46 protein-coding genes and 6 pseudogenes (1 of these 52 only partly in view) are annotated in these 57,186 nt (G+C 70.2%); 29 read left to right on the forward strand and 23 right to left on the reverse strand.

From position 1 onward, the window contains the following. Positions 1-38: 38 nt before the first annotated feature. The 3 genes from Acy02nite_RS47360 to Acy02nite_RS40450 form a co-directional block, all read right to left on the reverse strand. The gene (locus Acy02nite_RS47360) at positions 39-161 is read right to left on the reverse strand and encodes a hypothetical protein (protein WP_264653403.1); all 123 of its coding nucleotides are present in this window, start codon (positions 159-161) and stop codon (positions 39-41) included. A 339-nt stretch (positions 162-500) separates the two neighbouring features. Beyond that, positions 501-1,640: an ATP-binding protein gene (locus Acy02nite_RS40445; protein ID WP_203753889.1), complete on the reverse strand. Its 1,140-nt coding sequence runs from the start codon at positions 1,638-1,640 to the stop codon at positions 501-503. Further along, the gene (locus Acy02nite_RS40450) at positions 1,637-2,326 is read right to left on the reverse strand and encodes a GAF and ANTAR domain-containing protein (RefSeq protein WP_203753891.1); all 690 of its coding nucleotides are present in this window, start codon (positions 2,324-2,326) and stop codon (positions 1,637-1,639) included. The genes Acy02nite_RS40445 and Acy02nite_RS40450 overlap by 4 nt, the downstream gene beginning before the upstream one ends. 586 nt (positions 2,327-2,912) lie before the next feature. Between Acy02nite_RS40450 and Acy02nite_RS47555 the strand changes: the two genes are divergently transcribed. Beyond that, positions 2,913-3,848, forward strand: coding sequence for a response regulator (locus Acy02nite_RS47555; protein WP_307872311.1), 936 nt, complete (start codon positions 2,913-2,915; stop codon positions 3,846-3,848). A 274-nt stretch (positions 3,849-4,122) separates the two neighbouring features. Here Acy02nite_RS47555 and Acy02nite_RS40460 read toward each other — a convergent pair whose 3' ends face one another. Next, positions 4,123-5,109, reverse strand: coding sequence for an aldo/keto reductase (locus tag Acy02nite_RS40460; RefSeq protein ID WP_203753893.1), 987 nt, complete (start codon positions 5,107-5,109; stop codon positions 4,123-4,125). A gap of 147 nt (positions 5,110-5,256) precedes the next feature. Next, complete coding sequence (locus Acy02nite_RS40465; protein ID WP_203753895.1) at positions 5,257-6,282, reverse strand: zinc-binding dehydrogenase; 1,026 nt, start codon at positions 6,280-6,282, stop codon at positions 5,257-5,259. Between the two features lie 310 nt (positions 6,283-6,592). On the opposite strand from Acy02nite_RS40465, the gene Acy02nite_RS40470 reads away from it, so the two are divergent. Continuing rightward, positions 6,593-7,507, forward strand: coding sequence for a helix-turn-helix transcriptional regulator (locus Acy02nite_RS40470; RefSeq protein WP_203753897.1), 915 nt, complete (start codon positions 6,593-6,595; stop codon positions 7,505-7,507). A 187-nt stretch (positions 7,508-7,694) separates the two neighbouring features. After that, entirely contained in the window at positions 7,695-8,189 is a 495-nt protein-coding gene (locus Acy02nite_RS40475) for a CAP domain-containing protein (RefSeq protein ID WP_239175692.1), read from the forward strand. 136 nt (positions 8,190-8,325) lie between these two features. Here Acy02nite_RS40475 and Acy02nite_RS40480 read toward each other — a convergent pair whose 3' ends face one another. Beyond that, positions 8,326-8,679, reverse strand: a complete 354-nt coding sequence (locus tag Acy02nite_RS40480) for a VOC family protein (RefSeq protein WP_203753899.1) — start codon at positions 8,677-8,679, stop codon at positions 8,326-8,328. Positions 8,680-8,987: 308 nt separating this feature from the next. Between Acy02nite_RS40480 and Acy02nite_RS40485 the strand changes: the two genes are divergently transcribed. The 10 genes from Acy02nite_RS40485 (at position 8,988) to Acy02nite_RS40530 (ending at position 25,255) form a co-directional block, all read left to right on the forward strand. Continuing rightward, positions 8,988-10,034: an SDR family oxidoreductase gene (locus Acy02nite_RS40485; protein WP_203753901.1), complete on the forward strand. Its 1,047-nt coding sequence runs from the start codon at positions 8,988-8,990 to the stop codon at positions 10,032-10,034. Positions 10,035-10,157: 123 nt separating this feature from the next. Next, entirely contained in the window at positions 10,158-11,384 is a 1,227-nt protein-coding gene (locus Acy02nite_RS40490; protein WP_203753903.1) for a helix-turn-helix domain-containing protein, read from the forward strand. Between the two features lie 13 nt (positions 11,385-11,397). Further along, positions 11,398-14,031 (forward strand): helix-turn-helix transcriptional regulator, encoded by a 2,634-nt coding sequence (locus tag Acy02nite_RS40495; RefSeq protein ID WP_203753905.1) that lies wholly within the window; start codon positions 11,398-11,400, stop codon positions 14,029-14,031. Positions 14,032-14,077: 46 nt separating this feature from the next. Then, positions 14,078-16,324 (forward strand): helix-turn-helix domain-containing protein, encoded by a 2,247-nt coding sequence (locus Acy02nite_RS40500; protein ID WP_203753907.1) that lies wholly within the window; start codon positions 14,078-14,080, stop codon positions 16,322-16,324. A 44-nt stretch (positions 16,325-16,368) separates the two neighbouring features. After that, positions 16,369-19,014 (forward strand): helix-turn-helix transcriptional regulator, encoded by a 2,646-nt coding sequence (locus Acy02nite_RS47365; protein ID WP_203753908.1) that lies wholly within the window; start codon positions 16,369-16,371, stop codon positions 19,012-19,014. A gap of 164 nt (positions 19,015-19,178) precedes the next feature. Next, positions 19,179-20,000 carry an alpha/beta fold hydrolase gene (locus tag Acy02nite_RS40510; RefSeq protein ID WP_203753910.1) on the forward strand — a complete coding sequence of 274 codons (822 nt, stop codon included), beginning with the start codon at positions 19,179-19,181 and terminating at the stop codon, positions 19,998-20,000. A gap of 275 nt (positions 20,001-20,275) precedes the next feature. After that, complete coding sequence (gene fumC / locus Acy02nite_RS40515; protein WP_239175694.1) at positions 20,276-21,718, forward strand: class II fumarate hydratase; 1,443 nt, start codon at positions 20,276-20,278, stop codon at positions 21,716-21,718. 6 nt (positions 21,719-21,724) lie between these two features. Beyond that, positions 21,725-22,915 (forward strand): threonine/serine exporter family protein, encoded by a 1,191-nt coding sequence (locus tag Acy02nite_RS40520; RefSeq protein WP_203753912.1) that lies wholly within the window; start codon positions 21,725-21,727, stop codon positions 22,913-22,915. After that, positions 22,912-23,598, forward strand: a complete 687-nt coding sequence (locus Acy02nite_RS40525; RefSeq protein WP_203753915.1) for a YoaK family protein — start codon at positions 22,912-22,914, stop codon at positions 23,596-23,598. The genes Acy02nite_RS40520 and Acy02nite_RS40525 overlap by 4 nt, the downstream gene beginning before the upstream one ends. Continuing rightward, positions 23,579-25,255: an MFS transporter gene (locus Acy02nite_RS40530; RefSeq protein ID WP_203753918.1), complete on the forward strand. Its 1,677-nt coding sequence runs from the start codon at positions 23,579-23,581 to the stop codon at positions 25,253-25,255. The genes Acy02nite_RS40525 and Acy02nite_RS40530 overlap by 20 nt, the downstream gene beginning before the upstream one ends. A 161-nt stretch (positions 25,256-25,416) precedes the next feature. Here Acy02nite_RS40530 and Acy02nite_RS47830 read toward each other — a convergent pair. Next, positions 25,417-25,860 (reverse strand): annotated as a pseudogene (locus tag Acy02nite_RS47830) (transposase); the annotation flags it as partial. A gap of 255 nt (positions 25,861-26,115) precedes the next feature. On the opposite strand from Acy02nite_RS47830, the gene Acy02nite_RS40540 reads away from it, so the two are divergent. Together Acy02nite_RS40540 and Acy02nite_RS40545 are read left to right on the forward strand one after the other, a co-directional pair. Next, positions 26,116-27,320 (forward strand): IS3 family transposase gene (locus Acy02nite_RS40540; protein WP_203754077.1). Its coding sequence is split into 2 segments (ribosomal slippage): positions 26,116-26,416 and positions 26,416-27,320, totalling 1,206 coding nucleotides; the frame shifts between segments, so codons are not numbered across the junction. Positions 27,321-27,507: 187 nt separating this feature from the next. Beyond that, positions 27,508-28,242, forward strand: coding sequence for a GAF and ANTAR domain-containing protein (locus Acy02nite_RS40545; protein ID WP_203753923.1), 735 nt, complete (start codon positions 27,508-27,510; stop codon positions 28,240-28,242). A gap of 22 nt (positions 28,243-28,264) precedes the next feature. Here Acy02nite_RS40545 and Acy02nite_RS47370 read toward each other — a convergent pair whose 3' ends face one another. Beyond that, entirely contained in the window at positions 28,265-28,615 is a 351-nt protein-coding gene (locus Acy02nite_RS47370) for a YihY/virulence factor BrkB family protein (protein ID WP_264653408.1), read from the reverse strand. 200 nt (positions 28,616-28,815) lie between these two features. After that, positions 28,816-29,280 (reverse strand): annotated as a pseudogene (locus tag Acy02nite_RS47375) (YihY/virulence factor BrkB family protein); the annotation flags it as partial. Positions 29,281-29,732: 452 nt separating this feature from the next. Here Acy02nite_RS47375 and Acy02nite_RS40555 point away from each other — a divergent pair. Further along, positions 29,733-30,470, forward strand: coding sequence for an ANTAR domain-containing protein (locus Acy02nite_RS40555; protein WP_203753925.1), 738 nt, complete (start codon positions 29,733-29,735; stop codon positions 30,468-30,470). Here Acy02nite_RS40555 and Acy02nite_RS40560 read toward each other — a convergent pair. The 3 genes from Acy02nite_RS40560 to Acy02nite_RS40570 all read right to left on the reverse strand — a co-directional run bounded on the left by Acy02nite_RS40560 (position 30,380) and on the right by Acy02nite_RS40570 (position 34,291). Further along, positions 30,380-31,939: a putative bifunctional diguanylate cyclase/phosphodiesterase gene (locus Acy02nite_RS40560; protein WP_307872312.1), complete on the reverse strand. Its 1,560-nt coding sequence runs from the start codon at positions 31,937-31,939 to the stop codon at positions 30,380-30,382. The genes Acy02nite_RS40555 and Acy02nite_RS40560 overlap by 91 nt on opposite strands. Further along, the gene (locus Acy02nite_RS46900; protein ID WP_239175696.1) at positions 31,836-32,960 is read right to left on the reverse strand and encodes a PAS domain-containing protein; all 1,125 of its coding nucleotides are present in this window, start codon (positions 32,958-32,960) and stop codon (positions 31,836-31,838) included. Before Acy02nite_RS46900 ends, Acy02nite_RS40560 begins: the two co-directional genes overlap by 104 nt. A gap of 74 nt (positions 32,961-33,034) precedes the next feature. After that, positions 33,035-34,291 (reverse strand): PP2C family protein-serine/threonine phosphatase, encoded by a 1,257-nt coding sequence (locus Acy02nite_RS40570; protein ID WP_203753927.1) that lies wholly within the window; start codon positions 34,289-34,291, stop codon positions 33,035-33,037. A gap of 204 nt (positions 34,292-34,495) precedes the next feature. On the opposite strand from Acy02nite_RS40570, the gene Acy02nite_RS40575 reads away from it, so the two are divergent. Both Acy02nite_RS40575 and Acy02nite_RS40580 read left to right on the forward strand, forming a co-directional pair. Continuing rightward, a complete protein-coding gene (locus Acy02nite_RS40575; RefSeq protein WP_203753929.1) occupies positions 34,496-35,038 on the forward strand; it encodes a MarR family winged helix-turn-helix transcriptional regulator in 543 nt (180 codons plus the stop codon). Then, positions 35,035-36,099: a sodium:calcium antiporter gene (locus Acy02nite_RS40580; protein WP_203753931.1), complete on the forward strand. Its 1,065-nt coding sequence runs from the start codon at positions 35,035-35,037 to the stop codon at positions 36,097-36,099. The genes Acy02nite_RS40575 and Acy02nite_RS40580 overlap by 4 nt, the downstream gene beginning before the upstream one ends. A gap of 51 nt (positions 36,100-36,150) precedes the next feature. Here Acy02nite_RS40580 and Acy02nite_RS40585 read toward each other — a convergent pair whose 3' ends face one another. Together Acy02nite_RS40585 and Acy02nite_RS40590 are read right to left on the reverse strand one after the other, a co-directional pair. Next, on the reverse strand, positions 36,151-36,309 hold the full coding sequence (locus Acy02nite_RS40585; RefSeq protein WP_203753933.1) for a hypothetical protein: 159 nt from the start codon (positions 36,307-36,309) through the stop codon (positions 36,151-36,153). 178 nt (positions 36,310-36,487) lie between these two features. Next, the gene (locus Acy02nite_RS40590; protein WP_203753936.1) at positions 36,488-37,288 is read right to left on the reverse strand and encodes a YsnF/AvaK domain-containing protein; all 801 of its coding nucleotides are present in this window, start codon (positions 37,286-37,288) and stop codon (positions 36,488-36,490) included. Between Acy02nite_RS40590 and Acy02nite_RS40595 the strand changes: the two genes are divergently transcribed. Continuing rightward, a complete protein-coding gene (locus Acy02nite_RS40595; protein ID WP_203753939.1) occupies positions 37,265-37,981 on the forward strand; it encodes a SigB/SigF/SigG family RNA polymerase sigma factor in 717 nt (238 codons plus the stop codon). The two genes, Acy02nite_RS40590 and Acy02nite_RS40595, sit on opposite strands and share 24 nt — an antisense overlap. A 153-nt stretch (positions 37,982-38,134) precedes the next feature. Further along, positions 38,135-38,476, forward strand: a pseudogene (locus Acy02nite_RS47660) (STAS domain-containing protein); the annotation flags it as partial. 86 nt (positions 38,477-38,562) lie between these two features. On the opposite strand, the gene Acy02nite_RS46905 reads toward Acy02nite_RS47660, so the two are convergent. Next, positions 38,563-38,943, reverse strand: coding sequence for an ATP-binding protein (locus Acy02nite_RS46905; protein ID WP_239175698.1), 381 nt, complete (start codon positions 38,941-38,943; stop codon positions 38,563-38,565). A 140-nt stretch (positions 38,944-39,083) separates the two neighbouring features. Here Acy02nite_RS46905 and Acy02nite_RS46910 point away from each other — a divergent pair. Next, positions 39,084-39,300, forward strand: a pseudogene (locus tag Acy02nite_RS46910) (molybdopterin-binding oxidoreductase); the annotation flags it as partial. An 80-nt stretch (positions 39,301-39,380) separates the two neighbouring features. On the opposite strand, the gene Acy02nite_RS40605 reads toward Acy02nite_RS46910, so the two are convergent. Beyond that, positions 39,381-39,824, reverse strand: a complete 444-nt coding sequence (locus Acy02nite_RS40605) for a hypothetical protein (RefSeq protein WP_203753945.1) — start codon at positions 39,822-39,824, stop codon at positions 39,381-39,383. Between the two features lie 806 nt (positions 39,825-40,630). Between Acy02nite_RS40605 and Acy02nite_RS40610 the strand changes: the two genes are divergently transcribed. Both Acy02nite_RS40610 and Acy02nite_RS40615 read left to right on the forward strand, forming a co-directional pair. Then, positions 40,631-41,800 carry an MFS transporter gene (locus tag Acy02nite_RS40610; RefSeq protein WP_203753947.1) on the forward strand — a complete coding sequence of 390 codons (1,170 nt, stop codon included), beginning with the start codon at positions 40,631-40,633 and terminating at the stop codon, positions 41,798-41,800. Beyond that, positions 41,797-42,579 (forward strand): tetratricopeptide repeat protein, encoded by a 783-nt coding sequence (locus Acy02nite_RS40615; RefSeq protein ID WP_203753949.1) that lies wholly within the window; start codon positions 41,797-41,799, stop codon positions 42,577-42,579. The genes Acy02nite_RS40610 and Acy02nite_RS40615 overlap by 4 nt, the downstream gene beginning before the upstream one ends. Positions 42,580-42,715: 136 nt before the next feature. Here the strand turns inward: Acy02nite_RS40615 and Acy02nite_RS40620 are convergent, their stop codons facing one another. Further along, positions 42,716-42,985 carry a hypothetical protein gene (locus Acy02nite_RS40620; RefSeq protein WP_203753951.1) on the reverse strand — a complete coding sequence of 90 codons (270 nt, stop codon included), beginning with the start codon at positions 42,983-42,985 and terminating at the stop codon, positions 42,716-42,718. Positions 42,986-43,364: 379 nt separating this feature from the next. Here Acy02nite_RS40620 and Acy02nite_RS40625 point away from each other — a divergent pair, with 379 nt between their 5' ends. After that, positions 43,365-43,571: a hypothetical protein gene (locus Acy02nite_RS40625; RefSeq protein ID WP_203753953.1), complete on the forward strand. Its 207-nt coding sequence runs from the start codon at positions 43,365-43,367 to the stop codon at positions 43,569-43,571. 193 nt (positions 43,572-43,764) lie between these two features. Continuing rightward, positions 43,765-44,835 carry a sensor histidine kinase gene (locus Acy02nite_RS40630; RefSeq protein ID WP_203753955.1) on the forward strand — a complete coding sequence of 357 codons (1,071 nt, stop codon included), beginning with the start codon at positions 43,765-43,767 and terminating at the stop codon, positions 44,833-44,835. Between the two features lie 286 nt (positions 44,836-45,121). Here Acy02nite_RS40630 and Acy02nite_RS40635 read toward each other — a convergent pair whose 3' ends face one another. Beyond that, the gene (locus Acy02nite_RS40635) at positions 45,122-46,021 is read right to left on the reverse strand and encodes an SDR family oxidoreductase (protein ID WP_203753957.1); all 900 of its coding nucleotides are present in this window, start codon (positions 46,019-46,021) and stop codon (positions 45,122-45,124) included. 507 nt (positions 46,022-46,528) lie between these two features. On the opposite strand from Acy02nite_RS40635, the gene Acy02nite_RS40640 reads away from it, so the two are divergent. After that, entirely contained in the window at positions 46,529-47,776 is a 1,248-nt protein-coding gene (locus Acy02nite_RS40640; protein WP_203753959.1) for a PP2C family protein-serine/threonine phosphatase, read from the forward strand. A gap of 173 nt (positions 47,777-47,949) precedes the next feature. On the opposite strand, the gene Acy02nite_RS40645 is transcribed toward Acy02nite_RS40640, so the two are convergent. From Acy02nite_RS40645 to Acy02nite_RS47665, 3 genes and pseudogenes are all read right to left on the reverse strand, one after another. Continuing rightward, the gene (locus Acy02nite_RS40645) at positions 47,950-48,930 is read right to left on the reverse strand and encodes a cellulase family glycosylhydrolase (RefSeq protein ID WP_203753962.1); all 981 of its coding nucleotides are present in this window, start codon (positions 48,928-48,930) and stop codon (positions 47,950-47,952) included. 9 nt (positions 48,931-48,939) lie between these two features. Further along, positions 48,940-50,448, reverse strand: a complete 1,509-nt coding sequence (locus Acy02nite_RS40650; protein WP_203753964.1) for an NPCBM/NEW2 domain-containing protein — start codon at positions 50,446-50,448, stop codon at positions 48,940-48,942. Then, positions 50,393-51,321 (reverse strand): annotated as a pseudogene (locus tag Acy02nite_RS47665) (glycoside hydrolase family 27 protein). The gene Acy02nite_RS40650 and the pseudogene Acy02nite_RS47665 overlap by 56 nt, the downstream one beginning before the upstream one ends. 164 nt (positions 51,322-51,485) lie before the next feature. Between Acy02nite_RS47665 and Acy02nite_RS40660 the strand changes: the two are divergent. Together Acy02nite_RS40660 and Acy02nite_RS40665 are read left to right on the forward strand one after the other, a co-directional pair. After that, complete coding sequence (locus tag Acy02nite_RS40660; protein WP_203753967.1) at positions 51,486-53,498, forward strand: cellulase family glycosylhydrolase; 2,013 nt, start codon at positions 51,486-51,488, stop codon at positions 53,496-53,498. 203 nt (positions 53,499-53,701) lie between these two features. Continuing rightward, the gene (locus Acy02nite_RS40665; RefSeq protein WP_239175700.1) at positions 53,702-54,196 is read left to right on the forward strand and encodes a CAP domain-containing protein; all 495 of its coding nucleotides are present in this window, start codon (positions 53,702-53,704) and stop codon (positions 54,194-54,196) included. Between the two features lie 658 nt (positions 54,197-54,854). Here the strand turns inward: Acy02nite_RS40665 and Acy02nite_RS40670 are convergent. Beyond that, on the reverse strand, positions 54,855-55,328 hold the full coding sequence (locus Acy02nite_RS40670; protein WP_203753970.1) for a MarR family winged helix-turn-helix transcriptional regulator: 474 nt from the start codon (positions 55,326-55,328) through the stop codon (positions 54,855-54,857). 106 nt (positions 55,329-55,434) lie between these two features. Between Acy02nite_RS40670 and Acy02nite_RS40675 the strand changes: the two genes are divergently transcribed. After that, a complete protein-coding gene (locus Acy02nite_RS40675) occupies positions 55,435-56,523 on the forward strand; it encodes an NADP-dependent oxidoreductase (RefSeq protein ID WP_239175701.1) in 1,089 nt (362 codons plus the stop codon). A gap of 170 nt (positions 56,524-56,693) precedes the next feature. Here Acy02nite_RS40675 and Acy02nite_RS40680 read toward each other — a convergent pair. Beyond that, positions 56,694-57,186, reverse strand: a pseudogene (locus Acy02nite_RS40680) (response regulator); it runs 118 nt beyond the window's last position.

Consider the following 57,186-nt stretch of genomic DNA (forward strand, 5'->3'; position numbering starts at 1 on the left):
TGTACCCGGTGCTGGAGAGAATGTCTAGTCCGTGCAACCTAGATTTTCTCGGCGAACGACTTGGCCGACATCACCGCCTGACTCGACCTGCTGAAGAGGCTGAAGATCAGCTTCGGCATGTAGAGCCTGTCCGACGGCCGGGCGACGAGCTCGGTCCTCAACCGGTGCGAACCCGTCGCCGCGACAGTTGAGGGCCGACATGCTTCGGCGGGACGACCTGCTGTCTACGTCGGCGTTATGCGGTGCCCGTGCCGTCTCGTGGTTCGGTGGTCGGCTGGTAGGTGAGTGACGACGCCATTCCGGTGACCGTTAGCAGGCATTGCACGGCAGGAGACGCGGCGCTCCTGTCTACGAGTTGGCCGGCTGCGGCGGCTTGCGCGCTGACCTGCAGCAGCACGCGCAGGCCGGCGGCGGTCGTGTCCTCGGCACCTGCATCAGACGTAGGCGCTGTCTGGTGAAGGCCGATGTCCGCCGGTAGGTGTGACGTCTGGGCGAGGCGGTCACGGCGGGTCAGCCTTCGGGCCGCGAACGAGCCGGTAGCGCAGCAGCAGGCAGGCGCCGCCGGTGGGGGTGCTGGTGATGGTGAGATCGTCGACGACCTCATTGATCAGCCAGAGGCCGCTGCCCTCGGCGAGGTCGGTGGGCGCGACGGTCGGCACGGTGACGTGTGCGGGCAGGCCGGGGCCGTCGTCGCTGATCTCGCACCACAGGCTGCCGGTGTGCGACCAGAGCCACATCCGGCCGGAACCGCCACCGTGGCGAATGGCGTTGGCCACCGCTTCATGGATGGCCAGCACCAGTTTGTACCGCACCGGGTCCGGCAGTCCGACCACGGACAGCAGGCGGCTCACCGCGGCGCGAAGCGCGGCGACGGTGTCGAGGTCAAAGCGCCGGACCAGCATCACCGGGGCGGCGTTCATGTCGACCCCGGCGCGGGCGGTGGCAGGCTCGCTGTCCAGGACGGCGCGGGCGATCTCGCCGAGCGGCCGGCCGAGGCGTTCGCTGTGGCGCAGCAGTTCGTCCAGGGCCGTGTCGATGTCGATGTTCAGGCGTTCGGCGACGATTCCCTTGGCGTGCTCGATGAGCACCCGGCTATTGAGCACGTGCCGCAGTTGCTCGCCGAGAACCAGCCGCTGCGCGAGTGTGCGGTGCTGCAACAGGCCGACCGTGGTCACATTGGTCAGCGCCTGCCCGAGCCTGATGTCGGCGTCGGCCAGCGGCTCGACCTGCCTGCGGAGCAGGGCGAGCACGCCGATGACCTCGCCGCGCAGGCGCATCGGCAGCGCATAGATCGAGCCGAACCCGGCGGCAGCGGCCTGCCGGGTGAACTGCGGCCAGAGTCCGCCGCCCGTCGGCAGGTCCAGGACGGCGACCACTTCGCCGGTGATGAAGCTGTCCGTGCAGGGCGCCGCTTCGATCTCGAACAGGTGCAGCAGCCGGCGGTACTCCGAGGAGGCCGCCGTCAGCCGCAGCACCCCGTGCTGGTCGGCGACCAGAACCCCGGCCACCTGCACATCCAGCAGTTGAGCGCACCGCCCGGCGAGCAAACGGACGAATTCCACCACATCGATGTCGGCAACGAGGGTGTCGGACAACTCCACGAAGGCCTCGGCAATCGCCTGTTCCCGCGACATGCTCATCTGGTCCCATCCCGGTCACCGGCGCCGCAGTCCGGCCCGCCGTCAAGCTCATCGAAGCGCAGCCGTCGGGCCACCACCTCGCCGGCCACTTCGTCCAATTCCCGTTCTGCGGCGAACGCGTACGCGCGCAGCCGGGCGAACGCCTCCTCGAGTCCGGTCTCGAGCTGCACACTGATCATGCCGGTGGCCTGGTGCACCACTGCCCGGTGCGCCAGATAACTCACGGCGGCGCTGCCGTGGTCGCCACTGCTGTCCTCGTCGGGTACGACCTCGGCCAGCAGCAGGTCGGTGACCGCGTCGGCGAAGTCCAACGCGTCCGTCAACTCCTGACCGGTCAGGACGCCCGGGCTGTCGCGGTACAGGTCCAGCACGCCGACGCCCAGCCCACCGGCGCGCAACGGCAGCGCGAACACCGCGCGGGCTCCGGCCTGCAGCGCCGCCCCGGCGAACGCCGGCCACCGATGGCGCCACGCCGTGGCTTGCAGATCATCGGCGAGCACCGGGCTACCCGCGTCGAAGGCGTCCCGGCACGGCCCCTCACCCAGCAGCAGTTGCAACTGCTCCACCCGCGCGCTGACCGGATCACTGGCGTAGCGCACCTGCTGCGCCGTGCCGGTCATCACCGCCACCCCCACACCGTGCAGGCCGGGGAAATGCGCCACGCACGCCTGGCACAAGTCGTCCACGTCCGGACCGTGCGCCGCCACCAGCCGTTCCACTCGAGGCCGTCGGCCATCGCTATCCACCACGACCACGGCCAGCCCCGCCCTCGCGCCTCAACCGAGCGGTCACCATGACGGAGACCTCCGACCCTGCCTCAGGGTAACCGCGCGAATTCGAACCCAGCGCCACGAGAGCCAGCATCCCACCGAAACAGCACCATCCGTACGTACGGCAGCTCTGCCCACTTTACGCCGGACAGCATCCGACGCCCGGGGGCTCCGACGCCGATCTCCGCCGACCCCCGAACGAGTGACCCATCCCGCCCCGGGCCGTGATCGGCGAGGCAGTCTTCGAGGCGAGCGCCACCGAGCCTTGGACGGTGGGACCGGCCGCCTCGGTGCTCACGGCCATGCCTGGCGGGCACGTCCAGCCGGCTGACGTCCTTACGACGGCGGTGCCGGCGATCGAGGCGACGAAGGTGGCGGCCGGGGGCGGACCGGACCACTTCCTGGATCATGTACCCGGCGTGGAAGCCGGTGCCGTCAATGATCAGGGCGTGGGTACTGGTGGAGCACTATGAGCGCTGGTATCGAACGAGAAGGGGCACCGGTGGCAGCAAAGACCCTGCACGTGTCGTTCGCGCACGGTGAGCCCGCCGGTCAGTTGCGTCTACAGGCACGTAGCGTCCTGGCACCGTTCTTCCCGGCTGATCAGGTCGAGGACGTCCTCGTGGTGATCTCGGAACTGGTCCAGAACGTCACCCAGCACACCACCGGTGGTGGCACTCTGCTGCTCGCCTGGGACGACGACGGCATCACCGTCGAAGTCCGCGATCAGGATCGTTCCATGCCGCGCCAGGAGTCGCCGGACGGACACCGCATCGGCGGCCGGGGCCTGCTCCTGGTCGCCGGTATCTGCTCCAGCTGGGGCACGACGATTCACGACCAGGGCAAGAGCGTGTGGGCGCGGGTCACGATCGCCTCGGACGACACCTCGAGCCGCCGGCGGGAGGACGATGACCGCGCGGGCCGTGCCGGTGAACAGCGCCGTGACGGCCGGGCGGGCCACGAAGAGACTCGAGGCGTGACCACCGGCCGGGTGTTGCTGCAGGTGCTCATCGTCGAGGACGACCTCGGCGATCTCGCGCTCATGGAGAACGCGTTCGCCGACCACAGCATCCCCAGCGTCCTGCACCACACCGCTGACGGCGCCGACGCGCTGGCCTTCCTGCGGCGTCAAGGCCGCTACCGTGACGCGCCGCGACCGGATCTGATCCTGCTGGATCTGAACATGCCTCGTGTCGACGGCAGGCAGGTCCTGGCGGTCCTCAAGGCCGACGAGGACCTCGCGTCCATTCCCGCGGTCGTCTTCACCACTTCCGCGGCGGCCGGAGACATCGTCTTCAGCTATGGCGCGCATGCGAATGCGTACGTCACCAAACCCGCTGACCTGCAGGATTATGAACGAGTGGTCATCGGGATCCGCAACTTCTTCGGCCATACCGCGGTACTGCCGCGCCGCGTCTCCGACGAGCGCGCGACGTGACCACGCGGCGGGTTCTCCCGGCGCCGGGAGAACCGGGACGGCAACTGCCTCGGTGCCGGAGCGTGATGGACGTCAGCCGGCAGCTTCGGTGCCAGGGTGCTGCTCATTCCGCTGGTAGACCTTTGTCGCCTCCTCGTGTCAAGGTCTCGGCTACGGGCCGGTGGGCAACCGTTGCTGCAGGCTCTCCGCGTCTCGGACGGCGTGGCCCTGGCCGTCGTTGTCGAAGGAGGCGTAGACCTGACCAGATCGACGGTGTCCTTCTGGCAGCGGATCGTCAATTCTCGACGAGTCGCATGTGCTGCTCGTTGTAGCGGTTGCCCTGGACACCGATACGAGTCGCGAGCTCGTTGAGGTCGGCGATCTCATCGGCCGACAGCGCCACCTGCGTGGCGGCGGCGTTCTCCTCGACGCGTTGCAGGCGGCGGGTGCCCGGGATGGGCACGATCCACGGGTGTTGAGCGAGTAGCCAGGCGAGGGCGATCTGCCCGGGCGTGGCGTCCTTGGCGTCGGCCAGGCCGGTGATGTGCTCGACCAGTGCTTGGTTGGCGGTGCGGTTGCCGGCGTCGAAACGCGGGATGGTGGCACGGATGTCGCCGGAGGTGAACTCGGTGGCGGTGGTGACGGTGCCGGTGAGGAAGCCCTTGCCGAGCGGGCTGAACGGCACGAACCCGATGCCGAGCTCGGCGCAGGTCGGCAGGATGTCGGGTTCGGGGTCGCGGGTCCACAGCGAGTACTCGCTTTGCAGCGCTGTCACCGGGTGCACCGCGTGCGCGCGGCGGATGGTGCCCGCGGCGGCTTCGGAGAGGCCGAAGTGGCGTACCTTGCCGGCCTGGACGAGTTCACCGACGGCGCCGGCGACGTCTTCGATCGGCACGTCCGGGTCGACACGGTGCTGGTAGAACAGGTCGATCGTGTCGGTGCGCAGTCGGCGCAGTGACGCGTCGGCGACCCGTTTGATCTGCTCGGGACGGCTGTCGAGTCCCACGGATTTCCCGTTCTCGATGCGCCATCCGAACTTGGTGGCGAGCACGACGTGCTCGCGGAGCGGGGCGAGAGCCTCGCCGACAAGTTCTTCGTTGACGTACGGGCCGTAGACCTCGGCGGTGTCGAAGAAGGTGACGCCACGTTCGACCGCGCCGCGCAGCACGGCGATCATGGCGTCACGGTCGCCGGGGTTGGGTCCGTAGCTCTGGGACATGCCCATGGCACCCAGGCCGATGGCGGAGACTCGCAGGCCTCGGCCGAGAAGTCGCGTGTGCATAGATGCTCCATTCTTCGTCGCAGGGGTGTAGCGGTTTTGGTCGTACCCACCTTGTTCATGGTGTGACGGCACGGGGCCTGCGGAGCGAGCATGCGACGGGAACCTCTGGGTTGTCGCGGACCCCTCCAGGCGTACGACCGGTGCCGCTCAGAACTGGATGAGGGCCTTGAGCACTTCGCGGTCGTCCATGGCGCGGTAGGCGTCAGGGACTTCGTCGATGGTGACGGTGCGGTCGAACACCTTGCCGGGCTCGACGGTGCCGTCGAGGATGCCGGGCAGCAGTTCGTCGATGTAGGCGCGGACCGGCGCCGGGCCGCCGTTGAGGGTGATGTTGCGGCCGAACAGGCTGGTGAAGCCGACCGGCGCCTCGTCGTACTGGGGCACGCCGACGCGGCTGATGATCCCGCCTGCGCGCACGATGCCGACGGCCTGGTCGTAGGCGGGCCGGTGGCCGACCGCTTCGAGGACCTTGTGCGCGCCGCCGCCCGTGAGCTCCCGCACGAGCGCGATGCCTTCCTCGCCTCGCTCCGCGACGACGTCGGTGGCGCCGAACTCGCGGCCGAGGTCGGTGCGGGCCTTGTGGCGGCCCATCAGGATGATGCGCTCGGCGCCGAGCTGCTTGGCGGAGAGGACGGCGAGCAACCCGACCGCGCCGTCGCCGATGACCGCGACGGTGTCCCCGCCGGTGACGCGGGCCTGTTTGGCGGCGTGGTAGCCGGTGCCGTACACGTCGGCCAGGGTCAGCAGCGACGGCAGCAGCGCCGTGCCGGTGTCGGCGGGCAGTTGGTACAGGGTGCCGTCGGCGAGGGGCACGCGGACGAGTTCGGCCTGGGCGGCGCTGAAGAACCCGAACTCGGGGTGCGAGCAGGCGGTCTGCACGCCGGCGCGGCAGAACTCGCAGGTGTTGTCCTGGTGGGAGAACGACGCGACGACCAGGTCACCGGCCTTGACCGTGGACACGTCCGAGCCGGCCTGTTCGACGATGCCGAGGAACTCGTGCCCGGTCTGCATGCCGTGCTCCTGCGCGGGAATGCCGTGGTACGGGTGCAGGTCGCTGCCGCAGACGCAGGACCGCACGACCCGGACGATGGCGTCGGTCGGCTTCTGCAGGCTCGGGTCGGCGATGGTCTCGACGCGGACGTCGCCCGCGCCGTACATGAGAGTGGCACGCATGATCAGTTGACTCCAAAGCGTAGAAGAATGCCGATTGGTTCCGGGCGTGGGCGACGACGGCACGGTGCCGGCCGCCATGCCCGGCGAGGTGCTACTTCGCGCGTACGACGGCGATGTTGAAGTCGAAGTGGCCCAGCACACCGACCAGGTCGAAGTAGAGCCGGGAGTACATCTCGACGGCGCGAGCGGAGCGGATGCCACCGGTCACGTCATCTACGAAAACACGCTGGTCGCGGGTGTGACAGGGCCTGTTGAAGGAGGTACTGGCAGGTCCTCCTTAACCCCGGTGCGGCGACGTAGCGTCATGGGTATGGACCAGCGCCGTCAGATTCAGGAGTTCCTGGCCTCGCGCCGGGCGCGGATCAGCCCGGAGTCGGTCGGGCTGCCCACCGCCGGCCGTAAACGCCGGGTGCCGGGGCTGCGGCGCGAAGAGGTGGCCAGCCTCGCCGGCGTCAGCGTCGACTACTACATCCGCCTGGAGCGCGGTGCCCTGCCCACCGCGTCGGATGCTGTCATCGAGGCCGTCGCCCGGGCACTACAGCTCGACGCCGTGGAACGTGCCCACCTGTTCGACCTGGCGCGGGCCGGACGGCAGCCCTCACCGGCGACCCCGCGCCGCGTGGCGCCGGCCACGGTGGCGGCGCCGGTGCAGGCGGTGCTCGACGCGATGATCGGCGTGCCCGCTCTGGTCCGCAACGCGGTCCTCGACGTGGTCACCGCCAACGACCTCGGCCGCGCCCTGTACGGCGAGTTGTACCGCGGCGACCCGCAGCGGACGCCGAACTTCGCCCGGTTCGCGTTCCTCGACCCCCGCTCGCACGACTTCTGGCTCGACTGGCAGCAGGTCGCCGACGACATCGTGGCCAGCCTGCACGCCGCCGCCGGAGCAGACCCGCACAACCCGGCGCTGACACAGCTGATCGGGGAGCTGTCCACCCGCAGCGAGCAGTTCCGGCAGCTGTGGGCCCGGCACGACGTCCACGTGCACACCCGCGGCGTCAAACGGATGCGTCATCCCGTCGTCGGCCTGCTGGAACTGCGGTTCGAGTTGATGTACCTGAGCGCGGAACCCGGCCTCGCGCTGGCGGCGTACACCGCCGAACCGGGGACGCCGTCGCACGACAATCTGTCACTGCTGGCCGCCTGGACGGCGACGCAACGCCGCGAGAGCGACCTCGCCGACATCCCGCAGGCCGAGGCCACCGCCGAGCCCCGCCCACAATGAGCTGGGCAGGGGCCTGAGCGGACGAGCGGGCACCAGCCGGCGGTGTCCTCGGGCGCTGGGCGGCCAGGGCGGCAACCGGATGGCGACTGGAGCGCCACCGATCTGCGATCACCGGAGTTGAGTGCCCGACGAAGAGAACGGTGCACCCGGCGAACACGCCGGGGCCACCGATCGAAAGGGTCTCCTCTTGCGTTCTCTCCTGCGTAGTTTCGCCCTGGCCGCCTTCATCGTCCCGGCCGCGGCCGGCGTGATGATGAGCGCGTCCCCGGCTGAGGCCGCGCCGGTGAAGGCCAAGTCCGCCGAGCAGAGTTTGCAGGCCGACATCTTCCGTCTGGTCAACGAGGAGCGCGTCGACCACGGTTGTGCCGCGTTGACCGCGAATGACCAGCTCACCGAGGCTGCCCGGGCGCACAGTGCGTGGATGGGCCGTACCGGTGCGTTCTCGCACACCGGCCGGGCCGGCTCGAACTTCGTGTCGCGTGCCAAGGCCGCCGGGTTCGCCCACCCGTCCGCCGAGAACATCGCCTGGGGCTACCGCAGCGCCGAGGAGGTCGTGACCGGCTGGATGAACAGTCCGGGCCACCGCGCGAACATCCTGAACTGCCGCTCGAAGACGGTCGGCACCGCCGCCGTCTACGCGCAGAACGGCGCGCCGTACTACACCCAGGACTTCGGTTACTGAGCCCACTGATCGTCACACCGATGCCCCGCAGCTCCCCCGAGCGCGGGGCATCACGCGTTTCCCTCCCGTACCGAAATGCGGGCCGGCGCGGTTGCTGTCGGGACCTCGATCATCGGCCGTCCCGCTCTGCGGCGGCTTACTGCGGCGGGCTGTAGAGCTGGAGGTCGCTGCCTTCGCTGTCCTTGAACGGGGCGATGCGCCCCCATGAGTGGTCGCTGATCCCGCCGGCGAAGGTCACCCCGGCTTCGGTGAGGCGCTGCACCTCCTCGTCGAGACCCGATTCCGGGGTGAACGTGATGACGGCGCCGCCGCCGGCGTGCGCGGAGGCATGCTCGCGGGCGTTCAGCCCGATAGTCAGGTTGCCGGCGTCGATCTCACTCCAGTCGTCGCCGCGGTCCTTGACCGTCAGACCGAGAGTTTCGTCGTAGAACGTGAGCGCACGCGACATGTCGTCGACGGGCACCCAGACCGTTGCCACTGATTTCGCCATTTCCGAACACCTTTCCACTGGACAACTCGCCGCCCGCGCAGAGCGTGGCAGGGCCACGCCTCCGCGGCGACGCGATCAACACGGACACGCGCGTCACCGCCGCATTCCGTCAGCCAGCGAGGTACCCCCAGGATGCGGTCTCAACCGGTTGCGTCGGTTCCTGCGTCGTTGAATGCTCGCCGCGGGCGGCGGCTCAGCGTTCCTGGCGTGCCGAGGTACCCAGCTGCAGAGCGGACCGATCGGATTCACCCAGCTCTCTGCGGGTACCAGCCGACCGGCACCTGTACGCACCGTTGAAGGAGTACCGCATGCCCAAGCCGTTGACCGAGCAGGTGGTCGTGGTCGTCGGTGCATCGTCCGGAATCGGCCGCGCCACGGCGCTCGCCCTCGCCGCCTGTGGCGCCCGGGTGGTCTGCGCAGCTCGTGGCATCGAAGCGCTCGGCACCCTCGTCGAGCAGATCGAGCAGGCCGGTGGGCAGGCGCTGGCGGTGCCCACCGATGTGGCGGATCCGTTGGCGGTGCAGGCTCTCGCCGACGCTGCCGAGCGCTGGTACGGCCGTATCGACACGTGGGTGAATCTGGCCTCGATCGGTGTCTGGGGGCGGGTGGAGGACATCACCGACGCAGAGTTCGAGCGGGTCCTGAGAGTCAACTTCCTGGGTTCGGTGTACGGGGTGCGTGCTGCCCTGCCGGCCCTGCGCCGGGCGGGCGGAGGCGGGATCATCGCGGTCTCCTCGGCGGAGGGAGTGCGCTCCGTGCCGTTGCAGGCGCCGTACACAGCGAGCAAGTTCGCGGTTCGAGCATTGCAGGACGCGCTACGTATGGAGTTGGCGCAGGAGGACGTCCGGATCTCGGTGACCACCGTACTGCCGGCGTCTGTCGACACCCCGTTCTTCGAGCACGCCCGGAGCCGGCTGGGCGGCACGATGCCGAAGCCGCCCCCGCCGGTCTACGCGCCGGAGGTGGTGGCCGATGCGATCGTGTTCGCTGCCGAGCATCCGCGGCGGGAGATCCCGGTCGGTGGGGCCGCCGCGGCGTTCATGCTCAGCCAGCGGCTGCTGCCGGCATTGACCGACGCGGTGTTCTCACTGCGCCGGGTCGGTGCCGGATCGCAGCGGGCGAACCGGCCGGACAACGGCGTCGACAACCTGGACACCCCACTCGGCGGTCCGGGCCGGGTGCACGGCGCTCACCCGGGGCGGGTACTGCGCCACAGCTTGTACACCTGGCTGATCGGCCGCCGCCGACGCCCCGGCGAACTGCTCACGGCCGCCGTCAGCAGAGTGGGACGACAACGCTCGGCGAACGAGTGCCAGCTGGCCGACAGCCCGCCGTCGCAGACCCGGTCTGCCTGAGCGGAATCCGGATCGGTGGTCGCGCCGGCCGGACCGGCCCCAGCGGCGGTGTCCACGAGCGGCGCTGAGCCGTGCGTCACGATCGGGCGACCGGTCGTCACGGCCGTGCCAAGCTGATCCGACATGGCGGAGGATCGAACGTTCGGCGCTCTCCTGCGGCAGTTCCGGCTGGCCGGTGACCTGACCCTGCCGCAACTGGCCGCGGCGTCCGGCATCAGTGACCGGGCGATCAGCGACCTGGAGCGCGGGGTGAGCCGCAACCCGCGGGCCCGCACCGTCGAGGCGCTCGCCGACGGTCTGGGCCTGGGCAGCGACGATCGGGCGGCGCTGCGGGCAGCGGCCCGTCCCGTTGCCGGGCTCGTCGTCGCGAGTGGTCTTCCGCTGCCCCGGCCAGTCCTCGACTTCACCGGGCGCAGCGCCGAACAGGACCGGCTCGCGCGGTGGGCGGCCGACCGGCCGTCGCCGCCGGTGGTCATCAGCGGGGCGCCGGGCATCGGCAAGACCGCGCTGGCCGTCAGGGCCGCCCGGGCGTGCCCCGCCGACCGGTACTTCTTCATCGACCTGCACGGCCTCGACGTCGCGCCGCCGGACCCGATGACCGTGCTGCGGCGACTTCTGCGGGCGGCCGTTCCGGGCCTCCGCGCGGTGCCCGGGACGGTGGCCGAGGCCGCGGCGCTCTGGCACGCCCGTATCCGGGAGCAGCGGTGCGTCGTCATTCTCGACAACGCCGCTGCGGAGAGTCAGATACGCCCGATTCTGCCGCCGGGGGAGGGGCCAGCCGTCGTGCTGATCACCAGCCGCCGGGCGTTGAGCGGGCTCGACGGCGTGCGCCGGCTGTTCCTGGACGCCCTGCCCGCCGACGACGCGGCCGCACTGCTGGCCGCCGTCATCGAGGACCACGACGCCGCCTCGGACGACGACGTGCGCCGGATCGCACAGTTGTGCGGCAACCTTCCGCTTGCCCTGCGGATTGCCGGGAATCGGCTGCTCAGCCGGCCCGGCTGGACACCGCGGGACCTGTTGGGCCGGCTGGTGGCCGCGGAACGGCGCCTCGACTCGCTGGTCGCGGGCGACCTTGAACTCAAGGCGGCGTTCCACCTCTCCTACCGGCAGACGTCCGGGCGCGCGCGACGGGTCCTGCACCGGCTCGCCACGACCGGCGAACCGGGCCTGACCCTGGCGCGGGAGCGGACGGCCGTGGACGAACTGGTCGAGCTGAGCTTGGTGCGGCGGCGACCGGACGGCGGGTTGGAGATCCCCGAACTGCTGCGCCTGTACGCCGGTGCCGAACTCGTCCACGCGCAGCGAAACTTCATGTCTCCTTCCTGGTGCGGCTTCCCGCCCTGGTGATCCACTGGGAATCATGAACCCCCTGACGTCGTCATCGGCCGGCGATCAGCTGACCGGCCGCGATGTCGAGCTCGCCCGGATCAGCCGCCTGCTGGACGCGCCCGCCGGTAACCGCCCGGCGCTGGTGATCACCGGCGATCGCGGCTCGGGCCGGTCGAGTCTGCTCGGCGCCGGCATCCAGCTGGCCCGGCGGTCCGGCCGGCATCGTGTGCTCACCCTGGCCGGGTCGGCCGGCCCCGCGCAGCGGCCGTACCCGCACTTGCTCCTGGCGCTGCGGCACGACCTGGCCGCACTTCCGGCCTCGGTCGGCGGGCCGGCGCGGGCTTTCCTCGGTCTCGAGCCGGATACCCGGGCGCCGCACGACAGCGCGTTGCCGTCCGTGGTGGCCGCGGCGATCACCGCGGTCGCGGCCGGGTCGCCGGTGCTGATCGTCGTCGATGACGCCGACCATCTCGATCCGGAGGTGCTCGCCATGGTGGTGCGGCTGTCCGCCGTACCGTCGGTGGCTGTGCTGGCCGCGAGCCGGACCCCGCCACCGGCCGCGCTGGCCGGCATGCCGGTGCTGGAGCTGCCGCCGCTGAGTCACGACGACGCCGTCCGGGTGCTCGCCGGTCGCGGCCGGACAGCGACCGCCGCGGCCCGGGCGGCGATCCGGCACCGGGCCCGTGGCAACCCGGCGGCGCTGGTCGAGCTGGGCGATCCGGGCTCGCTCGCAGGCGGCCTGCTGTCCGCGTTCGGCGCCGAGCTCAGCCGGCTGCCGGACCGGACCCGGATGCTGCTGTGCTACCTGGCCGCCGCCGGTGTCCCGGCCGACCCCGAGCTGATCGGGCTCGCCGCGCGGGTGCCCGGCGCCGACGGGTGGCGTCCGGCGACGGCGGCGGGGCTCGTCACCCGTACGGGAAACAAGGTGGTCTTCTCGCATCCCCTGGCCGACGAGGCCGCCTACCGGTCCGCATCGATCGACCTGCGACTGCGGGCGCACCAAGATCTGGCCGCAGCGTTGACCGCGTCTCCCGAGTACCAGGCGTTGCAGTCGGCCGCCGCCGAACCCGGCGCGGACGAGAGGATTGCGGCCGCGCTGGAGGCCGCCGCGGCGATCTTCCGCAGCCGGGGGGACCTGTACGAGGCGACCGCCGCCATGCAGAAGTCCGCGGAGCGCTCGCCCGCGCCGGACCGGGCGGCCCGCCGTCTGGCCCGGGCCGTCGCCGACGCCCGCGACCTGCGCGACACGGCGTGGGCGACCGAGATGTACGCCCAGGTGCGCGCCCTGACCGGCGACGCCGGCCCGCTGGTCGAGGCGGCCTGGCCGGCGGCCGCGGCCACGCTGTGGAGCGGCCGGCCGCACGAGGCCTACGCCATCCTCACCGGCGCGGGCCTGAGCAACACCGTTGACCTGGCCGTGCTCGCCGCGACCACCGCCTGGCTCACCGGCGACGAGGAACACCGGCTCGGCCTGATCCCGTTCCTGGCCACGGCGCCGTCGGACGCGACGGTCACGGCGTACGTCCGGCAGATCGTCGCCCCCGAGCAGAATCCGGGCCACGCTCTCTGCGACGAGGCCGTGCTGCCCCCGGACGGCGTGCCGCTGAGCGCCCGGGAACGTTACCGCCTGTCGCTGCTCGGCATGATCGCCTGGACCGGTGACCGCACCCGGCTGGCCGTCGAGGTACTGCGGCGCGCCCTCGCCGGAGACCTGTTCGAGCATTCGCCGTCGCCCGGCTTCGGCATGCAACTCGCCCTGGTCAACGCGCTGCTCGACATCGGAGAGTGGGAACTCGCGCAGCGGTACGCCACCACGCCGCGCGCCGGCGGCATGCCCACCGTGGAGGCCGGCCTCGCCTCGCTGCGAGCGCTGCTGCACGCCCTGCGTGGCGAGAACGAGCAGGCGCTGCGGCTGGCCCGCGAGACCTGGCGGCAGCTGGACGTGCCGAGCAACCGGCCGGCTCACGTGCGCCTGCTGCGGGCCTGCGGCCTGGCCTCGATCGGCGACGGGGACCACGACGATGGCTACCGGTACCTGCGGTCGATGTTCGACCGGGACGGCCGCCCGCTGCACCCGTACCTGTCCGCTCGCGCCGTGGCCGACCTGGCCGCCGCGGCGGCTCGCAGCGGGCGCCACGACGACGCGCGTACCGTGCTGGACCAGGTCCGGCTGGCGGCCGGGACCGCGCCGGGGGACCGGATGCGCATCCTGCTGGAGTTGAGCGGGGCGCTGCTCGGCGTCGACGAGGACGGCTTCCGGCGAGCCGCCGGGGATGCGGCCGGGGCGCAGTGGCCGCACGAACACGGCCTGGCGCACCTGCATCACGGTGTCTGGCTGCGCCGGCACGGCAGCACCCGCGACGCCCGGGCCGCGCTCACCACGGCCGCGGACATCTTCACCCGGCTCGGCGCGACCGGCAGCGCCGAGCTCGCCCAGCGGGAGATCTCCGTCGGCGGGCCGAGCGGGCCGGGCGCCCCGACGACCGCGCTGACCGCGCAGGAGCGGCAGGTGGCGGAGCTGGCCGCGGGCGGGCTGAGCAACCGGCTCATCGCCGAGCGGCTGTTCATCTCGGCCCGGACCGTCGGCACGCATCTGTCCCGGGTGTACCGCAAGATCGGGGTCACCGGCCGGCACGAGCTGCGAACCGACCTGGTGAGAGCTTGATCATTCAGTAAAGTAGCAGGCCAGCACGCGTGCGAGGCTAGCGGCCATGGACTCTTTCGGCATGCTGCTGCGGCGTTTCCGTCTGGCCGCCGGGTTGACGCTCGAAGCTCTGTCCGAGGCGTCCAGGGTCAGCGACCGGGCGATCAGCGACATGGAACGCGAGATCAGCAAGGGGCCGCGGGTCCGTACCGTGCAGGCGCTCGCCGGCAGCCTGCGACTGACCGGCGCCGACCAGGTCGCCTTCTTCGCCGCGGCCCGAGCCGGCCGGACCGGCGGCGGCCGGACCGGCGGCGGCCGGACCGGCGGCGGCCGGCCGGTGCTCGCGCCGCTGGCCGACTTCACCGGCCGCAACCGGGAACTGGCCCGGATCAGCGGCTGGATCGCGACCACGCCGTCCCCGGTCGTGGTGATCAGCGGCTCCCCGGGGTTCGGCAAGACCGCGCTCGCGGTGCGGGCCGCCGCGGACTGGCCGCCGGAGCAGCGGCTCTTCGTGGATCTGCGCGGCCTCGACGACGAGCCGCTGACCCCCCTCGCCGTCCTCGGCGAGCTGATCCGCGCGGTCGACCCGACCGCCAAGGCGCTGCCCCGCGACGTCGACGAGGCCTCGGTGCTCTGGCGCTCGCTGGTGCGTGACCGGCCCGCGGTGGTGGTGCTGGACAACGCGATCAGCGAGAGTCAGGTGCGCCCGGCGCTGCCGGTGGAGGGCCCGGCGGCCGTGCTGGTGACCAGCCGGCGCACGCTCAGCGGTCTGGAGTCCGTACGCCGGATGCGGTTGGAGGCTTTTCCGCCGGAGGACGCGATGACGCTGCTCGCGGCGATCGTCGACGACCGGGCGGTCACCGCGGCCGGGCTGCGCGCCATCGCCGACCTGTGCGTCCATGTGCCGCTGGCCCTGCGGATCGCCGGCAACCGGCTGGTCAGCAGCCCACGGTGGACGGCCGACGACCTGATCGCCCGGCTTGCCTCGCACGAACGCCGCCTGGACACCCTGGCCACCGGGGACATGCAGATCAAGGCCGCCTTCACGCTCTCCTACCAGCAACTGTCGGACGCCGGGCGCCGCCTGTTCCGGCGGCTGGCGCTGATCCCCGGCACGTCCACCGGCGCGGGCCTGGCGGCCGTGCTGACGCAGCAGCCGCTGCCGGCGACCGAGGACGCGCTCGACGAACTGGTCGACCTGGGTCTGTTGCAGCAGGGCTCGGACGGCCGACTGCGGTTCCACGACCTGCTGCGGCTCTACGCCGCCGCCGAGCTGGAGCAGGCCGAGGACGCCGGGCAGCGCGCGGCGGTGGCCGCCCGGCGCGACACCTGGCTGCTGGACACCACGATCCTCGCCGGGCGGTTCTTCGAACCGGATCACCGGCCGCCGTCATCGGACGCCCTGGTCCCGGCCTCGCAGGACGCCGCCGACCGCTGGCTGCGCGCCGAGGCGGAGAACTGGCTGCCGGCGCTGCGGCAGGCCGCCGCCGACGGGCGGGACCGGTACGTCGTCGACGTCGCCGAGGCCCTGCACTGGTTCTCCGACAACTGGTCGTACTGGCCGCATTGGGAGGACGTCTACTCGCTGTCGGCCCGAGCCGCCCGGCGGCTCGGCGACGACCGGCTGCAGGCCGTGCACCTGGGATACCTCGCCTGGGTCCACGTTGTCTGCCTGGCCGACCCGGGCGTCGCCGTGGAGTACGCCCGGCAGGCGCTCGACTTCGCCGGCCGCACGGCCGATCCGGGCCTGTGCGGGTGGTCGAACTACTACCTCGCCTGGGCGCTGGAACAGGACGGACGCAAGGCCGAGGCGCTCCCGTACGCCTTGGCGGCGACCGACCTGATGCGCCGGGCCGGCGACCGCGAAGGGCTGCCGAACGCGGTCATCCTGCACGCCATCACGCTGCACACCCTGGGCCGCGACGAGGAGGCCGCGGCCGCGCTGCGCGACGCCGTCGCCTTGGTGACCGGGCCGGCGACCGCCCCGCCGGAGCACATCGCCCGGTTCGTCGAGGTGACCGCGCACGCCATCCTGGCCGACATCGCCATCACGGCCGAGGACTGGACCGCGGCGCTCGGCCACGTCGAGGCGTCGGTGCGGGCCGCGGCTCCGCTGGCCTACGCCCCCACCCGGGAACTGGTCACGCTGTCACGGCGGGCGCTGGTCTACGCCCAGCTGGGCCGGCTGCCGGAGGCCCGCGCCGACCTCGACGCGCTGGCCGAGATCCGCCGGAACGCCGGGGAGAGCACGTTCGGGTCGTACGGCGCGATCCAGGACCGGGTCGAGGCGACCGAGCGCCTGCTCGCCCCCTGAACTGCATGCTTCCTTCATGGTGCTGCCCCGGTGCCGGTGATCGAATGCTCAGCGTGGTGAACTCCGGCGGCACGGCACTGTTCGGGCGGGCGCGGGAACTGGCCGGCGTCGCGGCGATGCTCGACGCCGCCGCGTACGGCCCGGCGGCGCTGCTGTTCTGCGGACCGGCCGGTGTGGGCAAGACTGCCCTGCTCGGCGCCGCCACCGCCGAGGCCCGGCGCCGCGAGTACCGGATCCAGCATGCCACCCCGGCCGCCGTCCCCCAGCCTTTCGGTCTGCTCCGGCGCCTGCTCGGGACCGGTGGCGCCGGCCTGCCCGGGCACCTGTACCGCCGGCTGACCGGGCTGTGGGCGCCGAGATCGCCCGGCGGGACACCCGACGATGCGGCGGTGGTGACCGCGCTGCTGCTCGCCCTGGAAGGATCGAGCCGTGGGGGACCGCTGCTGATCGTGGCCGACGACGCGCACCGCGCCGACCAGGAATCGTTGCGCCTGCTCGGCACCGCACTGCACCACACCTCCACCGAACGGATCGCGCTGCTGCTCGCCGCCCGCGACGGCGAGCTGCCCGGTCCGCTCATCAACACCATCAGCCGGTACGACGTCGGGCCGCTTGCCGAGGACGCCGCCGCCCGGCTGCTCGACGCGTGCGGGTCGTCGGCCGACGCCCGTACCCGGGGCGAGATCCTGCGCCGGGCCGCCGGCAACCCGCTGGCCCTGCGCGTGCTGGGCGATCCCGGGCAGCGGCTGCCGTACGAGTTCCTGGCCCAGGTCCGGGCGCTGCCGGCGCCGGCCCGGCGGCTGCTGCTGCACGCGGCGCTGGCCGGCGACGGCGAGCACCTCGGGACCCTGCACCGGGCGGCCGGGGTGGCGGACTGGGCGGCGGCGTGCGCGGAAGCCGAACGGGCCGGGCTCATCGTCGTACGGGACGGGATCGTGCATTTTCGGCACCCACTGACGCGTGCCGCCTGCGTGGCGGCCGAAACCCCGGCGAACGTCGCCCGGGCCCATCGTGAGCTGGCCGCGGCCACCGACGACGTCTACCGCCGGGCGCGCCACCTCGCGACGCTGACCCCGGGCCGTGACGCGTCGGTCGCCGCCGCCCTGGAGGCCGCCGCGGACGACGCACTGGGCCGCGGTGACGAACTGGCCGGCGCCACCGCGCTGCAGTCGGCGGCCGAACACAGCTCAAGCGACCTCGACGCGGCCCGCCACTATGCCCGGGCCTCGCTGGCCGCGCATCGCGGTGGGCAGCCGGAATGGGCGATCGAACTGGCCGCGAAGGTCACCGCCGCGACCGGCGACACCGACCTGACCGGTGTCGCCGCTTGCAGCGCCGGGCTCGCCCTGGTGCACGCGGCGCGGCCGGGAGAGGCATTCGAGGTGACCGCCCGGGCGGCACGCAGCGGCCCGCGCGACGCTCAGGTGACGCTGAACGCGGTGCTGATCGCCGCCGTGGCCGCGCTCCTGTCCGGCGTCCGCGCCCACCGCGAGCAGTTGCCGGAGCTGCTGTCGCGGGCCGGGAACGACGGTGGGCGAGGGAAGTACGCGACGAGCATGATCCCGCTCGCCCAGGCCGAGTCGGTCCGGTGGATCGTCACCATGATCAGTGACCCGGCGACGTTCGCCGGCGACTGTCCGGAACCGGCGGGGCCCCTGCTCGCCGGGACCGCCGCCTTCCTGAGAGACGAGTCGACCAGAGCCGCGGTCCGCCTCGGCGCCGTGTGGAACTCCGGCGCGCCCGGGGCCATGTTCGCCTGCTACCCGCTGATGGTTCTCGCCCTGATCGACAGCGGGCGGTGGGCCGAGGCGGACCGGGTGCTGGACCGGGCCGTCCGGGTGGCGGCGGTGGGCCCGGTTCCGTTCCTGGACGACCTCGTCCCGGCGCTGCGGGTCACGCTGCAGGCTCTGCGCGACGACAGCGCCACCGACCTGGACGCCCCGTCGCCGGGCGCCACGACCCTGGCCGACAGTGTCAGACAGCGGGCCGTCGCTCTGCGCGCGCTCACCGCGGGCGACTACCCGCGGGCGTACCGGGAATTCCGCCGGCTCTTCGACGAGGACGGCGAACCCCGGCACTACTTCTTCGGGCCGCGTAGCCTGCCACAGCTCGCCCTCGCCGCCGCTCACACCGGGCATGCTCAGGAGGCCGCGCGAATCCTGGCGCGGGCCCGGCGGGCGGCCGGCGCCGAACCGACCGCGCGCATGGTCATGCTGCTGGCTCACGCCGCCGCGCTCCTGGACGACACCGAGGAATCGTTCCGGGAGGCGCTCGCCGATCCGGAGCGCGCCCTGCACTGGCCGCTGGAGTACGCCGAGGCCCAGCTCAACCTCGGGATGTGGCTGTGCCGACGGAAACGGGCGCTGGACGCACGGCCGTACCTGCTCGCCGCCCGGGACACCTTCCTGCGCTTGGGAGCCGGGGCGCACGCGGACCAGGCGCGCCGCGCGCTGCCGGTCGCGCTGCGGCCGGCCGGCGAACCGGCCCCGGAGGCGGACGGCTTCCGGCGGCTGACCGCGCAGAAGCAGATGATCGCCCGGATGGCGGCGGCGGGGATGAGCAACCGGGAGATCGCGGACCGGTTCTTCCTGTCGCCGCGGACCGTCGGCTCGCACCTGTACCGGATCTACGCCGAACTGGGCGTCGGCAGCCGCCACCAGCTGCGTGTGATCGTCGACGCCGCGCGCTGACCTCCGGCGGCCGGCGCCGCAGGAGCGGTCGACTGACGGACGGCAGGAAGGGGATTCCGGGCAACGATTCGTCGGACCCGATGAGTCTGCCGCACCCGAAGGAAGGTCGCGGACCTCATCCGCGAAGCCCTGTCCACGATCGCCCTCCGAGAAGGACCCCTTCCATGCCTTACATCACCACCGCCGACGGCACCGAGATCTTCTACAAGGACTGGGGGACCGGTCAGCCGATCATCTTCAGCCACGGCTGGCCGCTCAGCGGTGACGCCTGGGACGTCGAGATGAAGTTGGCCGCCGACAACGGCTTCCGGGCCATCGCGCACGACCGGCGCGGTCACGGCCGGTCGACGCCGACCTGGCACGGCAACGACATGGACACGTACGCGGCCGACCTCGACGAACTGGTGCGGGCCCTGGACCTGGAGGACATCATCCTGGTCGGCCACTCCACCGGTGGTGGCGAGGTCGTCCGGTTCGCGGCCCGGCACGGTGTCGGCCGGGTCGTGAAGGTCGCCACGGTCGGCGCTGTCCCGCCCGTCATGGTCAAGTCGGACAGCAACCCGGACGGGACGCCGATCGAGGTCTTCGACGGCATCCGCGCCGGGGTGCTCGCCGACCGCTCGCAGTTCTTCCAGGACCTGTCGGCGCCGTTCTTCGGCACCAACCGACCCGGATCGACCATCTCGCAGGGCCAGCGCGACCAGTTCTGGCGCCTCGGTATGCAGGCGGGTTTCACCTCGGTCTACGACTGTGTGAAGGCGTTCTCGGAGACCGACTTCACCGAGGACCTCAAGGCTCTCGACGTGCCGATCTTCATCGCGCAGGGCGACGACGACCAGATCGTGCCGATCGCCGACGCTGCCCTCAAGTCGATCGACCTGGTCAAGAACGGGACGCTCAAGGTCTACCCGGGCGCACCGCACGGCATCGCCGGCCCGTACCAGCAGGAATTGGATCTTGATCTTCTGGAGTTCTGGAAGAGCTGATCGCAGTCGGAGAGCACGTGCCCGCCGGTCCACACCGGCGGGCACATTCGTCTCTCAGGGACCCGGCGTCCAGCACACCCTGGATCAGGTGCGTGTTGCCCGGCCCGCAGCCGCCGACGGAGACCGCGAGCGCCCGGTGAGCTGCGCCTGCGGCCGACGCGGCGAACGCCGGCGAGTGTTTCTCCCAGGCCCCGGCCCGCGGCCGATGACGGCGACCGGCATCCGTGAGTCGACCGACCGATGGCAGCGCTGTGATGCGGCCGCAGGCTCGACTCATGCCAAACGTTATGCGTGACGTCCCGATCGGCATCACCGCCGCCGGCGTCCGGCCGGAGTTCGACAGCATGGGCAGCGTCGACGTCCCGGCCGACCGTTACTGGGGCGCGCAGACCCAGCGCTCGCTCCTGCATTTCTCGATCGGCAACGATCGCATGCCGATCGAGGTCTACCACGCCTACGGCTACGTGAAGAAGGCGTGTGCCCTGGTAAACCGGGCCGCCGGCCGGTTGCCGGCCGACAAGGCCGACGCGATCGTCCAAGCGGCCGACGAGACCATCGCCGGCAAACTCGACACCGAATTCCCGCTGTACGTCTGGCAGACCGGCTCGGGCACGCAGAGCAACATGAACGTCAACGAGGTGCTCAGCAACCGCAGCATCCAGTTGCTCGGCGGCACCCTCGGCAGCCAGCAGCCGGTCGGCCCGAACGACCACGTCAACATGGGGCAGAGCAGCAACGACACGTTCCCGACGGCAATGCACATCGCCGCGGTGCGGATGCTCGACGACGTGCTGCTGCCCAAGGTCGAGGCGCTCACCGAGGCGATCGAGGCGAAGGCCGGTCAGTGGTCGCAGGTCGTCAAGATCGGACGCACCCATCTGGAGGACGCCGTACCGCTGACCGTCGGCCAGGAGTGGTCCGGATACGCCGCTCAGCTGAGGGCCTGCCTCGCCGAGATCCGCCACTCCCGGCAGGGCCTGCTCGAACTGGCCATCGGCGGCACCGCGGTCGGCACCGGCCTCAACGCCCCGAAGGGTTTCTCCCGGGACGTGGCCGCCACGATCGCCGAGCTGCTCGGCAAGCCGTTCGTGACAGCGCCCAACAAGTTCGCCGCCCAGGGCTCGCTCGACGCCATGGTCCGAGCCGGCGCCGCCCTGCGCGGCCTCGCGGTGGCACTCATGAAGATCGCCAACGACATGCGGTGGCTTGCCTCCGGTCCGCGCACCGGCTTCGCCGAGCTGCTCCTGCCATCGAACGAACCCGGCTCGTCGATCATGCCCGGCAAGGTGAACCCGACGCAGTGCGAGGCGATCGTCATGATCGCCATCCAGGTGCTCGGCGACGACGCCGCGATCGCGTTCGCCGGCTCGCAGGGCAACTTCGAGCTCAACGCCATGCGCCCCGTGATCATCAACAACTTCCTGCACTCGGCCCGGATCCTCGCCGACGGGTGCGAGAAGTTCCGGCTGTTCTCCGTCGAGGGCACAAAGATCAACGAGAAGAAGATCAGCGCGTACGTCGCGGACAGCGTGATGCTGGTGACGGCGCTGAGCCCGATCATCGGCTACCAGAACGCGGCTCACATCGCAGAGGCCGCCATCGCGAACGGCACCACCCTCAAGGAGGCCGCGCTCGCCTCCGGCAAGGTCGACGAGGAGACGTTCGACCGGGTCGTCAACCCGCTCGACATGGTCGGCCGCGGCGTCGAGGGGGCGTAGGCGTCGATGGAAACGGCCAGTGACGACGTTCGCGCCGCCGCCGCGGTCCTGCACGCCAACGGCAACGAGACCGAGGACTCGATCACCGCGATCCGGCAGGCCGCCGCGGCGCTGGGCCGGCCGGGGGAGCCGGACCCCGGCTGGGACGCGGTGACCCCGACCGGCATCAACATGGCCCGCGTCGAGGCGACCCTGCGGGCCGTCGACGACCTGCGGGAACACCGGGTCACACCGGAGGACTTCCGGGATCGGGTGCGCCGGGCCGCGACGCTGCCGCCGGCCGGTCCGGTCCGCTTCACCCTGGCGTGCGTCGTCGGCGCCGCCGGCCTGGCGATCATTTTCGGGGTACGTCACTGGCCCGCCCTCGCCGCCGTCTGTGTCACCGCCGGGCTCGGCGCCCTGGTGCGCCGCGGACTGGGGCGCTACGGCGCGGGCGCTGTCGGGCAGGCGTTCGCGGCGGCGCTGCTGGCCGGGATCGCCGGCGCGATTGCCGTCCGGTTGCACGCCAGCTCCGAGCTGCGCCTGGTGGTCGTGTGCCCGTGCATGGTCCTGGTGCCCGGACCACACCTGCTCAACGGGGTGCTGGACCTGGCGGCGACACGGCTGCGGCTGGGCGCGGCCCGGCTGCTCTGGGCCGGGCTGATCCTGCTGGGCATCTCCGCCGGGCTGCTGCTCGGCCTGGCCCTCGGCGGCGACGCGCTGCCACCGACCGTACCCGGCCGGGAGATCCCCTGGTGGCGGGACGTGCTCGCGGCCGCCGTCGTGGTGCCCTGCTACCTGACGTTCTACTCGGCCCGGCTGAGCATCGCCGTGTGGCCGGCGGTCGTCGGCGGGCTCGCGCACGGCGTTCGCTGGTACGCCCTGACCGAGCTGCACCTGAACCTGGCCGTCGGCACCGGCCTGGCCTGCCTGGTCGCCGCCACCGCGCTGGTGCCGCTGGCCCGTCGCTACGGCCTGCCGTTCGCCGCCATCGGGTTCGCGGCGATCGTGTCCCTGGTCCCCGGCGTCTACATCTTCCGGGCGGCCAGCGCGCTCACCCAGCTCGCCTGGTTCCCCGGCGACGGCACCGCGCTGCTGGTCTCGGCAGCGCAGGACACGATGATCGCAACGCTGGTCATCCTGGCCATGCTGGCCGGCCTGCTCCTGCCGATCACCGCCTGGCGTCACATCACGCGCTTCACGGGCCGGCTTCCGTGACGCCATCCGCCCATCGGCGCCTGGCCATCGGTGTCCTGAGCCTGATCGCCGGCCTGGCCGACTGCCTCGGCTGGACGCTGCTGCACGGCTCGTTCACCGCCCACATCACCGGCAACCTGGTGGTGGTCGCGGCCGACGCCGCCCGGGGCCGGTCCGTGCCGGCCGCCACTCTGCTGGCGATCCCGGCGTTCATCCTGGTGACCGCGGCGGCCACCCTGCTGTCCGTACGGGTACGCGGCGAACTCACCGTCCAGCGCCGGCTGCTGAGCGGCCAGACCGTCCTGCTGATCGCCGCCGCCGCGTCCGGCTCGGGCACGGCGACCCTACTGACCGCGGTCTGCGCGATGGCGGTGCAGAACGTCCTGCTGCATCTGCTGTTCTCCCCGGCGCCGTCCACCGCGGTGATGACCGGCAACGTCGTGGCCGCGACCATCGCCGTGGTCCGGCTGGCCGCCACCCGGGACGACCGGCCCGCAGCGGCCGCCGCCTTCGGCAACGCCTGGCCGCTGCTCGCCGGCTTCACCATCGGCTGCGTGGCCGCCGGGATCGCCGCGACCGCCCTCGCAGGGCGGGCGTGGCTCCTGCCCGCCGCGGTGTCCCTGGCCACCACGGCGTGGCTGTGGAACCGGACCACGAACAACAGCACCATCGAAGGAGCACGCCATGCCGCCGACCAGCACTGAACCGCCGACCAGCACTGAGCCGCCGACCGGGGCGTGGGCGCCGCTGCGCCGGCCGGTGTTCCGGACCATCTGGCTCGCCGCGTTCGTCGCCAACGTCGGCACCTGGATGCAGACCGTCGCCGGCCAGTGGCTGCTGGTCGAGCACCACAGCACCAGCCTGCTGATCTCCCTGGTGCAGAGCGCGTCCAGCATTCCGGTCCTGTTGCTGGTCATCCCGGCAGGCGTGGTTGCCGACTTCCTCGACCGGCGGCGGCTGCTCCTGGTCGTACAGGGGGTGCAGACAGTCCTGGCCGGTCTGCTCGCGCTGCTGACCGCGGCCGGTCAGACCACGCCCGAGGTGCTGCTGCTGTTCACGTTCCTGCTCGGCTGCGGGTCGGCCGCGCAACTACCGGCGTACCAGGCGATGGTCTCTGATCTGCTGCCCCGCACCGAACTCGGGCAGGGCGCCGCGCTCAGCTCGCTGGGCGTCAACCTGGCCCGGGCGGTCGGCCCGGCGATCGCCGGCCTACTGCTCGCCCACCTCGGGGTGGCCTGGCTCTTCGGGATGAACGCGATCACCTTCGCGCTGTTCGGTGTCGCCCTGCTGGCCGCGCCGGCCACCCAGCACACGGCCGCTTCGGCGGTACGAGCAGTGTCGTGGTCGAGCCTGGAGGCCGGCGCCCGTTACGTCCGGCACGCTCCCGCGGTCCGCCGGATCCTGCTGCGGTTGGTGCTGTTCGCGGTGCCCGCCAACGTCCTCTGGGCGCTGCTCGCGCCGCTGGCCGAGGGCCGCCTCGGGCTCGGCGCCACCGGATACGGCATCCTGCTCGGCGCGGCCGGGGCCGGCGCGGTCGGCGGCGCGATCCTGCTGCCGTCGTTGCGTGGCCGGCTCTCCGCGTCCCGTCAGCTGACCGCCGCCGGTCTCATCTATGGCGTGGGCCTGCTCGCTCTGGCGTTCACCCGCGATGCCGCCGTGGCGGTGGCGGTGCTGGTGCCGGTGGGCGTGGCCTGGATCGCCGTCATCGCCGGCCTGAACGCCACCACCCAGGCCTTCCTGCCCGACTGGGTGCGAGCCCGGGCGCTCGCGGTCTACCAGATGGTGCTGTTCGGTGTCTTCGCCGGCAGCGCGGCGGCCTGGGGAGCCGTCGCCACCGGGCTGGGGATCAGTCGAACCTTCGCCGCCGCCGGCATCCTGCTGCTGGTCACGGCGGTGGCCGGCGCGTGGCTGCCGCTGCGCCGCACCGACCTCGGCGACCGCACGGCGATCCCGGCCGGCGTGCTGCCCGAAACCACGCTCATCGGTGGCCCCGACGACCTGATGGAGATCGTCGTCCGCTACCAGGTCCCGGGCGGGAATCGCGACGCCTTCCTGGCCGCGATGAACGACCTGCGGACAAGCCGCCTGCGCACCGGCGCGACACATTGGACGCTGCTGAGCGACACCGCCGACCCGGACCGGATGATCGAGCAGTACCGGATGGCCTCCCGGGCGGACTACCTGGACCAGAACGAGCACCGGCAGACCCCTTTCGACCACCAGGTGCGGCACCGCGTCGAGACGCTCGCCGGCACCGTCTCGACCCAGTGGCTGCTGGTCCACCCCCTGCCGCGGGACCGCGGTCGTCTCGGCGAGACGGCACCGCTCGCCGATCGCCGGGCTCCAAGCCGGCCGGCGTGACGGTCTCGGCCCGGCAGGCCACGGCTAGTGCTGCAACGGCACCTATTTTGATCTTCTTCGCCAGTGTCATTGCTGGGCTTGCCATTGCCGCCGGCGGCGCAGGCGTGACCAGGCGGTGGTGTGGTCGTTGTCCGGTTGGTGCTGGTGCAGCAGCGCGGCTATCAGCCGGCGGGCTTCGGGGCCGCTGATCGGCACGAGTTGCTCGCGGTCGGCGTAGGTGCCCCTTTTTGCTGCTCGGCGGCGCGAACGGCGGCTAGCCAGGCCAGGGCGAGCATCGACAAGGTGATGTGGGCATACTCGTCGGCCCGGCCGTGCCCGATGTCGTGCGCGCACACCTCGTCGTTGCAGCGAGTCGCCACGACGTGGAACACGTCGCGTTCCTGCAGCCAGGTGCGCAGGTACTTGACCTGCCCGAACGCCTCGTCGGCGGTGAACCAGGTGAACGGCACCCGCGCGTCGATGGCGCGTTGCAGCATCTGGATCGCGACCCGTGGCTTGGTCAGCAACGGCGCGTCGTCGGGGACTCCGGCGGCGTCGCAGCGTTGACGGTCGATGATCCAGGACTTCGGCAGATACAAGTGACGGTCGATCAGTGCGTGGCCGGCGCTTTTACGCTCGCTGACAGCCCGCGGCCTGTCCGGAGGGCGCTAACCGCGGATCGGTCCGGCCGGGACGTCGCCCGGCCGAACCCTCACCGTGGGGCCGTCAGAACCAGCCCGTGCAATGCGTGCCATTGTCGCCCGGAACACACGCCCGCGTGACGTACGGGAAGCTGTCGTTGTAGACGCGGGCCTTCCTTGATCTTGGACACGTGAACCTTGGATCGTGAGGTCCGCGTAGATCAGGAGTCCTGGAGCACGATGGCGAACAAGCACTATCCCGCACAGTTCAAGGCCGACGCGGTGGCGTTGTACCGGTCTCGGCCGGGGAGCACGATCGCGGTGATCGCCGACGATCTCGGGGTCAACCGGGAGACGCTGCGGAGCTGGGTCCGTGCCGATGACCAGCGCGGTGACGGCGGGTCCGGGCGGCCTGCGGCAGCGGCGGTGAAGCCGGAGCCGGGCTCGGTGGAGGCGGAGAACGCCGAGTTGCGCCGGCGGGTCCGGGAACTGGAGGAGGAACGCGACATCCTGCGGAAGGCGGCCCGGTATTTCGCCGGGGAGACGCGCTGGTGAACCGCTTCCAGTTCGTCGCCGACCACCAGCAGCGCTACGGCGTGAAGCGGTTGTGTCAGATCCTGGGCGTAGCCCGGTCGAGCTACTACTACTGGACATCGACCGCCGAGGCACGGGCGGCCCGGCAGGCCGCCGACACCGTCCTGGCCGGGCAGATCCGCAAGATCCATGCGGCTGACAACACATACGGAGCGCCGCGGATCACCGCCGAACTGCGCGACAACGGCACCGCGGTCAACCACAAGCGCGTCGAGCGGGTGATGCGCGGCATGGGTGTGCAGGGGCTGCGGCTGCGCCGCCGTACCCGCACCACGATCCCGGATCCAGCCGCGGTCAAGGCCCCGGACCTGATCGGCCGTGACTTCACCGCCTTCGCGGTCAACCAGCGTTATGTCGGTGACATCACCTATCTGCCGGTCGGTGAGCGCGGGTTCCTCTACCTGGCCACCGTCATTGACCTGCACTCACGCCGCCTCGCAGGCTGGGCGATCGCCGACCACATGCGCACCGACCTGATCATCGATGCGCTCACCGCCGCCCGGCGGACCCGGGGCAGCCTGGCCGGCGCGGTCTTCCACAGCGATCACGGAGCCCAGTACACATCGAAGGCCTTCGCCGCCGCCTGCGCGGCAGCCGGGGTCCGGCAGTCGATGAGCAAAGTCGGCAGCTCGGCCGACAACGCCCTGGCCGAGTCGTTCAACGCCACCTTCAAACGCGAGACCCTGCAAGGCCGCCGCGCGTTCACCGACGAACGCGACGCCCGGCTCACCAGCTTCCGCTGGCTGCACCGCTACAACACCGTCCGCCGCCACTCACGGCTCGGACAGCAGTCCCCGATCACCTACGAGCGGATCCAAGAAAGATCAGCTACCATCACACAAGCCGCATAAACCCCGTGTCCAAGTTCCGGGGGTAAGGCCCCAGCAGGGAGACGGCCGTCGAGGATTCGCACACTCACAGCCGCACAGATCGACCGAAACACGCCGGCTCTGAGTCCCCCCGGTCGGGCTACTCGGTGATGGTGCCGGGTAAGTCAGGGGTGTCTTCGCCCATCACCGAATCGTCCGGGAGCCAGTCATGATCACTGTGTCGCCGCACCGCCTTGCGACGATGTTCTTCGAGGCCGCTGACACTCACAGCCCCGAATTCGACGTCGTCGAGTTCCTGCAGATGCTCGCCGACCACGTCGCCGAACTGGTTCCCGACGCCACCGCCGGAACCCTGCTGGCCGACCCGCAGGGCCACCTGCACTACGCGGCTGCCTCCGACGAGACCACCAAACTTCTGGAACTGTTGCAACTGCAGAAGCAAGACGGCCCCTGCGTAGATGCATTCCACCAGCGCAGACCAGTGAGCAACACGGACCTGCAGAGCGCGGCGGAACGCTGGCCACAATTCGCGCCGCACGCCAGCGCCGCCGGATTCCGCTCCGTACATGCCTTCCCGCTACAGCTACGCGAGCATGTCATCGGTGCACTCGGCGTATTCCGCACCACCAGCGGCAGCTTCGGCGACACCGATTCACACATCGTGCAGTGCCTCGCCGACGTCGCCACCAGCAGCCTGCTATATCACCGATCGATCAAACACGCCGAAGGCCTTGCCCAACAGCTGCAGACCGCGCTGAACAGCCGCATCCTCATCGAACAGGCCAAAGGAGCGATCGCCCACGCCCACCACATCAGCGGCGACGAGGCCTTCATCCTGCTGCGCGCCTACGCACGACGCACGAACCAGCGACTCAAAGACGTCGCCCGCCAAGCCGTCACCGACCCGAGCACCCTCCCCGAAATCGCCTCCGGCCTCCGATGACGAGTCCCGGACAGCTGCCGAGTCAGGGGGTGCGCAACGGGTCTGACAAGGAACCACGAATGAATCGCGGCACCGGCGTTATGCGTTGCCCGTGTCGTCTCCCCTTGATTCGGTGGCCGGCTGGTAGCCGAGTGACGACGCCAATCCGGTGACGCTCAGCAGGCATTGCACGGCAGCAGACGCGGCGCTCACGTGTACGGGTTGGCCGGCTGCGTTGGCTGATGTTGGAGATCCACAGCCAGACGAGGAAGACAGCGACGCCACCCAGCGTGCCGTACGTGTTGTTGTAGGAGCCGAAGTGGGCTGCGTAAATGCCGAACCCGACCGACGCGGCGATCCACAGCAGCACGGCCAGGACACCGCCGGGGCTGATCCAGCGTACGCCGGCCTGCTGGGCGTTGGGAGCGGCCCAATAGAGGAGGCGAACAGCGCGCTGATCAAACGATCAGGATCGGCCATTTCGCGATCGACCACGCGGTGACAGCGGCGGGCCCGGCGCCGACCAGGCAGCTGGCCGGTGAATACGACGATCACAGCGCTGACAGTCAGGATCGCGCCGACGATCACGGTGACGGCAACCCGGATCGGCAGCGTTTTCCAGATCGGCCGGCCCTCAGGAACGTCGTAGATGGCGTTGGATGCACGCATGAACGCGCCCACGTAGCCGGACGCCGACCATAGTGAGCCGGCCAAGCCCACGAGTGCCAGCGACCCGGCCGTCTGCTGGCTGTTGGCCAGATTGGTCATGCTGCTGGTGAGGATCTCTCGGACCGGACCCGGTGCGACCTCGGCAAGGCTGTCGACTAGCGAGCCGATGACCGATTCGCCGAGAAGGCCGAGCACAGAGGCGAGCAGGATCAACCCGGGGAAGACCGACAACACCCCGTAGTAGGTCAGCGCAGCGACCCAGTCGGACAAGCCATCGTTGTCGAACTCCTTGACCGTCCGCTTCAACGTTGCCCACCAGGCCGAGCGCGTCAGCTGGCTCGGCCGCCCGGGCGGGGCCTGGGGCAGCGATGGGTCGGAGTCGCTCATCATCGGCCGGGCTGCGACGACGGACGCGCCGCGCCACTGCCTTTTGTTTCGCCGTGACAGCCACGCACAGGCATGGCACGGTCATGCTTGCGGTGCGCCGTTGTATGCCCGAGGTCACCGTAGGCGTTCGCATCCCTGTGTCAGCAGGCTTGAGCACCGCCCTTACCCTCGCAGCTACAACGCGGCCGAGGTTCCGGCTGTCCACATCGCGCTGGTGCACTCACCCCTGGGCCCGGTTTCGACCACCGCCCAGCACGAGCCGGGCGTCTGGGCGACATCAGCGGACCGCACCCGTCGCGCGGAGAGTCTGGTGGTGATCAGCGTGGTGCTCGCGGCACCCGAGCGGAAAGTAGCCCAGCGCGCGGACCACGATGTGCGCAATCGTGTGAAAGGCGGCCAATCGGGTACCGGCAGGGCACTGCCGATCCGCGAATGCCACCTGAAGGGAGCGGGAGATGACACCGCTATCGCCGCAGATTCCTACCGGCACACGGCCGCCGCTGGCCGATGCGCTCGTCAAGCTCGCGCAGACCCCGGACGACGTGTCCAGCATCGCTGAAGACCTGCAGAAGGTGGCCGAGCTGGCAGCTACCCGGATTTCAAAGATCGACTACGCAGCGGTGTCTCCACAGTCCGAGGACGGTCCTTGCACCGTGGCCGTCAGTCAGGACTTGGCCGTAGCGGTCCAGGACGCCGCGGTTGCGGACCTCGACGCCGTGGCGCCGCCGCTGGAACAGGATGTCAGTGGTCATGGCGGCGCGGATGCGTCCGTCACGCTGGCGTGGCCCGGCTTCCGGGAGGCCGCGACGAGTATGGGTATGCGGGTCGTGTCGATGCCGTTGTTCACCGGCAGCGGAGCTACGCGCGCCACGTTGGATCTGTGCAGCCGCGACGCAGCCGCGATGGCACCGCTGACGGCCGGAATCTGCGCCGCTTACGACCCGAATCTGCCGTCGCCCGGCGAGGTTGACGATCTCGCCCCGCTGGATGACGGTGGGCAGGAGCTGGTGGCCGGTTTCGCGGAGGCGCTGTCGGTGCGGGCCACCATCCAGCTGGCAGTCGAACTGGTCGCCACGCGGAGCGGCAGCGGCCCGAACGACGCCTACCTCGAGCTTCGTCTCGACGCCGCGGACAAAGGCATCTCCCTACTGGCCGCCGCGACCGCGGTGATCACTCGAAGCCTTGCCGGCTGATCCGCGGCGACCGGGACGCCGGCCGCGCGCAGTAGAGAGGCCGGGGAAACGCCGAGCCGCCGGGCGATGCTGATGCAGGGGCCGTCTGCCTCGTCGGGCCTGCGGTTGGAGGTGATGTCGCGTCCGATCAACGGCGGCGCCGCTAGTAGTGACGGGCGAACAGCCAACCGACGATCAACCCTGTCTTGCCGTACGTCGGCAGCGGTGGCCCGCCGTCGCTCCGCAGCCCCCGCAGCGACAGCCCGGACGAGCCGTGTACTCGCGAGGACCGCAGGGGGTTCAGGCGGCGCTGGTCTGATGTGCCGAGGACGCGGTGTTGAGCAGCGCGGCGATGGAGTCGGTCCGGCCGGACGGCCGAACAGGAAGCCCTGGCCGTGGTCGCATCCGAGCAGGCGCAGCATTTCGCGTTGGTCGTCGGTTTCGATGCCTTCGGCGACGGTACGCAGGCGTAGCGCCCGTGCCATGTTCACGACCGCCTCGACGAGAGCTTTGTCGTCGGCGTCGGTGGCAACGTAGGAGATGAACGTGCGATCGATCTTGAGTATGTCCACCTGCAGACGCTTGAGGTAGTTCAGCGACGAGTACCCGGTGCCGAAGTCGTCGATGGCCAGGCGCACGCCGAGCTGACGCAGCGTCTGCAGAGTCTCGATGGCCGCGTCGACATCGTCCAGGAGGATGGATTCGGTGAGTTCCAAGGTGAGGCAGTGGGCGTCGATGCCGGCCTGCTCGATCGCCTGTCGTACATCGCTGACGAGGCCGGGATACTGGAACTGGCGCGCTGACAGATTGACGTTCATCGTGAATGTGTGCTCTCCGCGACTCTGCTGCCACCGGGAGAGCTGCTGGCACGCCTGCTGCAGGACCCACCGGCCGAGCGGGATGATGAGGCCGCTGACCTCGGTGTTGTCGATGAACTCTTGGGGGCCCAGGAGCCCGCGAGCCGGGTGCCGCCAGCGGACCAGAGCTTCCACGCCGATCAACTGGCGGGTCCGCAGATCGACCACGGGCTGGTAGTGCACGACGAACTGCTCATGGGCCAGCGCATGCTCGATCTCGAGGCGCCGCTGAGCCTCGCCGATCACGCTGGCGTACATGGCCGGCTCGAACAGCGCGTACGCGTTGCGACCTTGCCGTTTGGCGGCGTACATCGCCAGGTCAGCATTGCGCAGCAATTCCTCAGCGGTGATGTCGCGGCTGTTGCCGGTGGCGACGCCGATGCTGGCCGTGCAGTGAACGTCGCGGCTGGCCAGCCGGACCGGCTGACGTATCCGCTGCAGCAGATGCTGAGCGAAGGCGCCGGCGTCGCGTCCGTCGGAGTCTTCGATCAGAACGGCGAACTCGTCGCCACCGAGGCGGGCCAGGATGTCAGCGGGGCATACGGTGTCCCGCAGCCTCCCGGCGATAGTGGTGAGAAGCTCGTCGCCGGCGCTGTGCCCCAGGTTGTCGTTGACGTCCTTGAAGTTGTCCAGGTCGACAGGATGACCGTGACCTGCGCCCCGCGCCGGGCGGTGGCATGCTGCAACCGGTCACCGAACAGCGCCCGGTTCGACAGCCCGGTGAGCGGGTCGGTGAACGCCTGTCGACTGAGCTGCTCCTCCAGCGCCTTGCGCGTCGCGATGTCGCGCATACTGATGACCAGGGCCTGCAGGTCGGGGTCGTGCAGGCAGTTCGTGCCGATGATGTCGACGACCGCCCAGGAACCGTCCGCCCGGCGTAGCCGGCCTCGGCCTCCGAGATGGTCGCGGGCGCCGAGGAGCGCAGCGCGGTGATCCAGCCGCGGATCCGCGCGAGGTCCTGCGGGTGCACCAGCGTGCCGAGCATGGCGCCGTTGACGGTCGCCACAGGATGACCCAGCACGGTGTGCATCGACGGGCTGGCGTATCGCACGTCACCGTCGCGGCCGAGGCAGATCACGACCTCCGGTGAGTTCTGCAGCAACGCCGCGCGGCGCCGCTCGGCCGCGCGGCGCCGGTTGTCCAGCCGGCGGCGGTTGTGGGCCATGATCGCGCTGACTGTCACCACGCTGCCCATGACCGAGGTCATGCCCACGACCAGGACCGTGGTCGCATCCGAGAGCAGGACGAGGGATCCGGCCAGCGTCAGCGTGCCCAGGCCGACCCCGATGGCCGCGGAGTACAGGGCCGCGGCCATCACGACGATCAGCATCGCGCACGGCAGGTACAGCACCAGCCCGGTGGGGTTGTGCTGCGCGAAGACCACGAGCACGGGTATCTCCAGCACCCACCACATGATCAGCCAGGCCCGTACCCGCGGGCGGCGGACCCATCGACGCCAGGGCAGCGTGCCGGCCAGCGCCTGCATCCCGGCGGCGGCGCCCATCGGCACGGCCCACCACTGCCGCTCCGGCGTCCAGTTGACAGTCACCTGGACGATGCCGAGCACGGTGACGATCGTCGCGATGATCGCACCGAGCCGGATCTGGCGGGTCCAGTAATCGGTTTCCGGGTCGTCGATGCTGGGCGTTGACACGATCGCCTCATCGGCGAGGCCGGCCGACAGTTGAGGAACGTGCGGTGAGGCCCGATGCCGGACGTGCGAGGTGTCTAAACGGTGGAAGAAACAGCAGCGGTGTGGCTGCGGGGCCACCGTAGGTAGAGGACGGCGGTGTCGTCGCTGTGCCGACCGGCATCGGCTGCCTGGATTTCGTTCAGGAGGGCGTCGATGTACCGGTCGGGCTCGTCAATGGTGGTCAGGCGGGTCGCGATGTCGATGAAACCTTGTTCGCCGAGACGGGCGCCGTCGTTGCAGAAGCTCTCGATGACCCCATCGGTAAACAGCAGCAGTCCCGCGCCCGCGGGCACCGAAGTGGTGGATTCTCGCCACCGTGCCCGTCCCGGTGCCATGCCGAGGCCGGGGCCGTAGCTGATCGGGGCGGGGTAGACGCGGCCCGGGGCAATGATCAGGGGTGCGGGATGGCCGGCGCTGAGCAGGATCACGTCGCCGGTGCCGGGGTTGATGCCGACGGTGCAGACGGTGGCGAACATGCCGTCGTGCGGGCGTTCGGCGACCAGGACCTGCTCGAGCAGGCGCATCCGTTCGGTCTTGCGTAGTCCGGCCAGGGTGAGGGTGCGCCAGCCGAACCGCAGGCCGACGCCCATGGCGGCTTCGTCGGGTCCGTTGCCGCAGACGTCGCCGATGAGCGCGTGAACGGTTCCGTCGCTGGTCTGTACGACGTCGTAGAAGTCGCCGCCGAGCAGCGAGCGTCGTTGGCCGGGCAGGTATCGGCTGATCACGGTCATCGACGCGTCGGTCAGCAGCGGGGTGGGTAGCAGGCCGCGTTGCAGGCGGGTGTTCTCGTCGGCTTGCAGCCGGCTGTCGCGCAGTGTCCGCTCTGCGCTCTGGACGCGTTTGCGCTGCACCGCGTAGCGGATGGTGCGGGCCAGGACGGCCGCGTCGACCTGGTCCTTGACCAGGTAGTCCTGGGCTCCGGCCGCGACCGCCGCAGAGCCGGTGGCGGCGTCGTTGAGGCCGGTCAGCACCAGCACGGCCGTGTTCGGCCATCGCTGCAGCACTTGGCGCAGCGCGTCGAGTCCTTGGCCGTCGGGCAGGTGCAGATCCAGCAGGACGCATTCCGGCTCGAACTCGACGGCTGTGGCTTGCGCGAGGGTGGCGACGTGGGTGAGGCGTGCCTCGAGATCGCTGTCGGAGAGATATTCCTGGACGAGGATGGCGTCGCCGAGGTCGTCCTCGACCAGCAGTATGACGATGCCGGCGACCGATGCGTCAGCATCCGGGCCGCCATGGGGCAGGCCGATGCGAGGTGAGTGCGACGTGACGGCCCGGCGTCCGTCAACGGTCACGGCCCCTACCTCTTCCCTCGCCGGCTACCGGTCCGCGTACACGCTCCGCCGACCGGTCACCGGTTATGACCATCCGACGATCGCGGTGATCAGTCGGCCTCAGTATGACGCAGCGCGGGTATCGGCGGGAGGACTGCCACTGTGGAAAAGGCCTGACCGCAGGGGCTATGGCATATACGTGCATAGGACACGAGTGCACGGGGCATGGAAACCGGCGTGTCAGCATCGCGCCCCGCAGCATCCGAGATGGATGTCAACCTCGTGGAGGCGTTCCTCACCGCCAGCCGGGCTCTGGTCGGCGTTGCTGCGCGCTCGCTGGCCGCCGGGGACGCGGAGATCACGCTGTCCCAGCATCGTGCTCTGGTCCTGCTGGCTACCCGGGGGCCACAGCGCATGATCGATCTCGCTGACCTGCTGGGGGTCAACAGTTCCACCGCCACCCGCCAGTGCGACCGCCTGCAACGGCGCGGTTTCGTCCAGCGTGAGCCGGACCCCGATGACCGCCGCGCGGTGCGCGTCATTCTGACCGACGCGGGGCGCCAGCTGGTCCGCCAGGTCACCGACGCGCGCCGAGCCGAGATCAGCGCCATCCTGCACGCCATGCCGAACCAATCACGCACATCCCTGCTGGCCGCGCTGCGCGCTTTCACCGACGCCGCCGGCGAGGTCCCCAACCAGCACTGGTCGCTCGGCTGGGGCACCGAACCCACCACCGGAACCGGAACCGATCGAGGAATCGCCCCGTGAACACCCTCAACTCCTGGCTGCTCCTGCTGATCTTCGTGGCCTGCGCCGCATCGATCTGGGGCGCCGGCATCAAGCTGTCGGACACCACCGACGTGCTCTCCGAACGCCTGCACCTCGGCTCCGCCCTCGGCGGCGTCGTGCTGCTGGCCATCGCGACGAACCTGCCGGAGATCGCGATCACGGCCAGCGCCGCACTCGCCCACCAGCTCGACGTCGCAGTCGGCAACATCCTCGGCGGCATCGCCATCCAGACCGTCGTCCTGGTCGTGCTCGACGCGGCTGGGGTACGGCCGCGCAAGCCGCTGACCTATCTGGCCGCGTCACTGACACTGCTGCTGGAAGGTGCTCTCGTGGTGGCACTGCTGCTTGTGGTGGTGATGTCGACCCAGCTGCCGGCCTCGTTGATCGCGTTCCGGCTCACGCCCGGGGCGGTGCTGATCGCCGTACTGTGGGGCCTCGGTCTGCTGCTGTTGCGTCGCGCCGGGCGTGGCCTGCCGTGGCATGAGGGCGGCGACGCGCCGGACAACCAGGAGAAGCCACGCGGGCACTCCAAGACCACCAAGGAGAACGAGGCCAGCAGCAAGGGCGTCAGCACCGGCCGGGCCGGGCTGGTGTTCGCCGCGGCCGCGATCGTGACTCTGGTCGTCGGCGTGTTCATCGAACGTAGCGGCGAGGAGCTGTTCGGCCGTTTCGGCATGTCCGGGGTCCTGTTCGGCGCGACCGTCCTGGCCGCGGCGACGTCCCTGCCCGAGGTGTCGACCGGGCTCACCTCGACCCGGATGGGCGACTACCAGCTGGCCATCAGCGACATCTTCGGCGGCAACGCCTTCCTGCCGGTGCTGTTCCTGGTTGCCACCGTGCTCTCCGGGCAGGCCGTGCTGCCCCGCGCGCACCACACCGACATCTACCTGACCGCGCTCGGCGCGCTGCTCACCGTCGTCTACATGGCCGGGCTCGTGTTCCGGCCCCGGCGGCAGCGGCTGCGCATGGGCATCGACTCGATCACCGTCCTGATCCTCTACCTGCTCGGCATCGCCGGCCTGGCCTTCGTCAGCGGCTGATCCCGTCGGCCGGACATCGCGGTTGCCGTTGCCGATCGTGGTGGCGAGGGGTCAGCGTAATCCGCGCCGGCCCTTCACCACGCCGAGGACGATGGCGACGATCAGCGCCATGACGCCAAGGATCAGCAGCCACTTGAACGACTTAAGGAGCAGGCCCAGCACGATCAGCACAACGGCGACAACCCCGGGAGTGACAAGCAGCGTACGCATGGCCGGACTCCTTCCGCACCGGCACACTGCCGGATCGCCGGCGCTGCGTACCGCTGCGTGGTGGTTCCATGCCAGCGAGGCTCGCGCACCGGGGCAGGTGGCGCTTGAACCGAGCGGTGCCCCTTCCCGCAACAGGAAGAGGGCACCGGAAGGTGAGTATCGGTGAGGGGGACCCTGCTCAGCTGAACGTGCGGCGGCCGTCCTCGTCGGGTAGATCAGCTTCGATGCGCTCCTTGCGGACCTCCCCGCCGACGGTCTGCTGCTCGGTGACGCTCTCCTTGCCCAGGCGTACCCGCTCGACCGGCACGGCCTCCGTGTCGACCACCGGGCGTTCGGCGTGCAGCGTCACCTCGTGCTCCGACTCGGTCAGGTCCGCGCCGGAGTACGCGGCGTCGCGGTCGTCGTCGGTGATCGGTTCGCGCTCCGGCCGGACCTCCTCGCGGCTGACCGGCACGGACACCTGCTGCTGCTCGGTCACCACATACTTGCGCAGCCGGGCCCGGCCGACCTGTTCGCGCTGCGTGCCGACGTTGAGCCGCTCCTCCGAGCGGGTCATGGCGTCATCGCCGGACAGCCCGGCACCATCCGAAGCCGTGCCGGCCCCGGTGTAGGAAGAGTCGGCCGCCGCGGCGCCGGCCTGGTAGGAGCGGTAGGCATCGTCCCAGGTGGTGCCGTAGTGCTGGTAGAGCCGGTCGACCTCGGCCTGGGTCAGCGGCTCGTCGTGGTCGGCGTCGACGTTCGGGGCGTCCTTGACGGTTGCCTTCTCGAACGGCACCACCACCCGGTCGTCCCGCAGATCGGCGTCCTGAAGGGGGAACAGCGACTCGTTCAACCCGAACAGGCCGGTGCGCACACTGGCCCACGACGGCTGCCCGGCGGCATCGGTCTCGCGGATGTCGCTGCCGGCACCGACGCCTCGGCGAGCACGGACCCGGCCAGCGAGCTGATCGTCGCGATGGCTGCTCTTCCCTCGGGGCACCCGTCGCGCCCTGCCCTGCGCGACCGCGCGATCGAAGCGTGGCTTCCGCTGGCCCGGCACCTGTCCAACCGGTACGCCAACCGCGGTGAGCCGCGCGATGACCTGTACCAGGTCGCGGTGATGGGGCTGATCAAGGCTGTCGACCGGTTCGAGGCCGACCGTGGCGTCGACTTCACCCGGGTTCGCGATTCCCACCATCGTGGGGAGTTGAAGCGTCACTTCCGGGACAAGACCTGGTCGGTACGGGTACCCCGACGCCTTCAGGAGCTGCGCCTGGCGATCACCGCCGCGAACAGCGCACTGACCAACGACCTGGGTCGTTCCCCGACGGTAGCGGACATCGCCGAATACTTGAACCTCAGCAAGGACGAGGTCATCGAGGGACTGGAAGGCGCCCGGGCGTACAACTCGGCCAGCCTGTCGACCCCCGTCAGCGGCGAGGGCAGCACCGAGCTCGGAGAGACCCTGGGTGGGCTGGACGGCGGGTTCGAGGAAGCCGAGGCCCGGATCGCGCTGGGCCCGGCGATGGCGGCGCTCGACGAGCGGGAGCAGAAGATCATCAGCCTGCGCTTCTACGGCAACCTGACCCAGTTGCAGATCGCCGAGCAGATCGGTGTCTCGCAGATGCACGTGTCCCGGCTGCTGACCAAGGCCCTCGCCAAGCTGCGCAAGGAACTCGGCTCGCTGGTCTGAGCCTGTGATGAGGGGAACCACCGTGGTCCTCGACCTGTCGATGCCGGCTGACAGCGGCCCGGACTTCCTCAAGGCTCTGCACGACGGGGCAACGACACCTTGCTGCAGGCTCTCACCCGGACTCGGGATGACACTTCGCCGGACGACGCCACGGTGCTGCTGGTCGAATACGGAGTCCGGCATTACCGCATTCGGACACCGCACCGCGTACGCCGCTGGTCGGCGGGCCTGCTCGCATTGGGCTGGGAAGGACCGTTGAAGATCGACACCCTCGGCGCCGGCGACGACCGTTTGCGCCTGGCTGTTTCCGGTGACCTCGACCCGGCCACCGCCGACCTCCTCTACGACGCCGTTATGGCTGCGGCCGCCACACCCGGCGTACGCACGGTGGAAGTTGATTTTGCCGATGTGGGTTTCTGCGGTTCCACCGGTATCGGGGCGATCATGTGGGCCCGGCACATGGCCCTGCAGCAATCCGTCGGCGTCCGGGTGGTCGAGCCCCGCGTTTCATCCGCCACACCTTGGACCTGGCCGGCGTTCTCGAGGTTCTCACCGCTCCCGCGTGAGGAGCCGACCGGCGCCTATGGCCGGTGCATGACGGCGTGCGGGAAGTGCAGCCGGACCGAGGTCCGGCCGGGCACCGAGTCGACCAGCACGACGTCGGCGAGTTGCCGGACCAGCCAGAGCCCCCGGCCGCCGGGCGCGGCATCGTTGGCGCCGGGCCGGTGATAGCCGGCAGTGGCCGGCACCGGGAGCCCGGCGGCGTCGTCGCACTGGACGATCAGGGTGTCGTGCTGGTGCCAGGCCCGGATCCGGACCGGGGTCACGGCGTGCCGCAGCCCGTTACTGACCACCTCCACCACGGCCACGAGCAGGTCGTCGGCCGGTTCGGCGGCGAAACGGTGCTCGTGTGCCCAGGCACTCAGGGTCGCGCGCAGGCCGCTGAGCTCCGCCGCAGGCATGGGCGGGTGCTGCGCACCGGTGAGGAACGCGTCGGCGGGCTGGATTTGTGCGCCGGGCGCAGCATCTGGCTCCGGTGGCCCGGTCCGGAACCGGCGGGGGCGGTGGACGACCTGCTGAGCGCCAGGCCGTCGGCACCATCTGCAAGTGGGAGACCGAGTTGGAGCTGACCACGTTTGATCCGTTCGACGCCTACCGGGTCGAGCGTGGTGGTGGAGTCAGGGGACGGTCAAGACAGCGTCGCGCATCGACAAGCCGAAGCCAGTCGCCGGATGGCCGCCGGAACGGTGATCGTGGTCGGTGCAGTCTGGGCCCAGCGTCGTGGCATCGCCGTCGTCGAGATCGGCGTCACCGTCGGCTGAGCCAAGGTGGTGCGCCGGGCGCCGCATCGACATGCCGGCGGCCGAAGTCGATACTGAGCCGACTTCAAATACGGGCTCTAAATGGTGGCGGTGCAGCCAAGGTCCACGGTAGTGACGGGCTGGCCGTACGGTGTGGTCACAGTGATCTTGCCGCAGGCGGCATGACCCGTCATGTTCCCGAGCACGTACGTCCAGGCGATGCCGTTGCCCGGATAGAGCGACGAGAAGCCGGCGACAGGGCCGGTGAGGTCACTCGACCAGACGGTCGAGTTGGTGTAGTACTTGCTGCCCCGGGTCAAGCTCGTCAAGAAGAAGCCGTGGCAACTGGGCGTGTAGAAGAAGTATGCGTCGCCGATCTCGCTGCCGTTGGCGGGGTCGGTCATGTGGAGGTGACCGTGGTCAGTGATCAGCGTGGTGTTGACGCCGTAGGAGTCAAGAGCGCATCCGCCGTGATACGGATCGCCGGCGAGGGCTGGTGGGCCGCTTGCTTGAGCCGGTGACCCGGCGGCCAGCACAACCATGGCAGTACAGATCCCGAATCCCAAAAATCTCCGCAATGTCATGAGTTACATGGTGCGATGCTTTTTTCTTGATCAGTCCTGTTTTTACTGTTTTTATCGCTCTGAGTAGTTTCTCGGGCACGTGGCGGGTATGCGTTGGGCAGCCAGGCGGGGCATGACCTTCCGCAACGGCAAGGAGGACGTTGTCCCGCTGGCCTGATGTCGGAGGTTGAGGCCGGCACTCCGGCGCCGAAGCTTGCCCCCCGCGGGCAGCCACCGCCAGGATGCCGCAGCGGCGCAGTCGATCGCCTGCGCGTGGCACCTGGGCGCCGAAGGCGGCCAGCACGGCCCGGACGGCAACGAAAGGTAGCTGAGCGCCCGACCGCCGGCGGGTGAAAAGTGACACCGATCGCGCTCGCTGTTCCCGGGTCGCCCGGACGAGGTATTCGAGGATCCTGGATAGCGAATAGGTTTTCTCATCAGGCGGCGCGACCATTCGGCCCCGCGCCATGGAAGATGGGAAACAAATCATGAGCAAGACCGCGAAAAGTGTCGTCCCCGGGCGGGGTCACAACCTCAACCACTCGGAGGTCATCCTGGGGCGGGAGCTCGGGACAACCGGTCGCAGGTCGTCCTCGGGCGGGGAATCAGGCTCGGCAACCACTCGGAGGTCGTCCTGATCCGCTGCGGCTCCTGACGCGCACTCAGCCTCGAGCGCGGGGGTGATCGTTCTGTCCGGGGAATCGTTCAGGGCTATGCGGCCGGGAAGCCTTTCGGGGTTTCCCGGCACCGCCTGGCTACTACTGGCGAGTGATCTGATAACTGCCGTGGGAATCGGCCTCACTCAGCCGTACAGCATTCTCTTTCTGCATTCTGTACGGGGCATTCCGGTCGCGGTGGCCACCGCGATGATGGCGTTGGGAGCCGTCACGAGTCTGGTCGGTAATCCCCTGGCCGGGACACTGATCGACCGCTGGGGTGCCCGGGTGGTGATGGTCGCCGGGCTCGCGGTGGCGGGGTGCGGAATGCTGATGCTGGCATTCGGGCGGGGAACGGTCGTCGCGGCGACCGGCGTCGCGGTCATCGGCCTGGGCTGGTCGCTGTTCATCCCGGCCCTGGCGACGCGCCTGGCGACGCTGACCCCGGCGCGGATCCACCAGCGGGTCTACACGTTGCAGTACGTGCTGTTCAACATCGGCATGGCCGCCGGGGCCGCGGTTGCCGGCGTGGTGCTCGCCAGGGTGACGCCGGACTCTGCCACCGGGCGCTCCGTGCTGCCCCTGCTCTGGGTCGCGGCAGCGCTGACCTGCATGGTGGGCATCGTCCTCGTGGCGGTCGCCGGCCCTGCGGCGGCGACGCGGCCCGAGGCGGGACCGGCCGGGGGCTACCGGTCCGCGCTGGCCGACCGGCAGTTGCTGCGCGTGCTCGGTGCCGCGGTGCTGCTGTCCACGGTGGGCTACGGGATCTACGAGGCGGCGCCGTCGGTGCTGGCCTTCGCCGCGCATGATCCCGCGGCGCTGTCCTGGCTGAGCGTCGCCAACTGCGTCATGGTCATCGCCGGTGCACCGGTCGCCTGGCGACTCACCGAACGGATCTCCGCCCGAGTGGCACTGCTGGGCACGGCGGTGCTCTGGGCGCTGGCCTGGGCGATCTGCGTACCCACCGCGCTGGGTACCGGACTGCCCACCCGGCCGGCGCTGATCTGCGCCGCGGTCCTGACGGCTGCGGGCGAGCTGCTGATCGCCGGGGCACTGCCCACCCTGGTCAACGCCATCGCCCCGGAGTCGCTCCGCGGCAGGTACAACGCATTGTCGAGTCTGTCGCTGACCACCGGTATGGCGGCCGGCCCGCTGCTCACTTCCGGAGCCGCGGCGACCGGCGCGATCGTTGCGCTGCTGTGCGCGGCGGTCGTGCTGGCCACCGCCGCGGGCTTGCTGCTGTGCCGCCCAGCCCGAGTGCGGCCAGCGGTCGCTGCGGTACCGGGGGCGGCGCTGTGACCGGGAACCTCGCCAACACTCTGGAAAAGGCGAACGAGCTACGGGAACAGGGCCGGTACGCGGACGCGGAAGCGGTCCTGCTGTCGCTGATCGCCCGGGTGGATCACGAGTGCAGGCCGGCGTCCGTCGCAGCCGCCCAGGTCAGCAACGCCCATGGCCTGCTTCTCAAGGCGACCGGCCGGTACCACGAGGCCCGGGCCCGCTATCGAGAGGCGTTTTCGATCATGAAATTCTCGGGTTTTTCCGACGAGCTCGCGACGCTCTACCACAACCTGGCCGGTATCGACTTCGTCCTGGGCGATCTGACACAGGCGCTCGCGTGGGGCCGTCGCGGTCTCGAACTGCGCCGCACCCTTGCCGGCCCGGACGACCTGGCGGTGCTGCTCGACGAAGGAAACCTGGCGCCGATCCTGATCGCAGCGGGCGGTCTCGACGAGGCCGAGAACCTGCTGAGCCATGTGCACGCGCAATTGCTGGTGCAGCGCGACCGCGACGACTACGAGATCGCGGTCACGCTCACCAACCTCGGGGCCCTGGCCGCCCACCGCGGTGACCTGCCGGTCGCGCTGAGCAGCCTGACCGAGGCCGCCCGCATCAAGAGCGCCGAACTCGGCCCGGAACACCCGGAATTGATTCGTACGCTCCTCAACATCGCCGTCGTCGCGGAGAAGCTCGGCGAACTGGATCACTCCCGGCAGGCCCACGCGCAGGCCCTGAGCATTGCCCGAGCGACCCTTCCACCCGATCACCAACTGCGGCTGACGCTGGAAAACTGGTGACCCGCCATGGCCGCATCGGCTGCGGCAGCATCCTCCTCCTCACCACCACCACCGTCACCGAAGCCGACACCACCACCACCCGTCCGAGCGGCCTGCGGCGGGGCTGCGGATGCGTCATCGCGGGTTTCGCAGTTCGTCACTGCGCACGGGACGATCCGTCCGAGGCGGAGCGCGGTGAACGCGCGGTGACAGATCGGTGGATGCGATCGGCGCGGTCGGCGCGCTCGTCGATGGCGTTGGCCTCGGTGGTGACAGCGTCGCCCAGGTCGTGCAGACGCTGGGTGGTCTCTTGTTCCGGTGATTCTTCGGCGCTGTGGTGCAGGACCTCTCCGGACTTGTGCAGGTCGTCAGCGTTCTGACGCAACACCCGCGTAGTCGCCTGTGCCCGGCTATCGGTGGAAGCCATGACTGTTCGTACCCTTGGGAGATCCCTTGCCACTTATCCGGCGTTGCTCATTTCCGCGCAAAGGCAGCAGACGGCGCCGCGGGTGACCCGGCCACGAGGAACAGGCGTGCGGCCTTCGCCGTGAAGGCCGCAGCGGATCGGTTGTCCCTGCCCGGGACCGCCCGGCCGCTGATCCATGCCATCCTCGGGACCAGGATGACCGGCTGCACGACGACGCCACCGTCCCGCTCCGCATGGCTTACCACCGCACCGCCGGCCTCGGACACGGAGCTGCTTACCGAGCCGCCCCGACGGAGCCTCACTCGTCCGCCCACGTGAGCTGGCAGCTCGACTGCCGCGTCGAACCGAATCTTTTGGGAGGTTTTCGTACTATGTCTTGATGGGGGAAGTGAGCGGGCACGGCGGATCGAGCGGCCGGACGGTCTTCGACGCGTTTCCCGACAACCCCGACGACCCGTCGGCCAGCGGCGTGAGCATGTGGGGTGCCTCGCTGCGCCGGCTGCTCAGCGAACGAGTCACCGACGTGATGGCGATCCAGAAGTACGACATCCCCCGGCCCGACAGTGGTTTCGACACCCGCTACTGAGCGCCCGCCAACGCACCGGTGTTCGACGCCGGCGGCGAGTTGCGCTGGATCCTGCACCGCACCGAGGACGTCACCGCCTTCATGCAGGCCCGCCAGGGCTCTCCCGCGCTGCAGGAGCTGACCGCGCAACTGCGGACCCGACCGAGCAGATGGCCGCCGAAGTCTGGGCGAGGTCGTCGAGGTTCTCGGCCGGATGGCTGGCTGGTCGGCGGTGGAACTGTGGACCGTCGACGACGTCGCCCAGATCTTGCGCCGCGCCACCCGCTGGGCCGAGCCCGGCTACGACCTGCCGTGCCAGCTGCCCGACCGGCTGCTGTACGGCCAGGGCATCCCCGGCCGCGCCTGGCAGACCGCGGACCCGGTCTGGGCGTCGAACCTGCACGCCGACCCGGATGCCGCCCAGCAGACCACCGACTGGGGGCCGCTCCGCGCCGCCCTCGCCGTCCCCGTGCCCAGCGGCTCGGCCATCCTCGCGGTGCTGACCTGCTACAGCGACACCGTCGAAACCCCCGACGACACCCGCACCGCGATCATGACCGGGGTCAGCGCGCACATCGGCGAATTCCTCGCCCGCCGCCGCGCCGAACGCCTTGCCGCCGAGCTCGACCAGTCCCGCGACGAGTACATCGCCCTGGTCGGCCACGGACTGCGGACTCCGCTGACCAGCGTGCAGGCCTACACCGAGGTGATGCTCGACAACCCGGACACGACCGAGGACCAGCGGTCCGTGCTGCAGGTGATGCGGCGTAACACCGAGGCCTTGCGTGGCATCGTGATGAAGCTGCTCGACGTCTCCGGCATGCGTTCCGGGCACATCGACCTCAATACGCAACCCATGGACCTGGCCATCGTCGTGCACGAGGCCGTCGACGCCGCCCGGACAGCCTCGACCGCCACGGCCGCGATCGAGGCGAACACGCCACCCACGGCGCCGTTGCACGCCGACCCTCAACGGCTGCGGCAAGTCGTCGACGAGCTGCTGGCCAACGCACTCACCTGGGCCAGCCCGGGCAGCACCGTCGGGATCGACCTGTCCACCGATCCGCACACGGCCACCCTGTTCGACATGTTCTTCCGCAGCGAGACCGCCCGCCACGGCGGCATCCCGGGCACCGGCCTCGGCCTCACCATCGCCCGGGCCATCGTCGAGCAGCACGGCGGCACCATCATCGTCAGCGAGCCCGACAAGGCCGCCACCACCTTCACTGTCCGCCTGCCCACCGACCCACCCGCCAAGGCCGGCAGTCGCCCGACGGCCACGTGACCCTCCCGAACCCGGGACTGCGCGATCGCCGATCTGGCTGAGGCGTTCCGCGAAATTGCCTAGGGTGCTCGCTGGTTCCGCAGTGTTGTGAGCTGCAGTGGGAAGTGGTCCGGGCGCCGTGGTGGTGGTCCGGCGTCTACGGGGTGTACGTGGTGCAAGAGATCTGGCCGGAAGCAGGCGCGGCGCACCATCACTTCGCGCCCCTGCGAAGGCTCGTCGGCGAAGGTGGACATACGGCCGGTGCCGGCGTAGACGGGTACTCCCGATCTGCACCGGCACCGGCCGCTCACGCCAGCGGTTTGCCGCCGGTGACCCCGAGCACCTCGCCGGTGATGTAGCTGGATTCCTGCGAGGCGAAGAAGACGTACGCGGGCGCCAGCTCGGCAGGCTGTCCGGCGCGCGCCATCGGGGTGTCCTCGCCGAACGACTGGACTTTCTCTTTGGGCATGGTGGCTGGGATCAGTGGCGTCCAGATCGGTCCGGGTGCCACGGCGTTGACCCGGATGCCCCTGTCCGCGAGGTTGGCGCCGAGTGCTTTGGTGAAGGCCACGATGCCAGCCTTGGTGGTGGCGTAGTCGAGTAGGTTCGGCGACGGACTGTACGCCTGGATCGACGCGGTGTTGATGATCGTGGAGCCCGGCCGCATGTGTGGTACCGCCGCCTTGCTCAGCCAGAACATCGCGTACAGGTTGGTCTTCATCACCCGGTCGAACTGCTCGGTGGTGATGTCGAGCAGACCACTGTCCTGCGACATCTGGTAGGCGGCGTTGTTGACCAGGATGTCGAGGCCGCCGAGGTCGCTGACCGCCTTCGCCACGATGTCCGCGCAATGGTGTTCGTTGCGGATGTCGCCGGGTACCGTGACCGCCTTGCGGCCGGCCTTCTCGACCAGCTGCGCGGTCTCCCGGGCGTCGTCCTGCTCCTCGGGTAGATAGGAGATCAGCACGTCGGCGCCCTCGCGGGCGAACGCGATGGCCACGGCGCGGCCGATCCCGGAGTCCCCGCCGGTGATGATGGCCCGCTTGCCGTTGAGCCGGCCGGTTCCGTGGTAGCTGTCCTCGCCGTGGTCCGGCTCGACGTCCATCTCGCCGGTGATGCCGGGGTGCGAGATCCGGTCGCTGTCCTGCGCGTCCGGGGTGCGGTACTGATCCTGGGGATGCTGGGCCTCGTACTGGTTGTCGGGCACGGGTGCCGCCTTCCTGATGGGTGAGGACAGGTGGCTTCCCGCAGCGGGTCAGAATAGTCCCTTGAATCATGATTTACCGGAATTACCCATCTGCTCGGGGTGCTGCGGTCATGTTCCCACCCGGGGCCGCGGGCTGGGCGGTATCAAATGTTCCTGGTCGGGAGCGCGACGTGAGCCGCAAGCCGTGGCCCCAGGTCCGGTCACCACTTGATGGCGACCAGACGCACCGCATCGGACCGCGACCAGCGGAGTGCCGTCGGTCTGCTGGACGGCGTGTCCAGCATCCCGTAGTCGTGCAGTACCGCCGGCCGCGCTGCCTCGCTGCCCGTAGGTGTGGATTCTTCACCTTTCGCCTGGTGTGCCCGCTCTCTGCGGCCTTTCCCATCGGCAGCGGCCCGGCGGGGTGAGCGGCAGACGGCAGGCCCCGGGTGACGTACGTCCTCTGATTCGGCACGAGCGGCCCGTGTGCGACACACTGCCTCTGGCGTCATGGTGAGGAGGGGTGCAGTGAGTGGGATCGAAGCTCTGGGCCGGCTGCTGCGGCAGTCGCACCATGCCCGGCCGGACGACCTGCCGCAGATGGCGATGCGGGCCGCCCCGCTCGTCGGCGCCACCGCCATGGTCATCTATGTGGTGGATCATCAGCAGCGCGAACTGCTGCCCTTGGTGGCCGGGGATGCTCCACCCCGTGACCGGTTCATGATCGACGGCACTTTCGCGGGCCGCGCGTTCACCACCGTCGCCGCGTGCGTCAGCGACGCCGAATCCGACGGCGTCCGGCTGTGGGTGCCGCTGATCAACGGTGCCGAACGCCTCGGCGTCCTGGAAACCGTCCTGGCCGGTCCGGTTGGGGAGTCGACGGTGGAGGACTGCGCGACGGTCGCGGCGCTGCTGGCCGAGCTGCTCGTCACCCGCGACCTCTACAGCGACACCATCGAACGGTTGCGCCGCCGCGAACCCATGCTGCTGGCGGCGGAGATGCTGCGCGCCCAGCTGCCACCGCTGACGTTCTCCACCGGCCATCTGATGATCAGTGGCGTGCTGGAGCCGTGCTACGACGTCGGCGGCGACGCCTTCGACTACGCCGTCAACGGCGACATCGCCCACCTGGCCCTGTTCGACGCCGTCGGCCACGGCTCGGCCGGGGGCATGCGGGCGGTCATGCTGGCCTCGCTAGCGCTGGCGGCCTACCGCAACGCCCGCCGTACCGGCCTCGACCTGATCGGCACGTACCACCACATCGATCAGGCCGTTCAGGACCATGACAAGTGGGGCCTGATCACCGCGGTGCTGGCCGAGCTCGACCAGCGCACCGGGGTGCTGCGAGTGATCTCCGCCGGGCATCCCAGCGGTGTGGTCATCCGCCAGGGCAAAGCGGTCAAGATACTGCCCACGCCGACGGCCCTGCCGGTCTCGCTCGGTCGTCACCGGCCGCCGGTCGTCGTCGAGGAGGCCCTGGAACCGGGCGACCATGTACTGCTCTACACCGACGGCATCATCGAGGCCCGGTCCAGTGACGGCGAGCCGTTCGGTATCGACCGGCTCGTCGACTTCACGGTCAAGGCCATCGCCGACCAGTTGCCGTTGCCGGAGACCACCCGCAGGCTGGTCCACGCCATCCTCGAGCGTCAGGACGACTGCCTGCAGGACGACGCGACCGTGCTGCTCGCCCGGTGGATCAGCCCGGCTCCGGCCCGCTCCGACACCGAACTGCCGGAGGCTGACAACCAGGCCCCGCTCAACGCCGTCAGCTGACCCGGACCCAGCGGACGGTATGCCACAAGCCGGCGATCGGTGCCAACTCACCTGCTCCTCATCGCCTGAACGCTCCCGGAACACCGTTCGGCCGGTGGCGGCCTCGCCTGAACGGGACCGCCCGGCGTCGTGAACCGGCCCGGGCGGCGAGGGGCCAGCGCCCGGGCCGGTGGTCAGTAGACGGAGGCCTGGGTGCTCGTGGTGTAGATACCGTTGGCGCCGAACCACACCCGGTCGCCCCAGGACGTACGGGCGTTGCCGTTGAAGTTGCTGACCTGGTCGAGGTACGAAAGGTCGCTGCTGTTGCCGCTCCAGGACCACGCGAGAAGTCCGTACCCGGCAGAGTTGGCCTTGGCCATGATGGTGTCCTCGTCGACGTTGCCGTAGGCGTCGTAGGGCCCGAACTCCCCGATCAGCAGCAGGTTGTTGTTCTTGAAGGTGTCGATGTACGAGGTGATCGTCGAGGCGCTGCTGTACTGCGAGTACATGTGCACCGAGAAGACGAGGTTGTGACGCGGGTCGGCGGCCTGGACCGACGCGGCGTTGTTCTTCATCACGCCGCCGTTGTCCTGTCCCCAGTTCGGGGCGTCGACGACCAGGACGTGGTCGAGGCCGGCGTTGCGCAGCTTGGTGACGGCGTTCTTGGTGTCGGCGGTCCAGTTGGCGATGTTGTTGTTGCCGTACGGCTCGTTGCCGATGTTGATCATCACGTAGCGCTCCTGGCCCTGCAGCGCGTTCTTGATCCTGATCCAGTAGTCGGCGGCCGAGGAGAGGCTGTACGCGCCGCCGGCGTCGCCGTACCCGGTGGTGTCGTGATTCTCCAGCAGGCAGATCAGCTTGTTGCTCTTGCAGGCGGCGATGACGTTGCTGACGTCCGAGGCGGAGTTGGCCGTCCACCGGCCGCGGCTGAGCACGACGCGCACGGTGTTGGCCCGCCAGCTCTTCTGCCAGCCGAGATCACTGGCGGTGTTGCCGGGAAACCAGGCGTGCGGCTCGTTCGTCCCCCGGATCATGAAGCTCTTGCCGTTGCCGTCGAGCAGGGCCTGGCCGCTGACGCGCATGCCGGTCGCGGCGTACGCGGGAGCGACTCCGACGGCCAGGCTCAGCGGTAGTGCGGCGATGACAGCCGCGGCCAGCAGGGGTCTGAATCTCACGATGTTCTCCTATTCCGCACGGATGTTGTCGATCTCCGCCGCCGCGCCGCCGTTGAGGAACACCCAGATGCCGTGCACTTGCGTGGGGTCGGGTGGCGCCCCGCCGGGGCAGGAGATGTCGTCGATGCTCTCGGTGATGGAGCGGCTGGCGTGCGCGTTGGTCCACGCCCACTTCCCGCCCTGGCACCAGGTGTTGTCCGGCCCGGCCTGGATGGCGATCTCACCGGAGGTGCCGGCTTGTCCGGCACGTACGTCGTACTTCAGGGCCCGCGTGCCGGTCAGGTCGAGCGGCGATGTGAGGGCGACGCCGAACCAGTTGCCGTTGACGGGCGGCTCGACCTGCAGCCCGTGCGTCCCGTCGGTGGCGAAGGCGGAGGACCCGGCGACGCTGCCGCCCTGCTCCGGGTTGGCGATGCCGAACCCGTCGGTGCCGTCCTCGAAGGAGAGCAGCGTCCTGGACGCCGGTGCGACCGGATCGTCCGGGCCGGCCGATCCGCAGGTCAGCACCGGCGCCGCCCAGTCGGCGTGCGTTCCGGCCGTACCGTCGACGGCCAGTGGCAACCGTTGGATGCCCGATAGTCCGGCGGTCAAGGTTGTCGCCGCGCCGCCGGATGCCATGGTGCCGCTGCTCACGACCGCCGTGTCGTCGGCGTAGACGGTGAACCGGGCCGTTCCGGCATTGTCCTCGTCGTCGACGCCCACGTCCGTGGTCAATGACGAGCAGGTGCCGCCGAGGTAGTAGAGCAGTTCGTCCGGCGCGGCCACGCCCAGGCCACGGGTGTAGTAGTGGCCAGCGATGGTGATCAGGTTGCCGTCGCCGATGCCGGCTCCGCCGACTGACTGGTCGAACTCGGCGTCCGTCTCGGCGGCGGTCGGTAGCGCGCTCAGGTGCCAGCGCCCGGACGCGGGCGCCGTGACGACGTCGGCATCGAGGCCGGTGCTGGTGGCGGCGGGCCGATGGTGCGGGCCCCACCCGTAGGACGCGGTGATCGTCAGTGGATACCGGCCCGCGGCGCTTCCGTCAGGAACGGTCACCTGCCAGGTGGTGGTCAGCGCCGCGTCGGGGGCCAGCTTCCCGGCGGTCGGCGGCGAGGTGGGCCGGACTGTCCACCCTTGCGGCGCCTGGACCCGTACCCGTACTCCGGTCAGGCCGGTGCCGCCCCGATCGGTCACCATCGTGGTCAGCACGCCGGCATGCTCCGCACCCGGAACGAGAGTCGCCAGGCCGGCGCCGACCGTCACCGAGGGCGGTACGGCCATCGGACCGGCCATCGGGCGGACCCGGTACACCACCGTGCCGTGCGGTGGCACCGCGGCGGCGATGGTGGTGCCCGCCTGCAGATCCTTTCCGGACCAGACGTCGTGCAGCCGGTACGCGGGCGCCCGGGCCAGACCGGTGTCGCCGGCCGCGACGCCGACGGTGGCAAGCTTGTCGGTGGAGTTGTACAGCGCGATCGCCCGGTCACCACCGGCCAGCGGCTTGTCGAGCACCATCGGCCCGCCCGCGTCGCTGACCACGGCGCACTGCACCCCGAGCCGGTCCTGATCGATGGCGATGATGCCGCGGTGACCGAGACGGCCAGGGTGTCCGCCCCGGCCGTACGCAGATCGGTGCCGATGATGAGCGGGGCGCCATCATCGCCCACATGCTCATGTGGGTGCGATATTCCACGGCGGACATCCCGCCGTTGCCGACCTCCAGCATGTCCGGGTCGTTCCAGTGCCCCGGCCCGGCGTACGGCGCCAGCGGCGCGTTCTGCGCGATGATCGACCGTACGCTCGGCCAGGTGTCGCTGATATCGCCGGTGGTACGCCACAACTGGGCCACGCCGGTGGCCCAGTTCCATGGCCGGGACGAGCCCCACTCGCACATGGCGTAGACGATCGGCCGGCCGGTGGCCCGCAGCGCGTCGCGCATCGCCGTGTAGCGCCGCTGGTAGTCGGCTTGCGAGCCGTCGGACTGGTTGTGGCAGTTGTCGTACTTGAGGTAGTCGATGCCCCAGTCCGCCCAGGTCCGGGCGTCGATCGTCTCGTGCCCGAGGCTGCCCGGGTAGCCCGCGCATGTCTGCGTTCCCGCGTCGCCGTAGATGCCCAGCTTGAGCCCTTTGCCGTGGACGTAGCGGGCCAGTCCGCCATGCCCTCGGGGAACTTGACCGGGTTGGGCACGAGCCGGCCGCCGGCGTCTCGTTCCTGGGCCGACCAGCAGTCGTCGATGGTGACGTACTCGTAGCCGGCCGCGCGCAGAGACCCTTCTCGACCATGGCGTCGGCGGTCTGCCGGATGAGCGTGTCGTCCACCGCGCAGCCGAAGGCGTTCCAGTCGTTGAAGCCCATCGGCGGCGTCGCGGCCAGGGCGGCTCGTGGCGTGCCGGGGGAGGATGCGGACGCGGATGCGGGGCTCGGCGTCAGTAAGCGCCTTAAGTTATGGGTGTCAATGGGTGGCGGGCGGGTTTGCGGCTAGCCGCTTCTTTCCCTGCTGCTGCGGCAGCGGGACGTTGCGCCTGCTTGACGCCTTACTTAAGGCGCTTTAGATTGCGTAACGGCCCGGAAACATCGATGACCGACACTCCAGCGGAGACGATCATGAACGTGCTGACGGCGACGCGCCGACATTGCGCCGCCCTTCTCGGATTGCTGCTGGCCGCTGTCGGCGTCGCCGCGGTGCCCGCGTCGGCGACCGCCGCGGCCTCGCCGTTCGTGACGCGGACCGGCGCCACCCTCACGCTGGGCGGCAGACCGTTCCGTTTCGCCGGGACCAACAACTACTACCTGCACTACCAGTCCGCGGTCGCTCGCGACAACGTGCTCGACAAGGCGGCCGCCTCCGGATTTCAGGTAGTGCGGACGTGGGGCTGGTTCGACACCGGCCTCGCCGACGGCAGCGATCCCACCGCCGGCAGCCAGAACGGCGTGTACCTGCAGTATTGGGACGGCTCGCGTCATCCGCGCTACAACGATGGCGCGGACGGCCTGGCCCGGCTGGACGTGGTGATCGCCCGCGCCGCTCACGACGGGCTCAAGCTGGTCATCCCGTTCACCAACAACTGGGCCGACTTCGGTGGCATGGACAGGTATGTCGAGTGGGCCGGCGGCGCGCACCACGACGACTTCTACACCGACGCCCGGATCCGGGGCTGGTACCGCGACTACATCGCGCATGTGCTCGACCGGACCAACACCATCACCGGCGTGAAGTACAAGGACGACCCGACGATCATGACGTGGGAACTGGCCAACGAGCCGCGGTGCGTCGGCTCCGGCCGGTATCCGCGCTCCGCAGGCTGCGACACCGACACGATCACCGCCTGGGCCGACGAGATGTCCACGTACATCAGGTCGGTGGATCGCCGGCATCTGATCAGCGTCGGCGACGAGGGCTTCTTCGCCGACCAGCCCGGCGGCGACGACTGGACCCGCAACGGGGGAGAGGGTATCGACACCGTCCGCCTGGGCCGGCTCAAGAACATCGACGTGCTCAGCTACCACCTGTACCCGGACGGCTGGGGCAAGACGGCCGACTGGGGCACCCAGTGGATCATCGAGCACGCCAAGGCGGGACGCCAGGTCGGCAAGCCGGTGATGCTCGGCGAGTTCGGGTACCGCGACAAGGCCACCCGCAACACCGTCTACCAGCGCTGGACCGACGCGGCCTACGCCTCCGGCACCACCGGCGCGCTGTACTGGATCCTGTCGGACCGGCTCGAGGACGGCAGTCTCTACGGTGACTACGACGGGTTCACCGTCTACTGCCCGAGCCCGGTCTGCACCACGATCGGCAACTTCGCCCGCCGGATGCGCGGCGCAGGCTTCACCTTCGCCCCGGTCGCCGACGACGACACCACAACCACCGATTACGGTACGGCCGTGAGCGTCGCCGCCACCGGTAACGACATCGCCTACCTGCCGGCCCGCGCGGTCAACCCCCGCACCGTCGACCTGGACCCGGACCGTGCCGGCCGGCAGACGACGGTCACCGTCACCGGCGGAACCTTCACCGTTCGCAGCAACGGCACGGTCGATTTCACCCCGGCAGCTGGCTTCGCGGGCAGAGCCGTGGCGACCTACACCGTCCGGGACGACCTCGGCCGGACCTCGAACCGGGCCACCGTCACGGTGACCGTCAAACCACAGCCGCGCCCCGCCGAAACCCTCTTCGACTTCGAGGACGGGACCCAGGGGTGGGGACCTGCGGCGTTCAACCCCGATGCCGGCACCACCGCCGTCACCACCGCGTTCCACGCCGACGGCGTGCAGGGACTGCGCCTGACCGGCACCGCGGGCGGCTGGTTCGGCGCACCATTGCCTGCCCCGGCGGACCTGAGCACCCGGGCAGCACTGAGCTTCGCCTCCCCGTCGGCCAACGGATCCTTCGCGGTCTCCTTCCAGACCGGGCCGGACAGCGTGTGGTGCCAGGGCGATGCCCGGCCGGCGCCGGACCGTCCCGGCACTTTCGTCCTGGACCTGACCGCCGTCGCCCCGGGCTGCCCCGGCTTGGCCGACGTGCGCACCGTCAACCTCTACCTTGGCGGCAACCAGGTCCAGGACATCGACGCCGTGACCCTCAGCTGACCGCGTACCCCCGGCGCGGTCCGACGAAAGGAGATCCCCGATGAGACGCCTGCGGGCGTTGAGCTTGGCCGTCCTGACGGCCAAGCGGCAACCGGATGGCGACTGCAACGCCACTGATCCGCGATCACCGGAGCTGAGCCCCCGACGAAGAGAACGGTGCGCCCGGCGGACACGCCGGGGCCACCGATCGAAAGGGTCTCCTCTTGCGCTCTCTCCTGCGTAGCTTCGCCCTGGCCGCCTTCATCGTCCCGGCCGCGGCCGGCGTCATGATGAGTGCGTCCCCGGCTGAGGCCGCGCCGGTGAAGGCCAAAGCCGCCGAGCAGAGCTTGCAGGCCGACATTCTCCGCCTGGTCAACGAGGAGCGCGTCGAGCACGGTTGTGCCGCGCTGACCGCGAACGACCAGCTCACCGAGGCTGCCCGGGCGCACAGTGCGTGGATGGGCCGTACCGGCGCGTTCTCGCACACCGGCCGGGCCGGCTCGAACTTCGTGTCGCGTGCCAAGGCCGCCGGCTTCGCCCGCCCGTCCGCCGAGAACATCGCCTGGGGCTACCGCAGCGCCGAGGAGGTCGTGACCGGCTGGATGAACAGCCCGGGCCACCGCGCGAACATCCTGAACTGCCGCTCGAAGACGGTCGGCACCGGCGCCGTCTACGCGCAGAACGGCGCGCCGTACTACACCCAGGACTTCGGTTACTGAGCCCACTGATCGTCGCACCGATGCCCCGCAGCTCCCCCGAGCGCGGGGCGATGCGTCGTGCGGGGTCGATGACCAGGGCGTCGAACGGTCGGCGGAGTTCGTTGACGGTGATGTCAATCAGCCCGTCCTGACTGCTGTGCTGACTGCCGTCGCTGCGGCGAGGAAGGCGTCGGCGGCGATGACCAGGGGTACGGCGCCGCAGCACCTGGCGCCCACCTCTTCACCGGCGAACTCGTGACTTTTCGCCGGCCTCGACGCCGGGAACTCATCGGGCAGGCCCAGCGTGGTCACCGGTGTTTTCGAGGGCCGTGCACGCCGAGGTGGGTGTCCCGGGAGCAGGAGCTTGAGCCGAACACGGTGTACGGCTGCCGGTGGCTGTTCGGTCTGATCTACCCGTACGTGGGTGGCGTGCGCGCCGGACGGCTCACGCCCGGATGGTCGAGCGTGCCTATCGGGAGTTGGAAGGCTGCGGTTGCTCCCTTACCACCCTGCGGACGCTGAAATCTAGTGTTGGCGAAGGCGTTCGTGGCGCAGGTCGGCCGGGCCTTGGGTGCGCCGCTTCTCTGCCTTTCGAGCTGACGTACGAGCTCCCGCAAAGAGACGTCCTACGACGACAAATTGAACCCGCCGACTTTGTCCGTGCCAACGAGAGCGTCGCTCACCGACCGTCGAGTTGCTCGCGTACCAGGGCGGCGACGCGGGCCAGCGCGGCGCCGAGATGGCGTTGCTGTGCCGCGCTGAGTGGGTCGAACACCAGTTGCCTGACCTGTTCAACGTGAGCTGGAGCGCTGTGCTCAACCTTCTGCAAGCCGGCGTCGGTCAGGGCCGCGAGAGTGTATCGGCCGTTGTCCGGATCAGGGTATCGGGTGACCCACGCCTGCTGCTCCAGTCGGGCCATCAGCTTGGACAGCCGTGGCTGTGTGCTGTTGCACTGCACGGCCAGCTCGCTGAGCCGCATCGTGTGCGTCTCCGTCATGGACAGTCGGGCCATCACGCTGTACTCAAAGTTCGAGATGCCCTCGTCCCGCTGCAACTGACGATCCAGCAGCGTGGGCAGCGCGACGACCACGGTACGCAGATCCTGCCACAGCTTTTGCTGCTCGTCGTCGAGCCATTGCGGAGAGCCGGTCATGCGCGCAGCTTACTTGACTGGGCAACCTGGCACGTGGCCAGGAGCTCTGAAGCTCAGGGGCGCGCTGGCCGATCAGGCGCAGGTAGTGACCTGGTAGGCCTCTGTGATGCCACCCATGTTGACTTGCCTAGGCAAGTCAGAAACACTCATTCTCAGTTGCCCAGGCAAGTCCGGCCGTGTCCAGCTTCGCGCCCCGGCCCGCTCCGGCGATGCCCCGTTCGCCACGGATCCGACATCACGACAACCATTGGGAGAGGCCATGAAGGCGATTCGCTATCACGAGTTCGGCAGCACCGAAGTTCTGCGCCAGGAGGAGGCGGTGCGTCCGGTTCCCGGAGCGGGCCAGGTGCTGGTGAAGGTGGCTGCCACGTCGTTCAACCCGGTCGACGACCACATCCGGCTGGGCGTCCTCGCCGAGATGATCCCCACTGCGCTGCCGATCACGCCCGGCCTCGACGTCGCAGGCATCGTCGCCGAGCTCGGCGACGGAGTCAACGAACTGCAGGTCGGTGATTCGATCATCGCCATGTTCCCGCTGGACGTGCACGGCGGGGCCGCCGAGTACGCGGTCGTCGCCGCCGACCTGGTGACCGCCGCTCCCCGCAGCATCACGCTGGCCGACGCCGCAGCCCTACCCCTGAGCGGGCTGGCGGCGCGACAGGCGGCAGTCGAACTCGCGGGAATCAAGGCCGGTCAGACCGTTCTCGTCAACGGGGCAGGCGGCGCGGTGGGAAGCATCGTGGTCCAGCTCGCCGTCGAAGCCGGCGCGAAGGTGACCGCCGTCGACGGCCGGCAGCACGCCGACCGCCTGAACGGCTATGGCGTGCAGGAGGTCGTCGGCCCGCTGGACCTCGACGCCGGCCCGGCCGCCGTCGGCGGCCCCTTCGACGTGGTGGTGAACCATGTCCGACTGGCTCCCGAAGGCCTCGCGAAACTGACCTCCTACGTGGCCGACGGCGGCATCGTCGTCAGCTCTGCCGGCCCGGTGCCGGCTGACGAGGCACGCTCGGTACGCACAGCAGGCGTGTGGGTTCGCCCCGACGCCTCCCACCTGGCCGACCTCGTCTCCCGGATCGACAACGGTGCACTCAAGCTGCACATCGCCGACCGCCGACCGCTGGAGGAACTGCCGACAGTCCACAGGGATGCGAGCAACGGCAAGCTGCTCGGCAAAACGGTCATCATCGTCGCCTGACGACACACCGCGTCGGCGCCCACCGCCAGGGTCTGCCCTTCGGTGGACGCCGACGCACGCAAGTCAGCCCGGACGGTACCAAGGAACCACGACCCGCTCCCGGGAAACCGAATAACGGGCGTCACACCTTGCAGCCGGTGGCGGCTCGCCACGACAACGCGCCACGGCGGTTAGGCGCCACCGCCGGGACGGACAAACCCGGATTCGTAGGCGAAGACGACCGCCTGCACCCGGTCGCGCAACCCGAGCTTGTTCAGGATCCGACCGATGTGGGTCTTCACCGTCGCTTCGGCGACCTGCAGCCGACCGCTGATCTCGAGGTTCGACAGACCCTGCGCCAGTAGCAGCAGGGCCTCCCGTTCCCGCTCGGTCAGGTCCGGGGGGCCCGCCGGGGTGCTTTCCTGAGCGATGAGCCGGCCGGCGAAACGGTCCAGCAGCCGGCGAGTCACTCAGGGCGCCACGACGACGGCGTCGCCGCCAGCCACCACGCGGATCGCATTCAGCAGGTCGTCGGGGGGCGCGCTCTTGAGCAGGAAGCCGCTCGCCCCAGCCTGCAGAGCGGCGAACGCCTCCTCGTCGGTGTCAGACGTGGTGAGCACCAGCACGCGGGGCAGCGGGCCGGCCGCGCTGATCCGCCGGGTCGCGGTCACCCCGTCGAGTATG

The organism is Actinoplanes cyaneus (assembly GCF_016862095.1).
Classification (GTDB): Bacteria; Actinomycetota; Actinomycetes; order Mycobacteriales; family Micromonosporaceae; genus Actinoplanes; species Actinoplanes cyaneus.

What these genes read in the sequence shown, in the direction of transcription:
- Acy02nite_RS40595 (WP_203753939.1), top strand. Translation starts at nt 37,265, where the DNA reads ATGGCTGCTCTTCCCTCGGGGCACCCGTCGCGCCCTGCCCTGCGCGAC.
- Acy02nite_RS40620 (WP_203753951.1), bottom strand. Translation starts at nt 42,985, where the DNA reads ATGGCTTCCACCGATAGCCGGGCACAGGCGACTACGCGGGTGTTGCGT.
- Acy02nite_RS40500 (WP_203753907.1), top strand. Translation starts at nt 14,078, where the DNA reads ATGGACTCTTTCGGCATGCTGCTGCGGCGTTTCCGTCTGGCCGCCGGG.
- Acy02nite_RS40530 (WP_203753918.1), top strand. Translation starts at nt 23,579, where the DNA reads ATGCCGCCGACCAGCACTGAACCGCCGACCAGCACTGAGCCGCCGACC.
- Acy02nite_RS40555 (WP_203753925.1), top strand. Translation starts at nt 29,733, where the DNA reads ATGACACCGCTATCGCCGCAGATTCCTACCGGCACACGGCCGCCGCTG.
- Acy02nite_RS47365 (WP_203753908.1), top strand. Translation starts at nt 16,369, where the DNA reads ATGCTCAGCGTGGTGAACTCCGGCGGCACGGCACTGTTCGGGCGGGCG.
- Acy02nite_RS40575 (WP_203753929.1), top strand. Translation starts at nt 34,496, where the DNA reads ATGGAAACCGGCGTGTCAGCATCGCGCCCCGCAGCATCCGAGATGGAT.
- Acy02nite_RS40630 (WP_203753955.1), top strand. Translation starts at nt 43,765, where the DNA reads ATGGCTGGCTGGTCGGCGGTGGAACTGTGGACCGTCGACGACGTCGCC.
- Acy02nite_RS40545 (WP_203753923.1), top strand. Translation starts at nt 27,508, where the DNA reads ATGATCACTGTGTCGCCGCACCGCCTTGCGACGATGTTCTTCGAGGCC.
- Acy02nite_RS40675 (WP_239175701.1), top strand. Translation starts at nt 55,435, where the DNA reads ATGCCACCCATGTTGACTTGCCTAGGCAAGTCAGAAACACTCATTCTC.
- Acy02nite_RS40670 (WP_203753970.1), bottom strand. Translation starts at nt 55,328, where the DNA reads ATGACCGGCTCTCCGCAATGGCTCGACGACGAGCAGCAAAAGCTGTGG.
- Acy02nite_RS40510 (WP_203753910.1), top strand. Translation starts at nt 19,179, where the DNA reads ATGCCTTACATCACCACCGCCGACGGCACCGAGATCTTCTACAAGGAC.
- Acy02nite_RS40490 (WP_203753903.1), top strand. Translation starts at nt 10,158, where the DNA reads ATGGCGGAGGATCGAACGTTCGGCGCTCTCCTGCGGCAGTTCCGGCTG.
- Acy02nite_RS40445 (WP_203753889.1), bottom strand. Translation starts at nt 1,640, where the DNA reads ATGAGCATGTCGCGGGAACAGGCGATTGCCGAGGCCTTCGTGGAGTTG.
- Acy02nite_RS46905 (WP_239175698.1), bottom strand. Translation starts at nt 38,943, where the DNA reads ATGCCTGCGGCGGAGCTCAGCGGCCTGCGCGCGACCCTGAGTGCCTGG.
- Acy02nite_RS40465 (WP_203753895.1), bottom strand. Translation starts at nt 6,282, where the DNA reads ATGCGTGCCACTCTCATGTACGGCGCGGGCGACGTCCGCGTCGAGACC.
- Acy02nite_RS40470 (WP_203753897.1), top strand. Translation starts at nt 6,593, where the DNA reads ATGGACCAGCGCCGTCAGATTCAGGAGTTCCTGGCCTCGCGCCGGGCG.
- Acy02nite_RS40660 (WP_203753967.1), top strand. Translation starts at nt 51,486, where the DNA reads ATGACCGACACTCCAGCGGAGACGATCATGAACGTGCTGACGGCGACG.
- Acy02nite_RS40480 (WP_203753899.1), bottom strand. Translation starts at nt 8,679, where the DNA reads ATGGCGAAATCAGTGGCAACGGTCTGGGTGCCCGTCGACGACATGTCG.
- Acy02nite_RS40625 (WP_203753953.1), top strand. Translation starts at nt 43,365, where the DNA reads ATGGGGGAAGTGAGCGGGCACGGCGGATCGAGCGGCCGGACGGTCTTC.
- Acy02nite_RS40605 (WP_203753945.1), bottom strand. Translation starts at nt 39,824, where the DNA reads ATGGTTGTGCTGGCCGCCGGGTCACCGGCTCAAGCAAGCGGCCCACCA.
- Acy02nite_RS40585 (WP_203753933.1), bottom strand. Translation starts at nt 36,309, where the DNA reads ATGCGTACGCTGCTTGTCACTCCCGGGGTTGTCGCCGTTGTGCTGATC.
- Acy02nite_RS40495 (WP_203753905.1), top strand. Translation starts at nt 11,398, where the DNA reads ATGAACCCCCTGACGTCGTCATCGGCCGGCGATCAGCTGACCGGCCGC.
- fumC (WP_239175694.1), top strand. Translation starts at nt 20,276, where the DNA reads ATGCCAAACGTTATGCGTGACGTCCCGATCGGCATCACCGCCGCCGGC.
- Acy02nite_RS40520 (WP_203753912.1), top strand. Translation starts at nt 21,725, where the DNA reads ATGGAAACGGCCAGTGACGACGTTCGCGCCGCCGCCGCGGTCCTGCAC.
- Acy02nite_RS40485 (WP_203753901.1), top strand. Translation starts at nt 8,988, where the DNA reads ATGCCCAAGCCGTTGACCGAGCAGGTGGTCGTGGTCGTCGGTGCATCG.
- Acy02nite_RS40460 (WP_203753893.1), bottom strand. Translation starts at nt 5,109, where the DNA reads ATGCACACGCGACTTCTCGGCCGAGGCCTGCGAGTCTCCGCCATCGGC.